This is a genomic window from Sphingomonas sp. SP5, from assembly GCF_058313455.1.
This window is the reverse complement of the sequence record NZ_JBZFLF010000001.1, coordinates 57672-114127: the sequence shown is the minus strand read 5'-3', so window position 1 is coordinate 114127 and position 56456 is coordinate 57672. Positions and strand designations below refer to the sequence as shown.

Below are 56456 nucleotides of genomic sequence, written 5' to 3'. Positions count from 1 at the left end.
CGACGATGGAGTTCGGGCTGGTCAATGCGACGATGCATCAGGTCGACGAAGCGGTAGCGGTGGCGGATCTGGAAACGTTGACCGCGATCTATGCCGATGTGATCGCGCGGGCGGGGTGAGGACCCGCGCGGCGGCTTACCGCCCGCGTCTCAGCACGATATAGAGCGCGCCCTGTCCGCCGTGCCGGGGATGCGCGCCGCGGACGGCGGCGATGGCGTCGGCGTGGCGCGAGGCGGCGAGCCAGTCCGCGATCGCTGCGCGGATCGCGCCGCGCGCGTGGGGACGCTCGCTCTCGGGCCGCGGCGGCTTGCCGGTGACGAGCAGCAGTACGCGGTCGCCGCGGCCGATCGCACGCGACAGACCGTCGTCGAGCAGCGCATGGGCGGACGACAAGGTGTGGCCGTGCAGGTCGATCGCACTGTCGGGAATGACGATGCCGCGCGACAGCCGTTTGTCCCAGCCGCCATCCAGCGTGTTCTGCCGCGGCGAGGGTGCGCTCGGCGCAGGCCTTGCCGCCGCGACCGGTGCCGCGGCGATGGCGCGGGTCAACGCCTTCGATGGCTTGGTGGCCTTTGGCGGTGGCGCAGCAGCAGCGGCGGGGCGGGCCGGCGGTGTGACGGCGCGCAGCGGCTTCACCGTCGCCATCACCCGCGCCCAGAGGTCCGCCTCGTCAGGGTTGAGCTGGCGCACCGCTGGCCCCGTACGGATCGTAGCGCGTCGCGCCCGGCTGCAAGCGGGCCAGAGTGCCGATGGGCAGCAACAGGAAGGCGGTGCCGCGCGCCGCCATGCCACCGGCGGTCGCCTCCGCCACCGGCCCTGCGCCCCAGAAGGTGTCGAAGCGGTTGCTGCCCTTGATCGCGCCGCCGGTATCCTGCGCCACCCACAGGCCGGTCGCATCCTGCCGGTCCATCGACAGGAAGACGGGGGCGCCGAGCGGCACGTACTTGACGTCCGCCGCCGCACTGACGCCGCCGTTGACCACATAGCCCATCGCACCGACCGGCGGCGTGTTCAGTTCGCGGAAGAACACGAAGCTCTTGTTTTCCGCCATGATCGCCCTTCCCTCCTCGGGATGGGCGTGCAGCCAGGCGACGATCCCCTGCATCGAGGTCTGCCCCGGCTGGAGCAGGCCGCGCTGCTTCATCAGCGCGCCGATGCCGGTATAGTCGCGGCCGTTCTGCGTGTCGTAGCCGACCCGCATGATCTCTCCATTGGGCAGCCGCAGCCGGCCCGACCCCTGGATTTGGAGAAAGAACACCGCCGCCTCGTCGGCACCCCAGGCGAGCACGGGCGCCTTGTCGCGGATCGCGCCGGCGTCGATCGCCGCGCGATCGTAATAGGGCACGAGGTTGCTGCCGTCGACGCGGCCGCGAATCTTCTTGCCCTTCAGATCGGTGGTGAATTTGCCGAGATCGACATCGATCAGGCCGTCGGGACGCGCGTAGATCGGCACGTCATAGCCGGCGCGCCGATCGCGCGAGGCGGCGATCTCCGGCTCGTAATAGCCGGTGGCGAAGGCCTTGCCGTCGCCGACCTGCACCGCCTCGAAATTGGCGAGGAAGAAGGCGCGTGCGCCGCCGCGCGGGGTCGCCGCGGCCGCCGCGCAGGCCGGCTGCCAGTCCGCTCCGCGCGTGAGGCCGGAAGCATCGGTGCGCCGCATCAAGCCGGGGCAGCTGGTCAGGAACGCCTGTCGTGCCGCCTCCGCCTGCGCTTCGGTGATCGGCAGGGCGGCGAGCGCAGGGCCGGCGACGAGCCCCGCCGTAGCGGCCGTGCTGGCGCCGGGATTGACGCCGACGGGAGCGGCGAGCAGCGGCGTCGCGCCCTGTATGCGGCCATTGAAGGCACGGCCGCTGGCGATCTGCTGGCCGGCGCCGGTTGAGGGCCGTGCAGCGGGGCGCGGCGCGGGGCGGCCTGGTTGCGTGGCCGGCGCGCGTCCGGCCGCCACCGGCACGACGCGGCCGCCGCAGGCGCTAAGGGCGAGCGCCAGCGCGATGCTGGCCGTGGCACGATTACCGATCATCCGCATTCCCATCTGCCCGCCCATAGTGGCGGCCGGTTGAACGGCGGCTGTGCCGGAGCCGACGGATGGCGACAAGCGCGAAGCTCTTGTGGAAGCGGGAAACACGATGGTCTCGACGTCTGCCGGCGGCCGAGGATCGGGCCGCCGGCCGGCTCACGCTTCGTCGGTGTCGGCCAGCTTCCAGTTGGGATCGTTGCTCTTCAATGTGCGGGCGAAGGTCCACACGTCGTGGGTTTCGACCGCATCGGTCAGCGATCCCGCGACGACATGGCCCTCCGCATCGCGAGTAACGGCGGCGATATCGGCATCGAAGCGGACGGTGATCCGCGCTTCGCGACCGTCGAGCGCCGCATCGGCGATGGCGGCACGTTCGATCGAGATCAGGCGGTTCTCCAGCGTCTCGCCCGCCTCGCGCCGTGCGGCGATCGCCTCACCGAAAGCATGGGCGACATCGGGCTGGGCGAGTTCGGCGAGCGCCGTCTCGTCGCCGACCCAGAAGGCCTCGAGCGTCATCCGATATGCCGCCTGCGCGCCGCCCAGGAATTGCGCGACGTCGAAGCCCGGCTCACCGCCGATGATAGCACGCAAGCCGGCTTCGGCGCGCGGCTCGATATTACGGTTGACGGGTTCGCGCGTCTCCGCCGTCGCATCGACGGTGCGCGGCGTCACGATCGCGGCGGCCGGCCGGTCGTCGGCGGCGCGCGGCAACGGCTGCTGTTCGTGACCGGTCCGCTTGCCGAGCACGCTGTAGAGACGCAGCGCCAGGAAGGCCGCCACCATCGCGAGAAGAACTACGTAGAACACCGTGCCTCCGATCTTGATCGATACATAGGCCGAAAGCCCCTCTAGTTCAAACCGGGTGTTTCATGCGCCCGTTGAAACCGCATGCCGGCGCTGCTAGGCGCAGGCGCCATCGGCATCGAACGCTCGACGCGGCGCTTCGGTCCCCGCCCCTCCCTTCACTCGAGGAATTCCCCATGGCCGACCAGGACAACGGCACCACGATCGACATGCAGCCCGCGACCAACGGCGAGGATACCGCGCCGGCCGCCGGCCTGATCTCGCAATATGTGAAGGACCTGTCGTTCGAAAATCCGAACGCGCCGGCGATCTTCCAGAACCCCAATCCGCCCGCGATCGACGTGCAGTTCAACATCGGCACCGCCCAGGTCGGCGAAGAGGTGCACGAGGTGCTGCTGAAGATCGATGTGAAGGCCGAGGCCGAGGGCCAGACCGCGTTCATCGTCGACCTGACCTATGCCGGCCTGTTCGGGCTGCGCAACGTGCCGGCGGATGCGATCCAGCCGTTCCTGCTCGGCGAGGCACCGCGCCTGCTCTTCCCGTTCGCGCGCCGCGTGCTCGCCGATTGCGTGCGCGACGGCGGCTTCCCGCCGCTGCTGCTGGAGCCGATCGATTTCGGCCAGCTCTACCTCCAGCAGGCCAACCAGAATGGCGGTGCGTTCCAGGTGGGCGACGTCGGCCACGCCTGACACCTGACGCGGGGGGACACGGCGCAGTGAACCTGACCAAGGCGCTGGGCTCGGTCGGCGGGCTGACGCTCGCCAGCCGGGTGCTGGCGCTCGTCCGCGATACGTTACAGGCGACCTATGTCGGTGCGGGGTTCGCCTCGGACGCCTTCTTCGTCGCGTTCCGTCTGCCCAACATGTTTCGCGCCCTCTTTGCGGAGGGCGCGTTTTCCGCGGCGTTCATCCCGCTGTTCAACCGCAAGGTGGCGGAGGGTGGCGGTACGGCGGCGGGCGTGGACTTTGCGGAACGGGCACTGGCGGTGCTGTTTCCGGTGCTGCTCGTCTTCACCGCGGGGATGCTGCTCGCAGCCTATCCGATCACCTGGGGCCTGTCCGGCGGGTTCGACCGCCAGCATCCGAGCGCCGAGCAATTCGCCTTTGCGGTGATGCTGTCGCGCTTCACGATCCCGTATCTGATGCTGATATCGCTGGTGTCGCTGCTGGGTGGTATCCTCAATTCGCTGCATCGCTTCTGGGTCAATGCGGCGGCCCCGATCCTGCTCAACGTCGCGATGGTGGGTGCGCTGATCTTCTTCCACGGCGGCGATCCCTATGCGACGGCGCGCGCGCAGGCGCTGTCGGTGACGGCGGGCGGCGCCTTGCAGCTGGCGTGGCTGTGGCTTGCGTGTCGTCAGGCCGGCGTGCGGCTGCGGCTGCGGCGACCGCGCATCGACGACGACGTGAAGCAGATGCTGAAGCTGATCGTCCCCGCCGCAACCGGCGCAGGCGCGGCGCAGATCAACCTTGCCATTTCCACCGCCTTGGCCGGCGGATTGCTGTCGGCGGGGTCGATCTCTGCCATTTATTATGCCGATCGGCTGAACCAGCTGCCGCTCGGGTTGATCGGTATCGGGCTGGGAACGATCCTGCTCCCCGTCGTGTCGCGGCTTCTGTCGGAAGGCCGTGACGCCGAAGCGATGGAGACGCAGAACCGCGGGCTGGAGCTGGCGCTGTTCCTCACGCTGCCTGCCACCGCCGCCTTCGTCTTCGCCGCCGAACCGCTGGTGCGTGGCCTGTTCCAGCACGGCGCGTTCGGCCCCGCCGATACCATCCGCGCGGCGCAGGCGCTCGCGGCCTTTTCGCTCGGGTTGCCCAGCTATGTGCTGGTCAAGGTGCTGACGCCCGGCTTCTACGCCCGCGCCGATACCCGGACGCCGGTGCGCCTCGCCCTCTATTCGGTGGCGATCAACCTCATCGGCAATCTGGTGCTGATCCCGACGCTGGCGCAATGGAACATCGGCCAGATCGGCCCGCCGCTCTCGACGGCCATCGCCTCCACGGTGAATGTCATATCGCTGTACGTCGTGCTCGGGCGGCGCGGGCATTTCGCGCTCGATCCTGCACTGAAGCGCAAGGCGCCGCGGCTCGCCCTCTCGGCGCTGCTGATGGGTGCAGCGCTGCTGCTGGTGACGCCGTGGGTCGAACCCTATCTGACCCGTACGCTGATCGTGCGCGCGGTCGCTCTGGCCATCCTGGTCGGATCGGGCGTCGCGATCTACGCCCTCGCCTGTTTCGTTACCGGTGCCTTCCGCGTCGGCGACCTTCGTTCCCTCCTTCGTCGCAGAGCCTCGTCCCGATGACCACCAAGCGCGTCGTTTCCGGTATCAAGCCCACGGGCAACCTCCACCTCGGCAATTATCTGGGGGCGGTGAAGCAGTGGGTGGCGATGCAGGACGCGATCCAGGCCGAGGGCGGCGAGACGCTGTACTTCATCGCCGACCTGCATGGCCTGACCGAATGGATCGCGCCCGCCGACCTCACCGCCAACACGATCGAGATGACCGCGACGCTGGTCGCCGCGGGGATCGATCCCGACCGATCGATCCTGTTCAACCAGACGCGCGTGCCCGCGCATAGCGAGCTCAGCTGGCTGCTGAACAACGTCGCGCGGGTCGGCTGGCTCAACCGCATGACGCAGTTCAAGGACAAGGCGGGCAAGAACCGCGAGGGCGCCAGCGTCGGACTGTACGATTACCCGGTGCTGATGGCTGCCGACGTGCTGCTCTACAACACCACGCACGTGCCGGTCGGCGAGGACCAGAAGCAGCATCTGGAGCTCGCCCGCGATATCGCGACCAAGTTCAACACCGATTATGCGACGGACCTGTTCACCCTGCCCGAGCCGCTGATCAGCGCCGCCGCGCCGCGGATCATGTCGCTGCGCGATGCGTCGGCCAAGATGTCCAAGTCCAATCCGTCCGAACAATCGGTGGTCAAGCTGATCGATTCGGATGAGGTGATCGCCGACAAGTTCCGCAAGGCGAAGACCGATCCCGAGCTGCTGCCGGCGAGCATGGCGGAGCTGGCCGAGCGACCGGAGGCGCGCAACCTGCTGACGATCTTCGCCGCGCTGGCGGATCGTGCGCCGCAGGATGTGCTGACGGACTATGCCGGCAAGGGCTTCGGCGCGTTCAAGCCCGACCTCGCCGACCTGGCGGTCGCAACGCTCGGCCCGATCCGGAACGAGATGGTGCGGCTGCTCGACGACCGGGCCGCGATCGATGCGGTCCTGAACCGGGGTGCGGAGAAGGCGCGGGCGCTGTCGGCACCGGTGCTGCGTCGGGCGCAGGACGCGATGGGGCTGCTGGCGTAGGCCTTCATCGCCAAGGTGGCGGTGCATTCCAGAGTATCCGGGGTGCGGCCCTGGAATGCCCCCATGCTTGCAATGACGAGCTGAAGGACGCGTCCGGTGGGCGCAGCGGGGTTCCGGCGCTACGCTTCCAGTTCGCGCATCAGGGTGCGCACGGCTGCGTCGATGTCGCGGTCCTGGTCGCGCAGTTCCTCGATCTTGCGCACCGCGTGGATGACGGTGGAATGATCGCGGCCACCGAACTTGCGGCCGATTTCCGGCAGCGAGCGGGTGGTCAGGCGCTTGGCGAGATACATGGCGATCTGGCGCGGCCGCGCGACCGCACGGCTGCGGCGGGCGGAGACGAGGTCAAGCGGTTTCAGCTCGAAATGCTGGCTGACCAGCTTCTGGATTTCGTCGATCGTCACGCGCCGTTGCGCCCCGCGCAGGACGTCACCGAGCGTCGCCAGTGCGAAGTCGAGGTCGATGCTGTCGCCGGTCAGCTGCGCATAGGCGACGACGCGATTGAGCGCGCCTTCCAGCTCACGAATGTTGGCGTGGATGCGCGCGGCCAGCAGGTCGAGCACCTCGGCGGGGACGCGTGCCTCTGGCAGGTCTGCGAGTTTCCTGTCCAGTATAGTGCGGCGCAACGTGAGGTCGGGCGCCTTGATGTCGGCAACCAATCCGACCGACATGCGGCTGACGATCCGCGCCTCGACGCCATCCAGCGCCTGGGGGCAGCGATCGGCGGAGATGACGAGGCGCTTGCCCGCGCTCATGATCTCGTTGACGGTGTGGAAGAATTCCTCCTGCGTCGCATCCTTGCCGGCGATGAACTGGAGGTCGTCGATCAGCAGCAGGTCGGCACCGCGCAGGCGCTGTTTGAAGCTGTGCGTGTCGCGCGCGCGCATCGCCGCGACGAAATCGAACATGAAGCGCTCGGCCGACATGCACAGGACGGTGGCGTCCGGGTGCTGTGCCAGGAAGGCGTGGCCGATCGCGTGCATCAGATGGGTCTTGCCCTGCCCGGTTCCCGAATGGAGGAACAGCGGGCTGAAGCGCGGCACGCCCGGCTCGGCCAGCGCGCGGGCGGCGTTGAACGCGACGCGGTTGGCGGCATCGACGACGAACCGATCGAAGGTGAAGCGCGAATCGAGCGGCGGGCGCTCGGCAGCCGGCTGCGCGGCTGCGGCAGGCATGACTACGGCGGCGGGCGGGCTCGGCTGGGCCACGGGCGCAGGCACGGCGGCAGGCTCCGCCACCAGCTTGACCGCGGCGGGTGCGGCGACTCGCGTCTCGATCGACACGCCGCGCACCTGCGGCAGCAGCGCACGAAATTCGAGCAGCAGGCGGTCGGCGTAATGGTTGCGGACCCAGTTGGTCATGAACGCCGAAGGCAGGCCGAGACGGATGCTGTCGGGATCGCCGTCCTCGATCAGCTCCATCGGCTTCAGCCATTGTTCGAACAGGCGGGCGCCGGCGGATTCGCGCAGGTTGCCGCGGACGCGAGCCCAGGCGCGCTGCGCCTCGCTCTCCGTCACCGCCGCTGCCTGCCGATCGTTCAACACACACCTCTTCGTTGCCGGAATCGACGAAACGTCGCCCCGGCGGCCGGTTTCAAGACAGACAAGTTCCCCCTGACGGCCAACGGCCGTTCGGCATGCCCACGCTGTTCTGGTCCCGCGTGCGATGAACATCGCTGCGGTGGCGCCGAGTTATGAAGCCTCGGCCGAGTCGATCAAGCCCCCGGCGGGTCACATTCCTGAAATAAACGGGATTGACAGCCCCTGGGCCGCGGAAATGCGTGGGGAAATCTTACAAGCCGTTGTTTTAGTTGTATTTTCTCGGGAGAAGACGACATCGGCCCCACTCGAATCGTGGTGACTCCTGCATTCCCCCTGTTCGTTCTTTTTCCGCCCGATCCGGACATCAAAAAACCCGCCGGACGTGGCCCGGCGGGTTGAACTTTCCGACGTGAAAAGCGTGTCAGGCGAGGCCGCCGACCGCCTTCGTCAGGCGCGAGAACTTGCGGCTCGCGGTGTTCTTGTGCAGCACGCCCTTGGCGACGCCGCGCTGCAGCTCGGGCTGCACCGCTGCCAGCGCCGTGGTCGCCGCAGCCTTGTCACCCGAAGCAAGCGCCGCCTCGACCTTCTTGACGAAGGTGCGGATACGGCCGACGCGGTTGCCGTTGATCTCGGCGCGGCGTGCATTGCGACGGATGCGCTTCTTGGCTTGCGGCGTATTCGCCATTCGGTACGTCCTTGCGAGTAATGTGGTCGATAGGGAAGAGGCGCCGGTTCACCCTACGCCGTCTCGAAGGCAGCGCCCTTAGCGATTGCGGGCGGCGGGGTCAACCGTTCCACGGCCGCCTTCGTCATTCTCGCGCTGGCGGAATGACAATGCAACGGCATCAGCTCCGCTGGCATTTCGGACAATAGAAGGTCGAGCGGCCGCTATCCACCCGGCGCTGCACGGTGCCGCCGCAATGGCATGGCTCGCCCTCGCGGCCGTAGACGAGGAACTGCTTGGAGAAATAGCCGAGCTCACCGTCCGGCCGGGCATAGTCGCGCAGGGTCGATCCGCCGGCTTCGATCGCGGCGAGCAGGACCTCGCGCACCGCCACCGCCAGCCGTTCGAGTCGGGGCAGCGCGATCTGCCCCGCCGCGCGGGTGGGCGCGATGCGGGCGACGTGCAGCGCCTCACAGACGTAGATATTGCCGAGCCCCGCGACGATGCGCTGGTCGAGCAGCATCGCCTTGATGGTCGCGGCGCGGCCTTTCAGCGCGTCATACAGATAGGCGCCGGTGAACTCCTCACCCAAAGGCTCCGGCCCCATCGCCGCGAAGGGCGGATAGGCAGCGAGCGCTGCCGTCTCGACCAGATCGAGAAAGCCGAATCGGCGGGGATCGTTGAGCGCGAGGTGGCGCCCCTCCGCCGTTGCGATCAGCAGGTGATCGTGGGCGAGCGGCTCGGCGGGATCGACGCGCCAGCGGCCCGACATGCCGAGGTGGAAGATCAGGGTGTCGCCGCGATCGGTGTCGATCATCCCGTATTTCGCCCGCCGGCCGAGACGGGTGACGGTGGCGCCGGTCATTCGCTGGCGCAGGTCGACGGGAATCGCCTTGCGCAGGTCGGCGCGGCGCGGCTCGACCTGCGTCAGCCGCTGGCCGGCAAGGACGGGGGTGAGGCCGCGGACGGTGGTTTCGACTTCGGGAAGCTCTGGCACGCGTCAAGAGCTAGGTTGCGTTTGCCCCCGCCACAAGCCACCGCTAGGGGTCTCGGCATGACCGATACACCCGCGCCCGGCACCGTCTCCTTCGGCTATGAAGATGTCGCTCCCGACGAGAAGACCGCCCGCGTCGGCAGCGTCTTTTCCAGCGTCGCCAAGAACTACGACCTGATGAACGACGCCATGTCGGGCGGCATGCACCGATTGTGGAAGGACCGGTTCGTCCGCCGCGTGCAGCCACGCGAGGGCGAGCAGATCCTCGACATGGCCGGCGGCACCGGCGACATCGCCTTTCGCCTCGCCGCGTCGGGGGCTGCGGTGACGGTGGCCGACATCAACCCGGCGATGCTGGAGGTCGGCATGCAGCGCGCCGCCAAGCGCGGGCTGGACGGCCTCGTCTGGACGGAGGCCAATGCCGAGACGCTGACCTTTCCCGACCGGTTCTTCGACGCCTATACGATCGCCTTCGGCATCCGCAACGTCACCGACATCCCCAAGGCATTGGGCGAGGCGCATCGCGTGCTGCGGCGCGGTGGGCGCTTCTTCTGCCTGGAATTCTCGACCACGACCTGGCCGGGGTTCAAGGAGGTGTACGACGGCTATTCGCACCGGCTGGTGCCGAAGCTTGGCCAACTGCTGGCGCAGGATGCCGACAGTTACCGCTATCTGATCGAATCGATCCGGCGGTTTCCGGACATGCCGACCTTCAAGGGCATGATCGCCGATGCGGGCTTTGCGCGGACGCGGGTGGAGCCGATCCTGGGCGGGCTGGTCGCGATCCATTCGGGTTGGAAGATCTGATGGGGCGACGTCATCTCCCCTCCCGCTTGCGGGAGGGGCCGGGGGTGGGCCGGCCCGATAGCGCCGCTCATGATCGCGCCCACCCCCAACCCCTCCCGCGAGCGGGAGGGGAGCGACCATGACCGCCTCCGTCGTCCATATGTGGCGGCTCCTCCGATGGGGCCGCATCCTGGCGCGCCATGGGGCGCTGCGCGGGATCGAGCGCGATCCCAATACGCCGGCGCCCGTCCGCCGACTCGCGCGGGTCGCGCGGATCGGCGCGCGGGTGCCCAAGGTGCCGCGCTATGCCGATGCCTTCCAGGCGATCGGCCCCGCCGCGATCAAGCTGGGGCAGACGCTGGCGACGCGTCCCGACCTCGTCGGCGAGGTGGCGACCGCGGACCTGCTGCGCTTGCAGGACCAGCTGCCGCCCGTCCCCTATGCAACGATCGCGGCGGCGATGGAGGGCAGCTTCGGCCGTCCGCCCTCCGACCTGTTCACCGAGATCGAGGAAGTGCCGGTCGGCGCCGCATCGATCGCGCAGGTGCATCGGGCGGTGACGACCGACGGGCGGCGAGTAGCCGTGAAGGTGCTGCGCCCCGGCGTCGAGGCGGATTTCGCGCGGGCGATCGACACCTACCAATGGGCCGCCGCGCAGCTCGAAGGGATGAGCATCGAGGCGCGGCGGCTGCGCCCGCGGCTGACGGTGGAGAATTTCAAGCGCTGGACGGCGCGCGAGCTCAACTTCCGGCGCGAGGCGGCGTCCGCCTCCGAACTCGCCGAGGCGATGACCGCCGAGCCCGATTTCGTCGTCCCGGCGATCGACTGGCAGCGCTCCACCGCGCGGGTGCTGACGGTGGAGTGGATCGACGGCATCAAGCTGTCGGACCGACCGGCGCTGGTCGCCGCGGGCTACGACCTGCCGCACCTCGCCAACACCCTGGTGCAGGCGTTCCTGCGTCAGGCGATCGCCGAAGGCTTCTTCCACGCCGACATGCACCAGGGCAATCTGTTCGCCCTGCCCGGCAACAAGATCGCCGCGATCGATTTCGGCATCATGGGGCGGATCGACCGGCGCGCGCGGGTGTGGCTGGCGGAGATCCTGTACGGCCTCATCACCGGCAATTACCGCCGCGTCGCCGAGATTCATTTCGAGGCGGGTTACGTTCCCGCGCATCACAATGTCGCCGAGTTCGCGACGGCCTTGCGCGCGGTCGGCGAGCCGATGCGTGGGCTGCCGGTGAAGGACATGTCGATCGGCATGATGCTGGACGGCCTGTTCTCGATCACCCGCGACTTCGACATGGTGACGCAGCCGCACCTGCTGCTGCTCCAGAAGACGATGGTGATGGTGGAGGGCGTGGCGACCGGCCTCGATCCCAACATCAACCTGTGGGAGGCCGCCGCGCCGTTCGTGCGCGAATGGATCAGGACAGAATTGGGACCGGAGGCGGCGATCGCCGATCGCCTGATCCAGGACGTGCGCACGCTCGCCCGCCTGCCCGACCTCGTCCGCCGGATCGAGGCGCGTTATCCGGCACCGGGCGGCGAGCCCCCTGCCCCGCCGCTGCGCGAGATCGAGGTGGTGCGGATCGGCGGCGGCTGGCGCTATGCCGCGGTGGCGATCGGCACCGCGCTCGCCAGTGTCGGCGCGACCTGGCTGTTCGTCCACTGAGCCGGTGATGCACCGCCTGCCCGCCCCGGTCTGGCTCGCGCAGCCGTCGCGGTTCGCCGGTGCGGCGCCGCGCAATGCCTGGGCGGGGCTGGCGGCGCTCGCCGTGCTGCTGCTCGCCACCCTGCTCGTCTTCGCGACGCCGGCGCCGCCCGCGGCGAGCGGCGATGCCGCGCGGCGCGGCGACGATCAGGCGGACGTGGTGCTCTACGAGACGATCGTCGAGAGCGTGCGCCACGGCGGGTCCTATTATCCGGTCGCCGCCGATGCGATGCGGGCGGGCGATTACCCGCTCAAGCCCTTCGTCACTTTTCGCCTGCCGACGCTCGCCATGGTGCAGGCCTCGGTGCCGCATGGCGTGGTGGTGGTGCTGCTCTACCTGCTCGTCGCCGCCGTGGCGCTCGCCTGGTATGCGCGGCTCGCCCCCGCGTTCGCCCGCGCGCCGCCGCGGATCGTCGCCATGGCTCTGCTCGCGGGCGGACTGATGGCGTTCGTGCAGCGCGACCTCATCGCCTTTCACGAGATCTGGGCAGGGTTGTTCATCGCGCTGTCGCTCGCCGTCTATCGGCCGGCGGCGTGGCTACCCTCGGTCGCGTTCGGGCTTGCCGCCGCGCTGATCCGCGAGACGGCGGGGCTGTACCTCACGCTGATGGCGGTGATGGCACTGGCCGGCGGGCAGCGGCGCGAGGCGATCGGCTGGATCGTCGCGGGGCTGATCCTGGCACTGGCGCTGGTGGCGCATGCGCATGCGGTGGCGGGCGTCGTCCGGCCGCTCGATCCGGCATCGCCGGGCTGGTCGGGGCGGCTGGGCTTCGGCTTCTTCGTGCGGACGATGACCGTGTCGACCGCGCTGGCGCTGGCGCCGCTGTGGCTCGCGGCGCCGCTCGTCGGGCTGGCGCTGTTCGGCTGGCTCGGCTGGGCGGATGGGCTGGCCTTGCGCGTGCTGGTGCTGCTCGCGGCCTATGCCGCGGTGCTGAGCGTGTTCGGGCGGCTCGACACCTTTTACTGGGGCCTGCTGATCGCGCCGCTGCTGCTGGTCGGCCTCGCCTTCGTCCCCGACGGCCTGCGCGACCTCGTCGTCGCGGCGCGCGAGCGGCGGCGGATCACCGTCAGGAGGATCGTGCGATGAAGCGTGTGCTGCTGATCGTCGGCGGCGGCATCGCCGCCTACAAGGCGTGCGAACTGATCCGCCTGCTCAAGAAACGCGGCCATGCCGTGCGCTGCGTGCTGACCGAAGGCGCGAGCCATTTCGTCACGCCGATGACGCTCGCCGCGCTGAGCGAGGACAAGGTCTATACCACGCTCTGGGACCTCAAGGACGAGGCAGAAATGGGGCATATCCAGCTCAGCCGGCAGGCGGACCTGATCGTGATCGCCCCCGCCACCGCCGACCTGATCGCCCGCATGGCCGGCGGCATCGCCGACGATCTGGCGACGACGCTGCTGCTCGCCACCGATACGCCGGTGCTGGCGGCGCCGGCGATGAACGTGCGGATGTGGCAGCATCCCGCGACCCGCCGCAACGTCGCGCAGTTGCGGGCCGACGGCATCACGCTGCTGGAGCCCGACGAGGGCGCCATGGCCTGCGGCGAGTTCGGGCCGGGGCGCTTGCCCGAACCGGCCGCCATCGCCGATGCGGTCGAGCGCCTGCTTAGCCCCAAGGCGGGGCCACTTGCCGGACGGCATGTGCTCGTCACCGCCGGCCCGACGCACGAGGCGATCGATCCGGTCCGCTATATCGCCAACCGCTCGTCCGGGCGGCAGGGCTTCGCCATCGCCGACGCGCTGGCGGACCTCGGCGCGCGGGTGACGCTGATCGCCGGCCCGGTGACGCTGCCGACCCCGCAGGGCGTCGACCGCGTCGACGTGGTGAGCGCGCAGGAAATGGCGGATGCGACCTTCGCCGCGCTGCCGGCCGATGCCGCGGTGATGGTCGCCGCGGTCGCCGACTGGCGCGTCGCCGCCGCCCCGCACAAGGTCAAGAAGGGCGATGCTCCGCCGGCCCTGACGCTGACCGAGAACGTCGACATCCTCGCCAGCGTGGCGGGCGGCGCGCAGCGCCCGCGGCTGGTCGTCGGCTTTGCGGCGGAAACCGAGCATGTGGTCGAGCGTGCCGCCGCCAAGCGGCTGCGCAAGGGCGCCGACTGGATCGTCGCCAACGACGTGTCGGGCGACGTGTTCGGCGGCGACGCCAATCGCGTCGCGATCGCGACGGCCGATGGGATCGAGGCGTGGGACCGCCTGCCCAAGGCGGAGGTCGCCCGGCGGCTGGCGGCACGGATCGCGGACGCGCTGGCGAGTTCTTGATCCGTTCGCCTATCGCGGGTAGCAATCGGGGATGACCGATCCGATCGCCATCCGCCTGCTCCGCCTGCCGCATGGCGAGGGGTTGCCGCTGCCGGCCTATGCCACGGCTGGCGCGGCGGGCATGGATGTGGTCGCGGCGGAGGCGCTGACCCTCGCGCCCGGCGCGCGTGGTGCGGTGGCGACCGGCTTCGCGCTTGCCATCCCGGAAGGGTATGAGGTTCAGGTGCGACCGCGATCGGGGCTGGCGCTGAAGCATGGCATCACCTGCCTCAACACGCCCGGCACGATCGATTCGGACTATCGCGGCGAGGTGAAGGTGATCCTCATCAACCTGGGCGATGCGCCCTTTCCCATCGCCCGCGGCGAGCGGATCGCTCAGCTTGTCCCTGCCCCGGTTCAGCGCGCGACGATGGAAATCGTGGCGGACCTGGACGATACGCAGCGTGGCTGCGGAGGGTTCGGATCGACCGGGCGATGATAGCGACACTGATTCTGGCCGCGCAACTGGCCGGCGCATCGGCGGCCCCGATGCCGCCGCAGGACTGGAGCGAGCTGCGTCCGCTGCCCTATGCGCGCGGCACCGAAGACAATGCCGATCCGTCGGACGCCAATCTGTCCAGCTTCGTGCGGGCCGAGGTGAAGGCCGGCCGCTGCGCGGCGGCGATTGCCGCAGGGCAAAGCTGGGTGCTGAAGATCGACCTGGCGGTGCTGATCGGCCCGGCTGGACAGCCGCGGCGGATCGTGCCGCGCGCCATCGCCTGCCCCTCCGTCGAACAATATGCCGCCGGGCTCGTCTCCAGCATGGTGCGCGGCAATGTCGCGGCGCCGGCGGCCGAGACCTGGTACCGCACCAGCCTCACCTTTTCCTGGCCGGCGTGATCCTTTCCGACGACGAACTGGTCCGCTACGCCCGCCACATCGTCCTGAAGGAAGTCGGCGGTGACGGCCAGCAGCGCTTCATGGCCGCGCATCTGGTGGTGATCGGCGCGGGCGGGATCGGTTCGCCCGCCATCCAATATTGCGCGGCGGCGGGCATCGGCCGGATGACGATCATCGACGACGATGTCGTGGACCTCTCCAACCTCCAGCGCCAGACGATCTACCGCACCGACGATCTCGGCTCGGGCAAGGCGGATACCGCCGCCGCCGCGGCACGGCGGATCAATCCGCACATCGTCGTCACACCGCGTCGATTGCGGGTCGATGCCGACACGCTACCCGCGTTGCTCGCCGATGCGGACGTGGTGCTCGACGGGTGCGACAATTTCGCCACCCGGCTGTCCGTGGCCGATGCGACGCATGCGGCGCGCGTGCCGCTGGTATCGGCGGCAATCGGCCAGTTCGACGGGCAATTGGGCGTGTTCCGCGGATGGGAGGCGGACAAGCCCTGCTATCGCTGCTTCGTCGGCGACGACCCCGAACGGGCCGGCGCAAGCTGTGCCGAGGATGGCGTGCTCGGGCCGATGGCGGGTGCGATCGGCAGCCTCGCCGCACTCGAGGTGCTGCGCGCGATCCATCCGTTCGGCGACGACAGCGCGGGCAAGCTGTTGCTCGCCGACACGCTGTCGCTGCGCTTCCGCACGCTGCGCCTGCCCAAGGATCCCGGCTGCCGCACCTGCGGGGGCTGACCGGCCGATCAGCGGTCGCCGAGCAACCCGCGCGCGAAGTCGCGCACCGCCGGGCCGATGTCCGGCCGTGCCAGCGCCAGCGCGAGATTGGCCTGGATATATCCCGCCTTGTCGCCGCAGTCGAAGCGCTGCCCGTCGAAGGTGAAGCCGTGGAACGCCTGCTTGCCGATCAGCTGCGCCATCGCATCGGTCAGCTGGATCTCGCCGCCGGCGCCCTTTTCCTGCCGCTCCAGGATGCGCATCACTTCGGGCTGCAGAATGTAGCGGCCGGGGATCATCAGGTTGGACGGCGCGGTCCCCTGCCTGGGCTTCTCGACCAGAGCGGTCACCTCGGTCAGGCGTCCGTCCACCGCGCCGGGCGAGATGATGCCGTATTTGTCCGTCTCGCTATCCGCCACCTCCAGCGCGCCGACGATGTTGCCGCCGACCTGGTTGTAGGCCTCGACCATCTGCGCGACAAAGCCGGGCGTGCCGACCATCAGTTCGTCGGGCAGCAGCACCGCAAACGGCTCGTCGCCGACGATCTCACGCGCGCACCATACGGCATGGCCCAGCCCCAGCGGCTCCTGCTGGCGGACGTAGACGGGCGATCCCGGCTTCTGGCGGATGCCCTCGATCGCATCCAGGCTCTTGCCCCGGCTGCGCATCGTGTCCTCCAGCTCGTAGGAGATATCGAAATGATCCTCCAGCGCGCCCTTGCCGCGGCCGGTGACGAAGATGATCTGCTCGATGCCCGCTTCCAGCGCCTCTTCGACGGCATATTGGATCAGCGGCTTGTCGACGACGGTCAGCATTTCCTTCGGCATCGCCTTGGTCGCCGGCAGAAACCGCGTGCCGAGGCCCGCCACCGGAAACACTGCCTTGCGTACGCGCTTGATCGTCATGGTCGTCCTTCACTGGTGCCGGCGTGTCAGCGGCACGGGGCTTAGCCCGAAATTAAGCGGGCCGCAGTAACGCGGCAGCATGGCCGCCACAACTCATCACAAGGTCTTGATCGTTTTCGGGACACGTCCGGAAGCCATCAAGCTGTTCCCCGTCGTGCGGGCGTTGCAGGCGGTGGATGGTATCGAGCCCGTCACCTGCGTGACGGCGCAGCATCGCGGCTTGCTGGATCAGGTACTCGCCATCGCCGGATTGACGCCGGACGTGGACCTCGACCTGATGGAGCCGGGCCAGTCGCTCGACCGCCTCACCGCGCGGCTGCTCACCGGGCTGGGCGAGGTGATGGACCGGGTCGCGCCCGACCGCGTGATCGTGCAGGGCGACACCGCGACCGCGATGGTGGGGGCGCTCGCCGCTTATTACCGCAAGATCCCGGTCGCGCATGTCGAGGCCGGCCTGCGCTCCGGCCATATCTACCACCCGTGGCCCGAAGAGGTGAACCGCCGCATCGTCGCGCCGATCGCCGACCTGCATTTCGCGCCGACCGATACCGCCGCCGCCGCGCTGACGCGTGAGAACGTGACGGCGGGCGTCCATGTCACCGGCAACACCGTGATCGACGCGCTGCATTGGACGCGCGGGCGGATCGCCGCAGAGCCTGCTCTCGCCGAAAGCCTCGATGCCCTAGCCCGGCGGTTCGCGGGCAAGCGCGTCGTGCTGGTGACGACGCACCGGCGCGAGAATTTCGGCGATGGGATGGCGGCGATCGCCGAGGGGATCGCCCGTATCGCCCGGCGCGACGACGTGGCCGTCCTCTTCCCGATGCATCCCAATCCCAATGTCGGCGCGGTGATGGACCGGGTGCTGGGCGATGCCGACAATATCGCGCGGGTGCCGCCGCTCGACTATCCCCACTTCATCCGCGCGCTGGAAATGTGCGACCTCGCGCTCACCGACTCGGGCGGCGTGCAGGAAGAGGCGCCGGCGCTCGGCAAGCCGGTGCTGGTGATGCGCGACACCACCGAACGTCCCGAGGGTGTCGCCGCGGGCACCGCCCAGCTGATCGGCACCGACGCGGATCGCATCGTTTCCGAAGTCTTCACGCTTCTCGACGACAAGGCGGCCTATTCGGCCATGGCGCGTGCCCACAACCCGTTCGGCGACGGCCAGGCCAGCACACGGATCGCGAGGATCGTCGCCGATGGTTTCCGACTCTGAGCTGAAGGTCGCCGTGCTCGGCCTCGGCTATATCGGCCTGCCGACCGCGGCGGTGATCGCCAGGACGGGCGCCAGGGTGCTCGGCGTTGACGTGACGCCCGCGGTGGTCGAGACGGTCAATTCGGGGCGCGTGCATATCGAGGAGGTGGACCTCGACGGGCTCGTCTCCGGCGTCGTCGCGCGGGGATCGCTGCGCGCGTCGACCACCATCGAGCCGGCCGACGTGTTCGTCATCGCGGTGCCGACCCCCTTCGCCGACGATCATGCGCCGAACATCGGCTATGTGCTGCAGGCCGCCACGACGATCGCCGCGGTGCTGAAGGCGGGTGATACGGTGATCCTCGAATCGACCTCCCCCGTCGGCACGACGGAGAAGGTGCGCGACCTGCTCGCCCAGCTGCGTCCCGATCTGCGCGTGCCCGGCCGGACCGGAGAGGCGGCGGACGTCGCCATCGCTTATTGCCCGGAGCGCGTGCTGCCCGGGCGCATCCTGGTCGAGCTGATCGACAACGACCGGGTGATCGGCGGCATCACGCCCCGCTGCGCGCGCAAGGCGCTCGCCTTCTACCGCCGGTTCGTGCGGGGCGCCTGCGTCACCACCAACGCGCGCGCCGCGGAGATGACCAAGCTGACCGAGAATGCGTTCCGCGACGTCAACATCGCCTTCGCCAACGAACTGAGCTTGGTCGCGGATACGATGGGTGTCGACGTGTGGGAGGTGATCCGCCTCGCCAACCGGCATCCGCGCGTCAACATCCTGCAACCCGGCCCCGGCGTCGGTGGCCATTGCATCGCGGTCGACCCGTGGTTCCTGGTCCATGCCGATCCCGCCAACACGCCGCTGATCCGCACCGCGCGGCTGGTCAACGACGGCAAGACCGATCACGTCGTCGCGCAGGCCGCAGCGTTGATCGAGGCCTGGCCGGGCGCGCCGGTCGCCTGCCTCGGCCTTGCCTTCAAGGCGAACATCGACGACTTCCGCGAGAGCCCGGCGCTGAAGGTCGCGCAGGCGCTGGCCGGCCGCTTCGGTGAACGGGTGCGGATCGTCGAGCCCTATGCCAACGCCCTGCCCGCCGCATTCGACGGCAGCGGCGCGACGCTGATCGATATCGACCAAGCAATCGAAACCTGCTCGATCATGATCGTGCTGGTCGACCATGACGTGTTCCGATCGGTGCCGCTGGAGGAGCGGCGGACCAAGGCGGTGCTCGACACGCGCGGCATCTGGTCGGACCAGCCGGCGATCCGGCCGGCGGCGGAAGCCCTGCGCCTCGCCAGCTAAGGCGTTTCACGCGCGGTTCAGGGTGTTGCCGCCAGGAGCGGGGCGACGTATCTGAACCCCTTCCGATCGATCGACAGGATGTCATGCTCAAGAAGCTGCTCAGGGCGCGCCGTGCGTCGGCACCGCCCGCTGCCGCTGTTCCCGATGGCGAACGCGTCTATGCGATAGGCGACATACACGGCTGCGCCGATCTGCTCGACCAGTTGCTGCGCCGGATCGCCGACGACGATGCGGCGCGCGGCCCCGCCAGGACGATCCTGGTGTTCCTCGGCGACCTGGTCGATCGCGGTCCGGCGTCAGCGGCGGTGATCGAGCGGCTGCGGCTGCTCGGCGAGGAGCGCGCGGACACCCACTTCCTGCTCGGCAACCACGAGGAGGTGTTCCTCGAATCGCTGAAGGGCGAGCCCAAGGCGCTGCGTATGTTCTGCCGCATCGGTGGCCGCGAGACGATCATGAGCTATGGCGTCGATGCCGCCGACTATGACCGGATGGACTATGAGGAACTGCACGCGGCGATGCAGGTTCGGGTGCCGGCCGAGCATCGCGCCTTCCTCGACCGGTTCGAGGATATGGTGATCGTCGGTGACTATGTGTTCGTACATGCCGGCATCCGGCCGGGCACCGATCTTGCCGACCAGCGTACGTCCGATCTGCGTTGGATCCGCAACCCTTTTCTCAGTCACGATCGACCTTTGGAAAAGATCGTCGTGCATGGACATACCATCAGCGAAGATTTGGACGTGCAGCCGCATCGCATCGGCGTAGATACCGGTGCCTATGAGACCGGACGCTTAACTGCCCTGGGCCTCCAGGGAACGGAGCGCTGGACGCTGCAGACCGGCTGAAGCGGATGCGCCGTGCCGCCTTAGTCATGCGATAATCGGGCTTCACAGCATCGCCCGGCATGCTATGGCTGCGGCGGCGGTGCCATGTTGCATTGCCGCAACGGTTGTGGGCGGATTCGCGTTCGCGGCCGATAAGCGGTTGTCGTGCTGACCTTGTTCTGGCATGGCGCCGAGTGACGAGCACAAGAGGGAGTTCATTATGCGTCTTGGGAAGTATCTCATGGCCGCCGCTGCCGCCACCATGGCGGTTGCTCCGGCCGTTGCCGCTCCGGCGAACCCGGCTGCGAGCCTGTCGGTGTCGAAGTCGGTGCGTACCGGCTCGGCTTCGAGCAAGAAGAACGAGCTCGCCGGTGGCGGGATCATCATCGCGGTTCTCGCGGCTGCCGCCGTGGTCGCGGGCATCGTCGTCGTTGCCGACAGCGATGACAACGCGGACAGCAACTAAGCTGACCATAGCTTCGGCTAGGGAATAGCGGCCTTCGGGCCGCTATTTTTTTGCCTGCCGCAGATCGGAGCGGTGGTGCTCACGGGCCGTACGGGGATGGTGGCGTGGGTCGACGGGTGTGCGACTCACCTGTGCTTCGACAGGCTCAGCACGAACGGGTCGGGTGGAGATCGCCTGCCCGTGCCGGGTTTATGTTCCCCCGGCCATGCCATTCGGCCCGGACATGAAAAAGGCCGGCGCTGTGATCCAGCGCCGGCCTTTTCGTTGGTCGGTAGACCTATCGGGTCAGCGGCCGCCGGCGGCCTCCGGCAGTGCCGCACCCGGCGGGGGCATCGAACCCGGGGGCATCGCGCCGGGCATGCCGCCCTGCTGGGCCTGCATCTGCATCTGGCGAACCACCGCCTCGGGCAGGAAGTCGATCAGGTCGATGTCGAACACCAGGGTGGAGTTGGCGGGGATCGGCCCCTTCTCTTCGGCGCCATAGCCCAGGTCGGGCTTGATCCAGACGCGGTACTTGGACCCCTTGGGCATCAGCTTGAGAGCTTCGGAGAAGCCGGGGACGACGCCGGCGACGGGCATCGGCGTCGGCTGCTGCGACTTGTCGAAGACGGTGCCGTTGAGCAGCTTGCCTTCATAGGTGATGAGGGCGACGTCGGCGTCGGTCGGCTTGGCCGCACCGGGAACACCGGGTTTCAGCACCTTGTACTGGAGGCCGGAGGCGGTCGTCACGACGCCCTTGGCGCGGGCATTGCGGGTGAGGAAATCATCGCCTTGACGCGCCAGCGCAAAGGCGGCGATGCAGGCCAGGACGATGCCGACCCACAGATAGACGAGATAGCTGCGCTTGACGGGCTGCAGCGGAACGGCGGTGACGGTCGACATCAAGGCACCTGGAGCTATGGTGCCGGGCCGGCCGTCACCGGTTCAAAAGTCACAGCAAGTCACACCGAAGAGCATGATCCCCGACCATGCTCTAGTGCGATTACAATGCCTTAGCGTGCACCGTCACGCTCGGCGCGCTTGCGCTCGAGCTTGCGGGCGCGGCGGACGGCAGCGGCACGCTCGCGCGCGCGCTTTTCCGACGGCTTCTCGTAGTGACGGCGCAGCTTCATCTCGCGATACACACCCTCACGCTGCAGCTTCTTCTTGAGCGCGCGAAGAGCCTGGTCGACATTGTTGTCGCGGACGACGATCTGCATAAAACCCAATCACTCCGGTAAATAGCGAATGCGGCCGCGAGCCATGGCCCGCGCCGTGCGAACGCCGCCCCTAGCAGCGTCTCCATGGGTTGGCAACCATGTTGACGGCACTCGGCATCCTACGACGTTGACAGCGTCGGAACGACTGGGCAGTGGTATCGCTAACAAGAAATCGGGGCCAGAGGACAGGATCGATCGCATGACCGCCGCCCGCAGGGATGCCCTGGCCATGCCGATCGGCGGCGTCGCGGTGCCGGTGGGGCCGGATCGTCGTGCCGCTGCGCGGCGCACGCGCCGCCATTCGTCCGGTTCCTGGCTTGCGTGCGGCTCCCCTGCCGACGGAGCCTGTGCGGCGGAGTTCGAGCCATGACCCGTCTGCAGTCCCTCGGTCGCATCGTTGCGCTGGCCGCCGCCCTGTTCGCGATGGCAGGTACCGAAGCGCAGCACGAACGGGCGGAGGCACCGGCCATCGCCTTCACCTTCGACGATATTCCTGCGCACGGGCCGCTGCCCCCGGGCGTGTCGCGCAGCGATGTGATCCGCAGCCTGACCACGACGCTGAAACGCGCGCAGGTGCCGGCGTTCGGCTTCTTCAACGGTGGCTTCGAGGCGGGCGATGCGGATGGCCCGGCGGCGACGGCGGCATGGCGGGCCGCGGGCTTCCCGCTCGGCAACCACGGCTATTTGCACCTCAATCTCGATCGTGTCGGCACGGACGCCCTCACCGCCGACACAATCCGCAACGAAGCGCCGCTTGCCGCTGCCGCGGCGCGCGGTGCGGACTGGCACTGGTTTCGCTATCCCTTCCTTGCCGAGGGCAGCACGCCGGCGACGCGCGATCCGATCCGGGCGATGCTGGCCGCGCGCGGCTATCGCGCCGCGGCGGTGACGATGGGGTTCGGCGACTTCCTGTGGAACCCGCCTTATGCCGCCTGCGCCGCCCGGCACGATGCGGCGGCGATCGCGCGGCTGGAAGACAGCTTCCTCGCCGATGCGCGCGCCGCGGCGGTCGCCGCGCGGGCACGGGCCAAGGCGCAGGTGGGGCGCGACATACCCTATGTGCTGCTGATGCACGTCGGCGCGTTCGACGCGCATATGCTGCCGCGCCTCATCGCCCTCTATCGATCGATGGGCTTCCGCTTCGTCACGCTGCAAGAGGCCGAGCGCGATCCCTTCTATGCCGCGGCGACCGACCTGTCGCGCCCCGGCCCGACCCCTTCCCTGCCCACACCCGCGCTGCCCGGCCCACCCGCTGGCCTGTGCGCCTGATCCGGAGTGACACGCCTATGTCCATCCCCTTCGATCCCGCCGACGCCCTGGGCGCCGAATGGCGCACGGGCCGCTGGCTCGGCCGCATCGATCGCGGCGAAGGCCCCTGCCCGGTGCTTGTCGCCGACGGCATCGCCTATGACATGGTGCGTGTCGCCCCGACCGTCGCCGAACTGGTCGCCGAGGGTGCGTTCGATCCGGCCGCCGGCGAGGCGATCGGGGCGCTGGACTCGATTGGCCTGTCGGTCGACGGCGACGTGCGCCTGCTGAGCCCGGTCGACCTGCAATGCGTCAAGGCGGCGGGCGTCACCTTCGCCGTCTCCGCAATGGAGCGCGTCATCGAGGAGCGCGCACGCGGCGATGCCGGCGCGGCCGCCGATGTGCGCGCGCGGCTGGAGGGGCGAATCGGCGGCAGCATGCGTGCGGTGGTGCCCGGATCGCCCGAAGCCGCGGCGCTGAAGCAGGCGCTGATCGACGAGGGTTTGTGGTCGCAATATCTTGAGGTCGCGATCGGCCCGGATGCGGAGATCTTCACCAAGGGGCCGCCGCTGTCGACGGTCGGCTGGGGCGCGGAGGTCGGCATCCGGTCCGATTCGACCTGGAACAACCCGGAGCCCGAGGTCGTGCTGCTGGTCGACCCCAATGGCCAGGCAGTCGGCGCGACGCTGGGCAACGACGTCAACCTGCGCGATTTCGAGGGACGTTCGGCGCTGCTGCTCGGCAAGGCCAAGGACAATAATGCGTCCTGCTCGCTGGGCGCGTTCGTGCGATTGTTCGATGCCGACTTCACGATGGACGATGTGCGCGCCGTGGAGATCACGCTGCGGATCGAGGGCGCCGACGGCTATACGCTCGACGGCGCGAGCTCGATGAACCAGATCAGCCGCGATCCCGAGGAACTGAAGCGCCAGGCGCTGAGCGAGCATCAGTATCCCGACGGCTTCGTCCTGTTCCTGGGCACGCTGTTCGCCCCGACGCAGGACCGCGACGTGCCCGGCCAGGGCTTCACCCACAAGGTCGGCGACACGGTGGCGGTGGCGACGCCGCGGCTCGGCCGGCTGGTCAACACCGTCACCACGTCCAAGGCGGCAGCGCCCTGGACCTTCGGCGCGACCGCGCTGATCCGCAATCTCGCCGGCCGTGGACTGCTGTCGGCATGACATCCGTTCTGGAGACCTATGTGAGCGATACGAACACCGGCGATGCGGCGGACGACCGGCGCGCCCGCTACCCCTCGCTGCGCGACAAGCGGGTCATCGTCACCGGCGGCGGATCGGGGATCGGCGCCGGACTGGTCGAGGCGTTCGTCCGCCAGGGCGCGCGGGTCGCCTTCGTCGACGTGGCGGAGGCGGACAGCCGGGCGCTGGTGGAGCGGCTCGACGGGGCGGTGCACGTGCCGGTGTTCCGGCGGCTCGACCTGACCGACCTCGATGCGCTGGGCGCGGTATTCGCCGATTTGCAGGCGGAGCTGGGCGGCGTCGACGTGCTGGTCAACAACGCCGCCAACGACGATCGCCACACCGTCGCGGACGTGACGCCCGCCTATTGGGACGAGCGGATGAACGTCAACCTGCGCCATCAGTTCTTCGCGGCGCAGGCGGTGATCCCGGCGATGAAGGCGGCAGGCGGCGGATCGATCCTCAACTTCGGGTCGATCAGCTGGCATCTCGGCCTCGAAGACCTGATCCTGTACCAGACCGCCAAGGCGGCGATCGAGGGGCTGACCCGCAGCCTCGCCCGCGATCTCGGCCGCGACAACATCCGCGTCAACGCGGTCATCCCGGGCAACGTCAAGACGCCGCGGCAGGAGAAATGGTACACGCCCGAGGGCGAGGCGGAGATCGTCGCGGCGCAGTGCCTCGACGGGCGCATCCTGCCGGCGGACGTCGCCGCGCTGGCGCTGTTCCTTGCGTCCGACGATGCCCGCATGTGCACCGGCCACAATTACTGGATGGATGCCGGCTGGCGCTGAGGGCGTTGTTTGGGAATTGGCGAAAGAGCCAATTCCAAGCGGTGCCGGCCCGCTCCCCTCCCGGCCACCCACTGGTATTCTGATGGGTGGCCGGCGGATCCCAGCAAAGTAATACTTTGCTGGGCGCCTTTGGGAGGGGGAGCGGGCCGGCACCGCCGAAATGCGCCTTCAGCGCATTTTCAAACGAGCCTTCATCCGGCCATATCCTCCAGTTCGCGGCCGCGGGTTTCGTTGACCATGGCGCGGACGAAGAGGAAGGAGATGGCGGCGAAGGCGGCATAGCCGAAGTAGGTTGCGGCGAGCCCCGGCGAGACGGCGAGCGCGGGGAAGCTGACCGAGATGGCGGCATTGGCGATCCACTGCGCAAAGCCCGACACGGCAAGGCCCGAACCGCGGATCTGGTTGGGAAACATCTCGCCCAGCATCACCCACATCACCGGGCCCCAGCTGGCGTTGAAGAAGATCACGTACAGATTGGCCGCGACCAGCGCGACGAGGCCGTTGTGCCCGGGCAGGCTCACCGCCCCGCCGGGCGCAGTGACCGCGGTCGAGAACGCCCAGGCGACCACCGCCAGCGTCACCGCCATGCCGGCCGATCCGACCAGCAGCAGCGGCTTTCGGCCGATGCGGTCGACGGTGGCGATGGTGAACAGGCAGGCGCCGATCGACAGCACGCCCGACAGGATGTTGATCTGGAGCGCATTGTCCTCGGTGAAGCCGACCGCCTCCCACAGCACCGCGCCATAATAGAAGACGACGTTGATGCCGACGAGCTGCTGGAACACGGCAAGGCCGATGCCTGCCCACAGGATCGGGCGGATGCGCCCGGTCGCCGTGTCGACGAGGTCGGACAGCTTGGGCCGGTGGTGGTCGGCGGCAAGGCTGCGGCGGATCTCGGCGACCTTGCGGTCCGCCTCGGCCGTGCCGAACAGGCGGACGAGCACGGCATGCGCCTCCGCATCGCGCGCCTTGGCGACGAGGTAGCGCGGGCTTTCCGGGATCACCAGCAGCGCGACGAGGTAGATGGCGGCGGGGATCGCCTGCAGCCAGAACATCCAGCGCCAGGCGGGAAAGCCCGCCCAGAAGGTCGCGGTGGAGCCGCCGGCATAGCGGGCGATGACGAAGTTCGCGACGAAGGCGCCGGTGAGGCCGGTGATGATCATCACCTGCTGCACGCTGGACAGGCGCCCGCGGATCGCGGCGGGCGTGACTTCGGAGATGTAGACCGGCGAGATGACGCTCGCCGCGCCGACGCCCAGGCCGCCGATGATGCGCGCGACGATGAACACCGCCGAGCCGCTCGCCGCCCCCGCGAGCAGCGCGCTGACGAGGAACAGCACCGCGGCCAGCATCATCACCCGCCGCCGGCCGATCGCATCGGCGAGCCGCCCGGCGCCGAACGCGCCGATCGCCGAGCCGAGCAGGATTGCGCCGACATTGACGCCGATGCCGAGCCGGCCGAGCCCGAACGCCGCCTCCAGCCCCTTTTGCGTGCCGTTGATGACGCCCGAATCATAGCCGAACATGAAGCCGCCGATCGTCGCCACCGCCACGATCGCGGCGATGAACCCGTGGTTCACGCTCCCGCCCGCGCCTGTCGCGCCGCCACCTGTCCTGCCCATGTCGCTCATCATCCCTCCCTCACCGCCGGTCAGCGCCGGTCGGCTCATCTGGTAACGCTAACGCCTGACCCTCGGGCGTCAAGCGCCGGCCGGTCGCCGACGCGGCGCGGCATCGGACTGGCGGCGGATGAGCAGGAAATTGAGCACACGGTGTGGTGCGCCCTCCGCATCGCCCTGTCCGCGGATCGTCGCGACGAGCAGGTCGACCGCGGCCCGCGCCATGTCGGCGATCGGCTGATGGATGGTGGTGAGTTCCGGCCAGATCGCCGTCGCCAGCGTGGTGTCGTCGAAGCCGCAGACGGTGAGATCGGCCGGCACGCCCAGCCCGCGACGATGCGCCACCGCGACCGTCGCTGCCGCCATGTCGTCGTTGGACGAGAAGATCGCGGTCGGCGGCTCGGCGAGGTCGAGCAGCCGCTCGGCCGCATCGAGGCCGGAGCGATAGGTGAACAGGCCCGGTACGATTAACGCGGGGTCCTCGGCGATCCCCGCCGCGGCGAGAGCGGCGCGATAGCCCTCCAGCCGTTCGGCGCTCGCGGTCAGATTGGGATTGCCGGCGATGAAGCCGATGCGGCGGTGGCCCAGGCCCATGATGTGCCGCGTCATCGTCGCCGCGGCCTCGCGATCGTCGATACGGATCGCCGGCTGGTCGGCGGGCGGCAGGCTGGCGGCGACGGCGACGCACGGCACGCCGGCGGAGCGCAACAGCGCGAGCAGCGCCGGCGCCTCGCACAGGGGCGGCGGCAGGACGATGCCGTCGATGCCGCCGGCGATCAGATGCTGCACCGCCTCCAGCTCGTGGTCGCCGAGCTCGCACTTTTCGATGACCATCTGCACGTCGCTGCGGCTCGCCTGTTCGAGACTGCCGAGCAGGAATTCGCTCAAGTAACCGCTGGACGGATTGCTGTAGAGCAAACCGATCCTGATCTGCCCCGCCCCCGCCAGGCTCCGCGCGGCGCGATTGGGCGCATAGTTCAGCGCGGCGATGGCGGTCTTCACCGCATCGCGCGTCTCCGGCCGGACATTGCGTTCGGCGTTGATGACGCGAGACACGGTCATCGGCGACACGCCTGCCGCGCGCGCCACGTCGGCGATGGTCGGCGCGCCTCCCGAACGGCGCGAGACACGCGGCGCTGATCCTTCATTCCCCATGGCGATACGCATAGGCCGCTGCGCCCGCGCCGCAAGAGCAGCGCTCGCTTTGTCGCGCGCCAGCGCCTAACCGGGCGGCGGACGGACGAGCGAAGAGGATCGCGGGGATGACGACGATGCGCCGGTGGCTGGGGATGCTGCTCATCCTGCTCTGCATCGGCGCGACCGCCACCGCCCAGCCCTCCCCCACCGTCACCGCGACGCAGCAGCTGGCGCAGGCCGAATCGGATCTCAACAGCGTCGACGGCGCGCTCGACGACAAGGTCGACCGCGACACCCGCTCGCAGCTGCGCGACCAGGCGCTGTCCGCGCAGAACGACGCCAAGGCCGCGGCCGACCAGCTTCGCGCGCAGCTGGCGCTGGTGGATGCGCAGATCGCCGGGCTGGGGCCGCCGGTCGCGGGCGTGGTGGAGGCACCCGATATCCGCGCCGAACGCCGCGACCTCGCCACGGCGCGCAGCACGCTCGATTCCAAGGTGAAGCGCGGCCAGTTGATCGTGGTGGAGGCGGGGCAGCTGATCGCCGAGATCGACCGCATCCAGGCGGCCGAGATCAGCCAGCGGATTTCCGTACGCGCGGCCTCGCCACTGTCGCCGCGGTTCTGGAACGCGGTGCTCGTCGCCTTTCCGCGCGACATGCGCCGCGTCACCACGCTGATGAGCCGCGAGAGCATCCAGATCAACCGCGGCCTGCTGAGCGGCTTTCCCTCCGGCGCGCTGTTCGGCGGCGTGCTGGCGCTCGCCCTTCTGTTTCCGGTGCGGCAGATGCTGCGCCGCGCCGGCCAGCGCTATCTCATCACCGATGCGCCGGGCCATCGCGTGCGCCGGTCCGCCAATGCGCTGTGGCGTGTGTTCGTGGGCACGGCGATGCCGACGGCGGCGGCGTTTCTGTTTGTCCAGGGCCTTCGATGGTCGGCATTGCTCGCCCCGACATGGGAGCCGCTGGCGAGCGCGCTGATCCTCGCGGCGGGCTTTGCCGGCTTCACCGTCGCGGTCGGCGGCGCCTTCCTGATGGCGAACCAGCCGTCGTGGCGGATCGCGCCGCTGACCGACGATTCGGCGACGGCGCTGCGGCCGGTCAGCTGGGCGCTCGCCTTCGTCGCCTTTGCGGTCATCCTCATCGACGCGTTCAACGCCACCGTCGGCGCGAGCGCCGCAGCGCAGCTGGGGCTGGAGGCAGCGGAGGTCGTCGTCCAGCTTGGCCTGATCTGCGGCACGCTGCTGATCGTCGGTCGCCTGCGCAGCCGCGCCGCGCAGACCGACACGAGCGAGAGCGGCGCGGCGACCAGCGCAAGCGTCGGCGCGGTGACGCTGGCCTTGTGGCTGGTCGCCGCGGGCTCCGCGCTTGCGCTGCTGATCGGCTATATCGGGCTGGCGATCACCGTGGTGCAATTCGTGTTGTGGGCGACGCTGCTCGCGGTGTGCACCTATCTGCTGATGGTGGTGATCGACGATGTCGCCACCAGCCTGTTCCAGCGCGACAGCCGCATCGGCCTGACGCTGCGACACGGCATGGGGATCGGCGGCAGCGCGGTGGACCAGTTCGGCGTGCTGCTGTCGGCGTTGCTGAGGCTGGTGGTGATCGTCATCGCGCTGGGCCTGCTGCTGTATCCGTTCGGCGCCGGCTTCGGATCGTTCCTCGACCGGGTCGGCGCGCTCGCCCGCGGCGTGCAGGTCGGCGGCGTCGCGATCTCGCCCGGCACGATCCTGCAATTCGTCGCGGTGCTGGCGCTGGGGCTGTTCCTGGTCCGGCAGTTCACCGGCTGGCTCGACACGCGCTACCTGCCGAGCACCGACCTCGATGCGGGTGTGCGCAATTCGGTTCGGATGGTGGCGCGCTATCTGGCCATCGCGCTGGCGGTGGTGTGGGCGCTCGCCTCGCTCGGCATCGGGATGGAACGGATCGCGCTGCTGCTGTCCGCCTTGTCGGTCGGCATCGGTTTCGGTTTGCAGGCGATCACATCCAACTTCGTCTCAGGGCTGATCCTGCTCGCCGAGCGGCCGATCAAGATCGGCGACCTGATCCGCGTCGGCACCGATGAAGGCGACGTCAAGCGGATCAGCGTGCGGTCGACCGAGATCGAACTGGGCGACCATTCGACGCTGATCGTGCCCAATTCGGAGCTCATCACGAAATCGGTGCTGAACAAGACGCTGGCCGGGCCGCTCGGGCGCATCCAGGTGCAGTTCTCCGTGCCGATCGCCACCGATGCCGACCGGGTGCGGGCGATCGTGCTGGAGACCTTCACCGCCGAGCCGGCGGTGCTGGATGCGCCGGCGCCATCGGCGATGGTCGACCAGATCGCCGACGGGCGCATCCATTTCAATTGCTTCGCGCATGTCGCCAGTCCGCGCGGGACCGGCGATGCCCGCAGCAACGTGCTGCTGACGCTGCTGCGGCGGATGCGCGAGGAGGGGATCGAACTGGGGACGGTGCCGCAGCAGATGCAGCTGATCGGCCCCGCCCCCTCGTCGTCCGACCTGCCGCCTACCAGTTGATGCCGACGCGGGCGTAGAGATAGCGCCCGTTGAAGCCGAACGGCGAGTAATACGGGAAGCCGAGCACGCCGGTGGAGTTGTTCGCGGCGATCTGGCGATCCGGATAGACGTCGAACAGGTTGCTCACCCCGAGGCCGATCTGCGCGCCCTTGGGAGCGGAATAGCGCAGTTCGAGGTCGGTGATCGCGTGCTTGCCCGTATGGACGTCGGCGGCCGGCGTGGTGCCGGGCTGGTTGACGTCGCCGTAATAGGTGACGCGGGCGAGCGCGCCGAGCCGGTCGAGCGACCAGTCGATCGTGCCGGTGACCTTCTGCTGCGGCGTGCCATCCTCCAGCGTTAGGATGCGGCTGCGCGCGAACAGGGTCGGTGCCGGGTTGAGCGTGGCGGTGGAGGTGGGCACGCGCGTCACCTTCACATCGTTGATGTTGCCGGCGACGGTGAAGTCGAACGCGCCGGCGCTCTCCGTCCGCAGCCGGTAGTGGGCGACCGCGTCGATGCCCTTGGTGGTCGAAGCGAGGCCATTGATGAAGAAGCGCGCGGCCGAAACGTTGAACGGCGCCAGCAGCGCCGCGACCTGCGGGCTGAAGCTTGCGGCGATATTCTCCGACAGGCCGATCTGGTTGCGGATGTGGATGCGATAGGCGTCCACCGTCAGGTCGAAACCGCCGGCGCGGATCACCGTACCGACCGACAGGTTGGTCGACTTTTCGGGTTCGAGCGGCAGGCCGCCGAGCGCGGTGCCGACCGGGCTGACCGAGGGATAGGTGCCGGTGAGGATCGGCACGCCGTTGGTCACGACCGAGGCGACCTGGGTGAAATATTGCTGCTGGAGCGAGGGCGCGCGGAAGCCGGTGGAGGCGGTGCCGCGCAGCGCGAACCACGGCGCGAAGTCGTAGCGCGCCGACAGCTTGCCGTTGGCGGTGCTGCCGAAATCCGAATAATGTTCGCCGCGGCCGGCGATGCCGAGCAGCAGCTTGTCGGTCAGCTGCGCTTCGAGATCGACGTAGATGCTGCCGCTGCGGCGGGCGCGCTCGATCGCGTTGCGCGGGGCGAAGCCGCCGAAGCCTTGCGCACCGGGCGCGGAGCCCGCGATCGCATCGGTGGCGCCGGCGGGATAATCGTAGGAGGCGCGCTCGCCCGGGCTGATCTTGTAGCCCTCACGCCGCCCTTCGATGCCGAAGGCGAGGTTGAGCGACTGGAACACGTCGAACTTGCGCGTTACGTCGAGGCCGGCGACATATTGGTCGTAGGCGACGGCGCCGTCGTAGAAGTTGCGCGGGGTGGCGGAGCCGTAGGCGTAATTGGCCGAATTGAGCGTGCGGAAATCGACTGTGTTGCGGCCGTAGCTGACAGACAGATCGATGTCGAAGCCCGACACGTCACCACGCAGGCCGACGGCGGAATTGATATCCTTCGACTTGGTGTTGATGATCGGCAGGAAGCCGTCGGGATAGCCGGCCAGTGCGAGCTGCTGGCGGGTGACCGCGTTGGCGGCGGTCTGCGCGGCGGGATTGATCCGCGGGAAGGCCGCGCCGCGGGTGTCGCGGTCCTGATAGCCGCCGAACGCATAGAGGCTGAGGTTGTCGGTCAGCGAGGTGCCGGCGTTGACGAAGCCGGTGTACTGCTCGACCTCCGGGTCGCCGTAGCGGCCGGTAACGCGGGTCGGCGACACGCGCGGATCGAAGTCCGCGCGGTTGGTCGGTCGGCGGTTCAGATATTCGCCGGAAATGGTGATGTAGCCGTCGCTGCCGAAGCCGATGCCCTGCCATGCCGAGGCGGTGACGGTGTGTTCGCCGGTGACGTGGCGGCTGCCGCGCGCGGTATCGACCTGCGTGTCGTAGAAGCCGTAATTGACCTGCGCGCCGCCACCCGAGCGGGCTTGGCGCAGGCGCAGGTTGATGACGCCGGCGATCGCGTCCGAGCCGTATTGCGCCGAGGCGCCGTCGCGCAGCACCTCGATCCGGTCGAGCGCGACGGTCGGGATCGTGTTGAGGTCGACCGCTGCCGAGCCGCGGCCGACGGTGCCGTTGGTGTTGAGGTTGGCGGACGTGTGGCCGCGGATGCCGTTGATGAGCACCAAGGTCTGGTCGGGCGACAGGCCGCGCAGCGTCGCCGGGCGGATCGCGTCGGTGGCATCGTTCGCCGAGGGTCGCGGGAAGTCGATCGACGGCGCGATGGTGGCGAGCGCCGAGGCGAGCTCGGTCGTCCCCTGCCGCTGCAGGCTGGCGCCGCTCAGCACGTCGACCGGCGACACGCTGTCGAGGCGGCTGCGCCCTTGCGTGCGGGTGCCGGTGACGATGATGTCCTCGCCCTCGTTGCCGGTGGTGGCGGCGTCGGCGACGGGCGCGGCCTGCGCCGGTTCGGTTACGGCGGGAGGCTGGTCTTGCTGGGCGGGAGCAGGGGCCGGCGCGGGCGCCACGGTCGCTTGGGCCGCAAGCGCGGCGGAGCTTGCCGCGAGCAGGAGTTCGCTGATGATCGTCACGGGGTCACCCTTTGATGTCGTTGCGCTTGGATAGCGGACGGAGGGGTATAGCCCATTAACTTAGGGGATGATCTCCAAGAAAAACTTTGCTGCGGCGCAGCGGGAATGGGGGATCTCCGTGGTCGCGCACGACTGAGGCGGTGGAGGGCATTGAGCGGATTGGCATGCGTCGCCGTCGAACCGTCATTGCGAGCGTAGCGAAGCAACCCAGAGCGTCCTGATCCGGCTCTGGATTGCTTCGCTGCGCTCGCAATGACGAGGTGGGCGGCCGTCCTCACACGCTAGCTTCCACTCCGCTTGAGCAAGGCCGTGCGCAGGCATTGGCAGACCGTCTCGTCGCGCTGGTTGAGCATGACGTGGCGGAAGGTGACGAGGCCGGCGTCGGGGCGCGACTTGCTGTCGCGCAGTTCCACCACCTCGCTTTCCGCGCGTAGCGTGTCGCCGAGGAACACGGGCTTGGGCATCACCAGCTTGTCGTAGCCGAGATTGGCGACGAGCGTGCCCAATGTCGTGTCGCCGACCGACAGGCCGACCATCAGCGCGAAGGTGAAGGTGCCGTTGACCAGGATCTGCCCGAACTCGCTCGCCCGCGCTGCCTCGGCATCGAGGTGCAGCGGCTGCGGATTATGGGTCATGGTGGAGAAGAGGAGGTTGTCCGTCTCCGTCACCGTGCGGCGGATGTCATGGACCAGCCGGTCGCCGACCTGCCATTGATCGTAGCAGCGTCCGGCCATCAGCCCTCTCCCCCCGGCGCTTCGATACGGACGAGCAGCGCGCCTTCGGTCACCTGGCCTTCGGGCGTTGCGGCAAGTTCGGCGACCACGCCGTCGAAGGGAGCGACGAGGCTGTGTTCCATCTTCATCGCCTCCAGCGTGACGAGGCGCTGGCCCTTGCTGACGGTGTCGCCTGCGGCCACGTCGACGGCGATGATGCGGCCGGGCATCGGCGACAGGATCGCGCCGTCCCCTGCCCCGCCCTGCGCGGCACCGGCGGCGCGCCAGGGCGTGACCTCCCACGTCTGGCCGCCTTCGGTGACGAGCAGCCTGCCGACAGGCTCAGCCCTGACGGAGGCCGTGAAATCCACCGCCACCCGTTCGCCGCCGACCGACAGCGTCGCCATGCTGCGAGGGGCCGCGTTGAGGCGGAAGCCGGCGAGCGGCTGGGCGCCGGCGAGCGCCGCGGCGGCGTCGGCCAGCACCTCCTCGCTCGGCAGCGGCGGGGGCAGCAGCGCCTCGCCCTCGCGCGCGATCAGGCCGGTGTCGAGCGTGCCGGCGACGAAGGCGGGATGATCGAGCGCCTCGACGAGGAAGCCCGCATTGCTGCGCAGCGGCCAGACGACCGCGGCATCGAGCGTGTCAGCGAGCGTCTCGCGCGCCTCCTCGCGCGTGGCGCCATGGGCGATGACCTTGGCGATCATCGGATCGTAGAAGGGGGTGATCGTCGCACCCTGCTCGACGCCGGTGTCGACGCGCGCGGCGCTGCCGAGATCGAACGCGTCGAGCCGGCCGATGCTGGGCAGGAAGCCGCGTGCCGGGTCCTCGGCATAGAGCCGCGCCTCGATCGCATGGCCGGTGATGGCGAGCTCGTCCTGCGTGCAGGGCAAGGCCTCGCCGCTGGCGACGCGCAGCTGCCATTCAACCAGATCCTGGCCGGTAATCATCTCGGTCACCGGATGCTCCACCTGGAGGCGGGTGTTCATCTCCATGAACCAGATGCGGTCGGCGCGCAGGCCTTCGGAGGCGTCGGCGATGAATTCGATGGTGCCAGCGCCGACATAGTCGACCGCCTGCGCGGCGCGGACCGCGGCGGCGCAGACCGCCTCTCGCGTCGCAGCGTCCATGCCGGGCGCGGGCGCTTCCTCGATCACCTTCTGGTGGCGGCGCTGGAGCGAGCAATCGCGTTCGAACAGGTGGACGACATGGCCGTGGGTGTCGCCGAACACCTGCACCTCGATGTGGCGGGGCGAGAGGATGTATTTCTCGATCAGCACCTTGTCGTCGCCGAACGCCGAGGCCGCCTCGCGCCGGCACGAGGCGAGCGCTTCGGCGAAGTCGGCGGCCGCATCGACGCGGCGCATGCCCTTGCCGCCGCCGCCGGCCACCGCCTTGATGAGCACGGGATAACCGATCGCGTCCGCCTCCGCCCGGAGCCGCGCCTCGCCCTGGTCGTCGCCGAGATAGCCGGGGGTGACGAGCACGCCGGCGGCGATCATCCGCGCCTTGGCGGCATCCTTCAGCCCCATCGCGCGGATGCTGGCGGGGCGCGGGCCGACCCAGACGAGGCCGGCGTCGATGACGGCCTGCGCGAAATCGGCATTCTCGCTGAGGAAGCCGTAGCCGGGGTGGATCGCCTGCGCGCCGGTCTCGCGCGCGGCGGCGATGATGCGGTCGCCGATCAGATAGCTGTCGGCCGGGCGGGCGCCGCCGATCGCCACCGCCTGGTCGGCCTCGCGGACGTGGAGCGCGCCGGCATCGGCATCGGAATGGACCGCGATCGTGCGCACGCCGAGCGCGCGCGCGGTGCGGATGATGCGGCAGGCGATCTCGCCGCGGTTGGCGATGAGCAGCGATTCGATCATGCGGCGTTCCGGTCGGATGAGGCGTGGAAGTTGGCGAAGTTTACGGCACGTGCGCGTCGGAATCGGGGTCCGGCGGGCTGCGGCGCGGGGATCGGGAGGCGTGCGGCGGGGGCGTGAAGCGCGGCCATGCCCCCGCGGTATAGCCGAGGTGCCGCGGTGTAGGACAGGCGCATCAGGCGGGGCATCCGGTGGTGCGGTGCGAATAGGTGACGTTGAGGATCCTCCACCCGCCTGCCCCTGCTGGTCCGCGGACGAGATCGAACAGATTGTAGCCGCAGTGCGACAGCTTGCCGTCCACGGTGACCGTATAGGATGCCCAGACCATGGCGACATCGCCGTCGACCTCGATCGCCGGTTCGCCGAGGCGTTCGCTGACCCTGGCGGCATCGGGCCTCAGCGCAGCGGCGAAATCCGCCCAGCGCTGGGTGCGGCGCTGGGGCGTGCCGTCGGGCGCGGTGCGGGCGGCGGTGACGGTGCCTTCGGGCAGCGTCGCGGCGAGCACGGCGGCGCCATCGTTGCGCTCCAGCGCGGCGAGCAGCGCGTTAACCGGCGCCATCACCGCCACCGCATCGGGATCGGCATAGGGCAACGGGTTGGCCGGCGGCAGCGTGTCCGCCGATTGCAGGGCGAGGAGAAGGGGGAGAGAGGCGGCGGGCATCATGAAACGGCCTTTCGTGCTATCGTCCTCCCTGCGCGCAGCGCGGGGAGGGGGACCGCCCGGCGAAGTCGGGTGGTGGAGGGGCCATGGCGATACCGAGGAAACCAGGCGCGACGGTGCGACGGTCGCGTCGATTGCGACGCGAAATGTCTCCCGCGGAAGTCGCTTTGTGGTGCGAACTGCGCCAGCGGCCCGCAGGACTCAAATTCCGGCGACAGCATCCCGCCGGTCGTTTTTCCATCGATTTCTTCTGTGCGGCGGCGAGGCTGGCGATCGAAGTGGACGGCGAAGCGCATGATCGTGGAGAGCAACCCGCACGTGACGTCGAACGAGACCGGTGGCTCGCGGAACACGGCATCCAAACAATGCGCGTGCCAGCTGCGCTGGTGTTTCGGGAGATGGTGAATGTGGTGGCGGGTATAGTGGCCGCCGCAAATGCGCGGCTGCCCCTCCACCACCGGCCTGCGGCCGGCGGTCCCCCTCCCCAAGCGGAGCTTGGGGAGGAATAGGCGCGCGGCCCCTCCCCTCACATCCGGAACAGGCCGAAGGACGGCCGTTCGGGGATTGGGGCGTTGTGGCAGGCGGCGAGCGACAGGCCGAGGACGTCGCGGGTCTGGGCGGGGTCGATGATGCCGTCGTCCCACAGGCGCGCGGTCGCGTACCAGGGGTTGCCCTCGTCCTCATACTTGGCGCGGACGGGGGCCTTGAAGGCTTCGGCTTCCTCCGGCGTCCAGCGGTCGGCTTCGCGGTGGACGGTGGCGAGGACGCTGGCCGCTTGCTCTCCGCCCATCACGCTGATCCGGCTGTTGGGCCAGGTGAAGAGGAAGCGGGGCGAATAGGCGCGGCCGCACATGCCGTAATTGCCCGCGCCGAAGCTGCCGCCGATCAGCACGGTGATCTTGGGCACGCTGGCGGTGGCGACCGCGGTGACGAGCTTGGCGCCGTGCTTGGCGATCCCCTCCGCCTCGTAGCGGCCGCCGACCATGAAGCCCGAGATGTTCTGGAGGAACAGCAGCGGCACGCGGCGCTGGCAGGCGAGCTCGATGAAATGCGCGCCCTTCTGTGCGCTCTCGCTGAACAGCACGCCGTTGTTGGCGAGGATGGCGACGGGCAGGCCGTGGATGGTCGCGAAGCCGCAGACGAGCGACGCGCCGTACAAGGCCTTGAACTCGTGAAATTCCGACCCGTCGACCAGCCGGGCGATCACCTCGTGCACGTCATAGGGCGCGCGCACGTCGTCGGGGACGATGCCGTAGAGGTCCTCCGCCGGATAGAGCGGCGCGCGCGCGGGCGCGATACCGGGCCCGGTCTGTTCGGGCAGCGTCGCGACGATGTCGCGGACGATGGTGAGCGCATGATCGTCGTTTTCGGCGACGTGGTCGACAACGCCCGAGCGGCGGCCGTGCGTCTCCGCGCCGCCCAGGTCCTCCGCCGAGATGACCTCGCCCGTCGCGGCCTTCACCAGGGGCGGGCCGGCGAGAAAGATCGTCCCCTGCCCGCGCACGATGATCGTCTCGTCCGACATCGCCGGGACATAGGCGCCGCCGGCGGTGCAGCTGCCCATCACGCAGGCGATCTGCGGGATGCCAGCTGCGGACATGTTCGCCTGGTTGAAGAAGATGCGGCCGAAATGCTCGCGATCGGGGAATACCTCCGCCTGGTGCGGCAGGTTGGCGCCGCCGCTGTCGACGAGGTAGATGCAGGGCAGCCGGTTTTCCTGCGCGATCTCCTGCGCGCGCAGGTGCTTCTTGACGGTCAGGGGGTAATAGGTGCCGCCCTTCACCGTCGCGTCGTTGCAGACGATCATCACCTGCCGGCCGGAGACGCGGCCGATGCCGGCGATGACGCCGGCGCCGGGGACCTCATCGTCGTAGAGGCCGTGGGCGGCGAGCTGGCCGATCTCGAGCAAGGCGCTGCCGGGATCGAGCAGGCGTTCGACGCGCATCCGGGGGAGCAATTTGCCGCGCGCGGTGTGGCGGTCGCGTGATGCCTCGCTGCCGCCGCGGGCGGCGCGGGCGACATCGCTGCGCAGGTGCTCGGCGAGCGCGCGGTTGTGCGCGGCGTTGCGCTGGAAGGCCTCGCCGTCGCGGGTGACGGTGGTGGCGAGAGCGGGGCCGATCAGATCCTCCCCGGCACGGGGAGGTGGCACGGCGCAGCCGTGACGGAGGGGGGCTTCCGCAGGCATTGCGCTTGCGGCACGCCCCCTCCACCATTCGCTGCGCGAACGGTCCCCCTCCCCGTGCCGGGGAGGAATGCAAGGCCCCCCCCTCACTGTGCCACCTTCGGCGCGGCGCCGATGAGTTCGCGGCCGATCAGCATGCGGCGGATTTCGTTGGTGCCGGCGCCGATGTCGAGCAGCTTGGCATCGCGCATGAAGCGTTCGACCGGCCAGTCCTTGGTATAGCCGGCGCCGCCCAGCGCCTGGATCGCCTCCAGCGCGACCTTCACCGCATTCTCGCTCGCGTAAAGGATCGCACCCGCCGCGTCGAAGCGGGTGGTGCGGCCGGCGTCGCAGCTTTTCGCCACCGCATAGACATAGGCGCGCGCCGAATTGAGCGCGACGTACATGTCGGCGATCTTGGCCTGCATGAGCTGGAACTGGCCGATCGGCTGACCGAACTGCTTGCGCTCGCGCACGAAGGGGACGACGACGTCGAGGCAGGCCTGCATGATGCCCAATTGGATGCCGGCGAGCACCGCGCGCTCGTAGTCGAGGCCGCTCATCAGCACGCCGACGCCGCCGTTTTCCGGACCCATGACGTTTTCGGCCGGCACATGGCAGTCGTCGAACACCAGTTCCGCGGTCGGCGAGCCGCGCATGCCCATCTTGTCGATCTTCTGCCCGATGCCGAAGCCGGGCATGTCGCGCTCGATCAGGAAGGCGGTGATGCCGCGGCTCCCTTCTCCGGTCTTGGCATAGACGACCAACGTATCGGCGTAGGCGGCGTTGGTAATCCAGAACTTGGTGCCGTTGAGGATGTAGCCGCTGTCGGTCTTCGCCGCGCGCAGCTTCATCGACACGACATCGGAGCCGGCGCCGGCTTCCGACATGGCGAGGCTGCCGACGTGTTCGCCGCTGACCAGCTTGGGCAGGTACTTCGCCTTCTGCTCGGGGTTGCCCCAGCGGCGGATCTGGTTGACGCAGAGGTTGGAATGCGCGCCGTAGCTGAGGCCGATCGAAGCCGACGCGCGGCTGACCTCCTCGACCGCGACGACATGTTCGAGATAACCGAGGCCGAGACCGCCGTATTCCTCCTCGACGGTGATGCCGTGGAGGCCGAGCTCGCCCATCGCCGGCCACAGTTCGTCGCGCGGGAACCAGTCGTCGGCGTCGATTCTGGCCGCCAGCGGGGCGATGCGGTCGGTGGCGAAGCGCCGCGTGCTCTCGCGGATCATGTCCGCCGCCTCGCCCAAGGCGAAATCGAAATCGTTCAAGGCATCCGCTCCTGTCTTTGACCAGTGCGATAGCACAGCGGGGCGGTTGGGTAAAAATCGACAGCGCGCGCGGCGACCTATAGATGGCATCTATGATCGACCGCTATCTGATCCGCTATTGCCTGGCCATCGTCGATCACGGCAGCTTTTCCGCGGCGGCGGCGCAGTGCCGGGTCACGCAGCCGACGCTGTCGGCGGGCATCGCCAAGCTGGAGGCGGCGCTGGGCCAGCGGTTGTTCGATCGCAGCACGCGGCGGGTGCGGCTGACCGACGCGGGCGCGCAGTTCGCGCAGCATGCGCGCGGCATCGAGGCGGGCTTCGTCGCCGCCGAGCGCGCCGTCGCCGCGGCGCCGCCGCATATGCTGATCCGCATCGGCGTCGCCCCGACGCTGCCGACGCGCTGGCTGGCGGCGGCGCTGCGCGCGGCGCGCGGCGCGGGCGGCGACGAGCGGATCGAGATCGTCGAGGGCCGGACGAGCGAATTGCAGGCGAAGCTGGACCGCGGGCGGATCGACGCCCTGCTGGTGGCGACGGCGGACGACGGCGGCCTGGCGGAGGTGATCGGCCGCGACCGCTATGGCGTGGCGATGGCGCAGGACCATCCGCTCGGCCGTGGCACGGCGGTGTCGGCGGAGGAGATCGGCGCGGAGACGATGATCGTCCGGCGCCATTGCGAGGTGCTGCCGCTGGTCAGCCGCTTCTTCACCGCGCGCGGCATCCGCCCGTTCATGGCCGCGCGCACGGTGAGCGAGGATCGCGCCGCCGCCTATGTCGCGGCGGGGCTGGGCATCACCGTGATGCCGCGCAGCCTGGCTGGGCCGGGGATCGCAATGCTCGACCTGCGCGGTTTCGACCCGGTGCGGCGCATCGGCCTCAGCGTGCCCGAAGCGGCGCTGCCGCGGCTGCGGCGCAGCGCCGGGTATGCCGCGCTGCTCGATACGCTGCGCCGACACGCGGCCGACTTGGATTCATGCTGCAAAGCGGCATAATCACCCGCCATGCGGATCGCGATCATCGACACCAGCACGACGCGCGCGGCGATCATCTCCGACGGCCTGCGCGAGGCGGGGCTCGGCGACCTCGCGCTGATCGATCCCGGCGGGCCGCTGCTGGCGCAGCTGGAGGCGGCGCGGCCCGAGGTGGTGCTGGTCAACCTCGAAAATCCCAGCCGTGACGTGCTGGAGGATTTCTTCGCGATGAGCCGCGCGCTCGCCCGCCCGATCGCGATGTTCGTCGACCAGAGCGATGCCGAAGCGACGGCGGCGGCGGTGGATGCGGGCGTCTCCGCCTATATCGTCGACGGCCTTGCCAAGCAGCGGATCAAGCCGGTGCTCGACCTGGCCGTCCGCCGCTTCCAGGCCTTTGCGCGGTTGCAGAGCGAGTTGGCCGAGGCGAAGAGCGCGCTCGCCGACCGGCAGGCGGTGGACCGTGCCAAGGCGATCCTGATGAAGCGGCGCGGCCTCGACGAGCCTGCCGCCTATGCGCTGCTGCGCAGCCATGCGATGCGATCCAACCGGCGCATCGCCGAGATCGCCGAGGCGATCGTCACCAGCGACGCGCTGATGGGAGAACTGCCGTGACGCTCCCCCCCGATCGGCCGACGTTCCGCATCGGCTTCCTGCCGCTGGTCGATGCCGCGCTGCCGATCCTGGCGCGCGAGCAGGGCTTCGCCGCCGCGGAAGGCATCGCCATCGCGCCGGTGCGCGACATGACCTGGGCGACAGTGCGCGACCGGCTGCTGTATGGCCATACCGATGCCGCGCACCTGATCGCGCCGCTCGCCATCGCGACGACGCTGGGACGCGGGCGGCCGGCGGTGCCGCTGGCCGTGCCGTTCGTGCTGGGGCTGAACGGCAATGCGGTGACGCTGTCAACGGCGCTGGCCGAGGCGGTGGCGCTGGATGCGGAACTCGCCGATCCGGTGGCGCTGGGCGCGCGGCTGCGCGCCGTGGCGCTGGCGCGGGCCGCGGCGGGCGCGCGGCTGCGCTTCGGCGTGGTGCATCGCTATTCGAGCCACAATTACATGCTGCGCTATTGGCTGGCGGCGGTCGGCATCCGGCCCGATCGCGACGTGGAGATCGTCGTCACCAGCCCGCCCTTCGCCGCCGACGCGCTGGCGGCGGGCGAGGTCGACGGCATCTGCGTCGGCGAGCCATGGAACAGCATTGCGGTGGATCGCGGCGTCGGCCGGATCGCGCTGGTGACCGCGCAGATCTGGCGGCGCGGGGTGGAGAAGGTGCTGGCCCTGCGCGCCGACACGGCGGCGGAGCGCGGCGACGAGGTGGCGGCGCTGATCCGCGCGCTGCACCGGGCGGCCGCGCATTTCGTCGCGCCCGATACGGCGGAGGAGAGCGCGGCGATCCTGTCGCGGCCGGAATATTGCGATGCCCCGGCGGCAACGATCCTGCGCGCGATCACCGACCGCGTGCGGCTGATGCGGGCGGGCGCGGCGCTGCACGTCCCCGACTTCATGTTCCAGTATCGCGAGGCGGCGAACTTCCCGTGGCGCAGCCAGGCGGCGTGGCTCTATTCGCAAATGACGCGCTGGGACGGGACGCCGTTTTCGGCCGAGGAGGCGAAGGCGGCGGAGGGGGTGTTCCGGCCGGACCTGTATCGCGCGGCGCTGGCGGGATCGTCGGCGACGCTGCCGGGGGCGAGTTCGAAGCTGGAAGGGTCGATCGCCGCGGCGACGGGTGTCGGGGCGACGCAGGGGCGGCTGATTTTGGGAAGCGACCGGTTCTTCGACGGGCGGGCGTTCGATCCGGATGAGATACCGGGGTATCTGCGGGGGTTGGAGGGGTAGGTCCGTTCGCCCTGGTGTTTTGACGCTTCTGCTTCCAGTCCGTCATCCCGGCGAACGCCGGGACCCATGGAGGCACGCGGCTGATGGTGTGCGACTCACGGGCCGCTGGCGTCCATGGGTCCCGGCGTTCGCCGGGATGACGGTGGAGGGGTCAACTTTGCTGCGGGTGCGAAATGGGCTTGCGCCTTGCTCGCGAATCAGGCAGCTTCCCATGCGTCGGGCAAGGGTGCCGGACATGAGATAGACGCGGTGCCGGTCCAACGGGGGGCCGGTATCGCGACGACGGATCTGGCGTGAAGCCGGTCCGCCGACGGCAACGAAGCCGCCAGGATGCTGCCAGCGATGGCCGTCGTCCTGGCGGCTTTTTCTTTGTCTTTTCGCCAAGGGGACACGCGGGCATGGCAACGGCATTTTGGGACGGCAAGAGCGAGGCACGCAGCGGCTTCTGGGCGAGCGGGCACACGCCGACGCTGATCGCCGCATTCCTGTATTTCGACCTCGCCTTCATGGTGTGGGTGCTGCTCGGGCCGCTGGCGCCGGAGATCGCGCGGACGCTGGCGCTGACGCCCGCCGAAAAGGGGCTGATGGTGGCGACGCCGACGCTGGCGGGTGCGGTGCTGCGCGTCGTCAACGGGCTGCTGGTCGACCGGATCGGGCCGAAGACGGCGGGGGCGATCAGCCAGGTGATCGTCATCGCCGGCCTCGCCGCCGCCTGGGCGCTGGGAGTGAACAGCTTCGGCGGCACGCTGGCGCTGGGGGTGATCCTGGGCTTTGCCGGCGCTTCCTTCGCGATCGCGCTGCCGCTCGCCAGCCGCTGGTATCCGCCCGAACACCAAGGCAAGGCGATGGGCCTTGCCGGCATGGGCAATTCGGGAACGGTGCTCGCCGCGCTGTTCGCCCCTGCCCTCGCCAAGGTCTTCGGCTGGAATGCGGTGCTGGGCCTTGCCTGCCTGCCGCTCACCGCAGTGCTGGTCGCCTATTGGCTGATGGCGAAGGATGCGCCCAATCCGCCGGCGCCCAAGAGCTTCGGCCAGTATCTGACGCCGCTCGGGAGCGCCGATGCCTGGTGGCTGATGGGCTTCTACGCGGTCACCTTCGGCGGGTTCGTCGGGCTGGCGGCCAGCCTGCCGATCTATTTCACCGACCGCTTCGGGCTGACGACGATCCAGGCGGGCTATTGCACCGCGGCCTGCGTGTTCGCGGGGTCGCTGGTGCGGCCGATGGGCGGCGCGCTCGCCGATGCGGTCGGCGGGGTGAAGGCGCTGACCGCGGTGTTCGCCATCGCCGCGCTGGCGCTGGTCGGCGTCAGCATGGCGGGAAGCGTCGAGGCGGCGCTTGGCTGTTTCGTGCTGGCGATGCTCGCGCTCGGCACGGGCAATGGCGCGGTGTTCCAGCTGGTGCCGCAGCGCTTCGCCCAGGAGATCGGGGTGATGACCGGGCTGGTCGGCTTTGCGGGCGGTATCGGCGGCTTCTATCTCGCCTCGTCGCTCGGCCTTGCCAAGCAATGGACGGGCAGCTTCGCGCCCGGGTTCCTGATCTTCGCCGGTCTCGCACTGGCGGCGCTCGCCGGCCTCACGCTAGTGAAGCGGGGATGGCGTGCGCGCTGGGGCGCCGCCGCGACCGTACGGATCTGAACCACCATGCGTCTGACTTACGCCACCCTCCTGCCCGTCCTCACCTGCGCCGCGGTTCCCGCTGCGGCGCAGACGATCACGCCGCTGGTCGAGGCGCGGCTGCGCCACGAGCATGTCGAGCAGGGCGGCCTGCCCGAGGATAGCGATGCGGTGACGGCGCGCATCCGCAGCGGCGTGCAGGTGACCGACGGGCGCTGGTCGGCGCTGGCCGAGGCGCAGGGCAACCTTGCCATCGTGCCCGACTATTTCGACGGGCTACACGGATCGGCGACGCAGCGGCCGCTGATCGCCGATCCGCAGAACATCGCGCTCTATCGCGCGCAGCTGCAATATCGCAGCCCGGCGCTGACCGTCACCGCCGGGCGGCAGCGGATCGCGCTGGAGGACGAACGCTTCGTCGGCGCGGCCGGCATCCGCAACAACGGCCAGACCTTCGACGCGGTGCGGGCGGAGGTGACGCCGGTGAAGGGCGTCAGGGCGGACGTGACCTATGCCTGGGGCGTCCGCACTGTCTGGGGCATCGACGGCGCCGGCACGCGCCAGCAGGCGGTGAGCGGCAACAACGTGTTCGCGACGCTGGGCGTGGCGACCCCGGTGGGGACGCTGACCGGCTTCGCCTACCTCGTCGACCAGGACGAGGCGATCGTGCAGGGCTATCGCCTGTCGAGCCAGAGCTATGGCGCGCGGCTCGCCGGGAGCCGCGCATTCGGCCGGACGGTGGTGACGTGGCAGGCGAGCCATGCCCGCCAGTCCGACTATCACCGCAACCCCAACGAGTATGCCGCGAGCTACTGGCTGGCGGACGCCGGCGTCGATTTCGGCGGGCCGCGGCTCGGCGGCGGCTACGAGGTGCTGGGCGCCAGCAAGGGCATCGCGCTCACCAGCTTCCAGACGCCGCTCGCCGCGGTGTTCAAGTTCCAGGGCTGGACCGACCGGTTCAACCCGACGCCGCCCGACGGGGTGCGCGACCTCTACGCCAGCGCGGGCTGGGGCTGGAAGCAGCTCGGGCCGCTACAGGCCGTGACGCTGGTCGCCGCCTATCATCGCATGGAGAGCGACCGGCTGGTCCGCCACTATGGCGACACGCTGAACCTGCTCGCGCAGGCCAGGGTCGGCCGCCGCACCACCGCAAGCATCCGCTACGCCGATTACCAGGCCGACCGCCTGTTCACCGACGTGCGCAAACTCTGGCTCCAACTGGACTGGACCCTATGACGCAACACTCGCCCATCACACCCGACGCCACCGTGCGGGAGCATCTCGTCGTCATCGGCAACGGCATGGCCGGCTGCCGCGCGGTGGAGGAGCTGATCGCGCGCGATCCGCACCGCTATCGCGTGACGATCTTCGGTGCCGAACCGCATGTGAACTACAACCGTATCATGCTGTCACCGGTGCTGGCGGGCGAGAAGAGCTTCGACGACATCGTCATCAACGACCTCGCCTGGTATGCGGGCAACGGCATCGAGCTGATCGCGAGCGACCCGGTCGAGGCCATCGACCGGACGGCGCGGACGGTGACCGCGCGGTCGGGGCGGACGGTCGGCTACGACCGGCTGCTGATCGCGACCGGGTCCGACCCCTTCATCATCCCGGTGCCGGGCAAGGACCTGCCCGGCGTCATCAGCTTTCGCGACATGGCCGACGTCGACCACATGCTGGGCGCCGCCGAGCGGGGCGGCGATGCGGTGGTGATCGGCGGCGGGCTGCTCGGGCTGGAGGCGGCGCACGGGCTGACCCTGCGCGGCATGAAGGTGACGGTGATCCACCTGATGCCGACGTTGATGGAGCGGCAGCTGGACGAAGCGGCGGGCTGGCTGCTGAAGCAGGCGCTGGAGGCGCGCGGGCAGACGATCCTGACCGAGGCACATACCGCCGCGATCCTAGGCGATACCAGGGTCCAGGGCGTCCAACTGAAGGATGGCACGGTGATCCCGGCGAGCCTCGTCGTCATGGCGGTCGGCATCCGCCCGTCGGTGGCGCTGGCGCGCAGCGCGGGGATCGAGGTGGGACGCGGCATCACGGTCGACGACCATATGGTGACCAGCGATCCGCGCGTGCTGGCGGTCGGCGAATGCGTCGAGCATGACGGCACCGTCTATGGCCTCGTCGCGCCGCTGTGGGACATGTGCCGGGCGCTCGCCGACGGCCTGACCGAACGGCACAGCGGCTATCGCGGGTCGGTCACCTCGACCAAGCTGAAGGTCGCCGGGCTCGACGTCTTCTCGGCGGGCGACTTCGCCGGCGGCGACGGGGCGGAGGACATCGTGCTGCGCGACGCATCGCGCGGGGTCTACAAGCGCGTGGTGGTGCGCGGCGACAAGGTGGTCGGCGCGGTGCTGTATGGCGATACCGCGGACGGCGGCTGGTATTTCGACCTGCTGAGGCGCGGCGAAGACGTGTCCGCCATCCGCGACATGCTGATCTTCGGCCAGGCCTTCGCCGCGGGAGGCGGCGCGGCGGACCCTAAGGCGGCCGTTGCGGCGCTCTCCGACGAGGTGGAGATCTGCGGCTGCAACGGCGTCAGCAAGGGGCAGGTCGTCGCCTGCATCGCCAGGGGCGCGCACAGCCTGGATGCGGTGCGGGCCGGGTGCAAGGCGTCGGCGAGCTGCGGGTCGTGCACCGGGCTGGTCGAAAGCATCCTCGCGCTCACGCTCGGCGACGAGGTGCAGGCAGGACCGAAGACGCTGTGCAAATGCACCAGCTTCGGCCACGACGACGTGCGGCGCGAGATCGTCGCGCAGGGCATGCGATCGATCCCCGAGGTGATGCAGCGGCTGCACTGGACGACGCCCGACGGCTGTTCGTCGTGCCGGCCGGCGCTCAATTACTATCTGCTCTGCGCGCTGCCCGGCGACTACAAGGACGACCAGCAGAGCCGCTTCGTCAACGAGCGGCTGCACGCCAACATCCAGAAGGACGGCACCTATTCGGTGATGCCGCGGATGTGGGGCGGCCTGACCAACCCCAAGGAGCTGCGGGCGATCGCCGACGTGGTCGAGAAGTTCAACGCGCCGATGGTCAAGGTGACCGGCGGCCAGCGGCTCGATATCTTCGGGATCAAAAAGGAGGATCTGCCCGCGGTCTGGGCGGACCTCAACGCCGCCGGGATGGTGTCGGGCCACGCCTATGGCAAGTCGCTGCGCACGGTGAAGACCTGCGTCGGATCGGAATGGTGCCGGTTCGGCACGCAGGATTCGACCGGGCTGGGCGTCAAGGTCGAGCGGATGACCTGGGGCAGCTGGATGCCGCACAAGTTCAAGATCGCGGTCAGCGGCTGCCCGCGCAATTGCGCCGAGGCGACGATCAAGGATTTCGGGATCGTCTGCGTCGACAGCGGCTACGAGCTGCACGTCGGCGGCAATGGCGGCATCAAGGTGCGCGCCACCGACCTGCTCTGCCGCGTCGCCACCGAGGCGGAGGCGATGCATTACTGCGCCGCCTTCATCCAGCTGTACCGCGAGGAGGCGCGCTATCTGGAGCGCACCGCGCCGTGGATCGAGCGGGTCGGGGTGGATTATATCCGCGAACGCATCGCCGACGATGCCGAGGGCCGCGATGCGCTGGCGGCGCGCTTCCTCCATTCCCAGTCCTTTTCGCAGGACGACCCCTGGGCGGCGCGTGTCGGCGGCGTGGATCGCGAACAGCATGCGCCGATGGCGGTGTTCACTCCCAGGGAAGAGGTGCTGGCATGATCGGCGAATGGCTCGATATCGGCTGGATCGACGAGATCCCGGTGCGCGGCAGCCGCACGGTGCAGGTGGCGGGCGGCGACGACATCGCCGTGTTCCGCACCGGCGAGGGCAAGGTGTTCGCGTTGCTGGACCGCTGCCCGCACAAGCACGGGCGCCTCAGCCAGGGGATCGTACACGGCGGCGCCGTGGCGTGTCCGCTGCATAACTGGAGGATATCGCTCACCACCGGCGAGGCGCTGGGCGAGGACAAGGGCTGCACGCCGGTGGTGCCGGTGAAGGTGAGCGGCGGGCGGGTGCTGATCTGCCGGACCAGCGTGCTGCAGGCGGCGGCGTGAGGTGCGGCGCGATCCTCCCCGGCTTGGGGAGGGGGACCGCGACGCGCAGCGGCGTGGTGGAGGGGGCGATCCACAAGAGGCATCGCTCGCGGAAGCCCCCCTCCACCAGCTTCGCTGGTCCCCCTCCCCGTGCCGGGGAGGAATGATGAGCACGCGCACCACCTGTGCCTATTGCGGTGTCGGCTGCGGGATCGTCGCGACGCCGACCGGCGCGCGGACGGCGACCATCGCCGGCGATCCCGACCATCCGGCCAACCGCGGCCGGCTGTGTTCGAAGGGCACGCACCTCGGCGAGACGATCGCGCTCGACGGGCGTTTGCTGACGCCGATGATCGGGCGCAAGCGCGCGTCCTGGGACAAGGCGCTCGATCTCGTCGCCCGCCGCTTTCGCGAAACGATCGCGCGGCATGGGCCGAACAGCGTCGCCTTCTACGTATCGGGCCAGTTGCTGACCGAGGATTATTACGTCGCCAACAAGCTGATGAAGGGGTTCATCGGCTCGGCCAACATCGACACCAATTCGCGGCTCTGCATGGCGAGCGCGGTCGCCGGTCATGTGCGGGCGTTCGGCGAGGACGTGGTGCCGGCGAGCTACGACGATCTCGATGCCGCCGACCTGATCGTGCTGGTCGGCAGCAACACCGCCTGGTGCCACCCGATCGTCTACCAGCGCATCCGCGCGCGGTGCGCGGCGGGGGCGAAGCTGGTCGTCATCGATCCGCGCCGCACCGAAACGGCGGAGGAAGCGGACCTGCACCTTGCCATCCGGCCGGGCAGCGACGTCGCGCTGATGCAGGGGCTGCTCGCCTGGTGTCGTGCCGCCGGGGTGGTGGATGACGCCTATCTGGCGCGCCATGTCGCCGTGCCGGAGGATTTCTGGGCGTTTGCCGGGGGCAGCGACCTGTGGTCGACGGCGCGCGCCTGCGACGTGGCGGCGGATGACCTGCGGCGCTTCTTCGACCTGTTCGTCGCCAATCCGCGGACGGTGACGCTGTTCAGCCAGGGGGTGAACCAGTCGCTGGCCGGCACCGATCAGGTCAATGCGATCCTCAACGTCCATCTCGCGACGGCGCGGATCGGCACGCCGGGTGCGGCGCCCTTCTCGATCACCGGCCAGCCCAATGCGATGGGCGGACGCGAGGTCGGCGGGCTCGCCTCGTCGCTGGCGGCGCATATGGATTTCGCGCCGGAGAACGTCGCGCGCGTCGGCCGGTTCTGGGCGGCGCCGAACATGGCGACGAAGCCGGGACTGAAGGCGGTCGACCTGTTCCGCGAACTGGGCCGCGGCCGGATCAAGGCTTTGTGGGTGATGGCGACCAATCCCGCCGTGTCGATGCCCGATGCCAGCCGGGTGCGCGAGGCGCTGTCCGCCTGCCCCTTCGTCGTGGTCAGCGACGTGATAGAGACGACCGACACCAGCGTCCACGCGCACGTCCGGCTGCCCGCCGCCGCCTGGGGCGAGAAGGACGGGACCGTCACCAATTCCGATCGCACGATCAGCCGCCAGCGTGCCTTTCTGGCGCTGCCCGGCGAGGCGAAGCCCGACTGGTGGATCGTCAGCGAGGTCGGCCGGCGGATGGGGTGGAAGACCGCCTTTCCCTATGAGCGGGCCGCCGACGTGTGGCGCGAGCATTGCCGGCTGTCGACCTATGAGAACGAGAGTACGCGCCTGTTTGCGTTGCCGGGCCAGGCCGCGATCGGCAATGCCGCCTACGATGCGATGCCGCCGTTCCGCTGGGGTGGCACGCCGTTCGCCGACGGACGCTTCGCGACGCCCGATGGCCGCGCGCGGCTGGTGGCGGTGGCGCAGAAACCGCTGGCCCCGCCCCTGTCCGATTGGCCGATGACGCTGAACACCGGACGCTATCGCGACCAGTGGCACAGCATGACGCGGACCGGCCTGTCGCCCAAGCTCGCGCGCCATCGCGAGGAGCCGCTGGTCGAGGTGCATCCCGACGATGCCGCCGCGCTGGCGCTGACCGACGGCGGCCTGGCGCGGGTGGCGACGCCGCAGGGCGGCAGCCTGTTCCGGGTGCGAGTCACCGATGCGCAGCGGCGCGGCGAACTGTTTACGCCGATCCACTGGACCGATCGGACGTCGACCGGCGGGCGCACCGGCCTGCTGCCGCGCCCGCTGGCCGACCCGATCTCCGGCCAGCCCGGCTTCAAGGCGACGCCGGCACGGATCGCGGCGGTGGCGACGACGTGGCGCGGCTTCGCGATCCTGGCGGACGAGGTGGCGGCGCGGCCCGACTGCCTGTGGGCGACGCGCATCGCGGTGCCGTGCGGAACGCTGTGGGACCTGGCGGGCGACGGCGATCCGGCGGCGCTCGATGCGCTGCTGCCGGCGGGCGAACGGCTGGAGGCGATCGACGCCGCCCGCGGCACGCGGCGGATCGCGACCTTGCGCGACGGCCGCCTCGCCGCCGCGCTGTTCGTCACCCGCGACGGCAGCCTGCCGCCGCGCGACTGGCTGGTGGCGCAGCTTGCCGAGGCGCAGGCGGCGCCCACGCTGCTCGCCGGGCGCGCGCCGGGGGTGCAGGTGGACCGCGGGCCGATCGTCTGCGCCTGTTTCGATGTCGGACTGACGACGATCCTCGCCGCGATCGCCGAACAGCGGCTGACCGATGTCGCCGCGATCGGCGGCGCGCTGAAGGCGGGCACCAACTGCGGGTCGTGCCGGCCGGCACTCGCCCGCATCCTGCAGGACGGACGCACCCATGCCGCATGACGTCATCGCACCCGGTACGGTCTGGCTGGTCGGCGCCGGGCCGGGCGATCCCGATCTGCTGACCCGCAAGGCGGAACGGTTGATCGCCGCCGCCGATATCGTCTTCTACGACGCTCTGGTGGGGCCGGGCGTGCTGGCGCTGATCCCGGATCGTGCCGAACGCGTCGGGGTCGGCAAGCGGTCGGGCCGCCATTCCAAGGACCAGGGCGCGATCGACCGGCTGATCGTCGCGGCGGCGGTGGCGGGCAAGCGCGTCGTGCGGCTAAAGGGCGGCGACCCCGCGGTGTTCGGCCGCGCGACCGAGGAGATCCACGCCTGCGCGGCGCAGGACATTCCGGTGCACGTCTGCCCCGGCATCACCGCGGCAAGTGCGGCTGCGGCGTCGGGCACCCTCTCACTGACGTTGCGCGGCCAGGCCCGTACGCTGACGCTGGTGACCGCGCATGCACGCGGGGCGGAGTCGCTCGATCTCGACTGGCAAGCGCTGGCGCGGCCCGACGCGACGCTGGCGGTCTACATGGGCCGCGCGGCGGCGGGCGAGGTGTCGGGCCAGCTGATCCGCGCCGGCCTGGCGGCGGATACGCCGGTGGTGGTGGCGGTCAACGTGTCGCTGCCCGACGAGCGGCTGATCCATGGGCGGCTGGATGCGCTCGCCTTCCTCGTGCGGGCGATCGGTGAGCGCGATCCCGCGCTGCTGCTGATCGGCGCGGCGATGGGGCAGCGCCCGCCCGCCTACGACCGCTCCGCCGGCGCCGCCGCCCTCCAGAAGATCGCATAGCCGAACAGGCCGGAGATCAGCGAGGCGACGAGGATGGCGAGCCCCGCCTGCTCGGTCTGGACCGGATCGGCGAAGGCGAGTTCGGCGATGAACAGCGAGATGGTGAAGCCGATGCCGGCGACCCCGCCGATGCCGAGCACCATCCGCCAGGTGACGCCTTCGGGCAATTCGGCATGGCCGATCCGCGTCGCCGCCCAGGTCGCGCCGAGGAACCCCAGCGGCTTGCCGAGCGCCAGGCCGGCGACCACGCCGAGCGCGAGCGGCGAATGCACCGCCTCGCCGATCAGGTCCGCCGAGAAATGGATGCGCACGTTCGACAGCGCGAACAGCGGCAGCACCACATAGGATACCCAGGGCGTCAGGACGCGGACCAGCCGCTCCGCCGCCTCGTCGGTCGCCGCCGCCATCTCGTGGATATAGCCCAGCCGGACCTGCGCCTCTTCGCGCGCCTCTTCGGCCGCGGTCGGATCGGGCGCATCTTCGGCGGCAGCGTGCGCGGCCTTGAACTCGTCGACCGGGCGCTGGACGCGCTCGGCGAAACGCCCTTCCGACAGGCGCGAACTGGTCGGCAGCAGCAGGCCGACGGCGACGCCTGCTATGGTCGGGTGGATGCCCGATCCGAACACGCCGATCCACACGATCACCCCCAGCAGCACATAGGGGATCGGCGCCACCCAACGCACCCGCAGCAGCGCCAGGATGCAGGCGTAGGCGATCCCCGCCGCGAGCAGAAACCACAGGTGGATTTCCGCCGTATAGGCGACGGCGATGACGAGCAGGCCGAAGACATCGTCGATCGCGGCGAAGGCGAGCAGCACCGCCCGCACCGCAGCGGGCAGGCGCGTGGTGAACATCGCGACGATCGCCAGGCTGAACGCGGTATCCATCGCCGCGACGACGCCCCAGCCATGCTGCGTCGGCGTGCCGTAGTTGAAGGCGAGGTAGATGCCGACCGGCACCACCAGCCCACCGATCGCGCCGGCGACCGGGAACACCGCGGTGCGCAGCGAGGCGAGCGAGCCCTTGACGAATTCGCGCTTCACCTCCGTACCGATGATGAGGAAGAACAGCGGCATCAGCGCATCGTTGATCCATTCCGCGGCCGGTCGTGCGATCGCCCACGCGCCGTAGCTCACCCGCACCGGCCGATCCCACAGCCGGATATAGTCGGCGCCCCAGGGCGAATTGACGATGACCAGCGCGATCACCGTGGCGATGAGCAGCGGACCGCCCGACACCTGGCCGATGGCGAAGAACGGCTCGATCTTCTGCAACAGCTTCGCCGCCGGGGAATGGTGCGCCCGCGCCGCAACACGCCCGGACAGGCGGGGGGTGAGCGCCATGATCGTGTATTCTCCTGCGATTCGATCAGCATACGGTCGAGCGAGCGCGACGTTCCGCGGGGCTGAAGATCACCGATAACTATGTCAGCATCGGACGGGAAGCCACTGCCGCGGCCGTTCTTCACTATAGAACGATCACGTTCTCGATCACTGCGTTTCGAAATAGCGCTTTGACTTTCTCGCTCATGCAATCCTTTAGTGTGGTGCCGGCCGCTCCGACTATGGTTGGCAGAACCCCCGTACGATAAAGCGAGTGCCCATGAATACCGAGATCAATACGGTCGAGCTTGCCACCGAACTCACCATTGCCTGGTTGAGCAACCCCAATACACGTACCTCGGCCGACGACGTGCCGGCCTTTCTCCAATCGATGCATGCCGCGGTCGGCAAGCTGGCGAGCCCCGATGCCGCGGAGCCCGACCAGGGCACGCAGGAGCACACGCCCGCCGTGTCGGTGCGCAAGTCGCTGGCGTCGCGCGATCACATCATCTCGCTGATCGACGGCAAGCCCTACCGCACGCTGCGTCGCCACCTGTCGACGCACGGCCTGAGCCCCGACGACTATCGCCAGCGCTACGGCCTGCGTCCGGACTATCCGATGGTGGCGCCGTCCTATAGCGAGAGCCGCAGCGCGATGGCCAAGACTATCGGCCTCGGTCGCAAGGCCGGGCAGAAGGTCGAGCGCGCGGCCGGCGACGCCGCCAAGACGGCGCGCAAGGGCGGCAAGGCCGCATTGCAGGCCGCCAAGGACACGCTCGGCTCGGCCGAGTAACTGCGGTCGGGCGGCGCGTGCATCCGACGGTTCGCGCCGCCCTTCCCCCCTTCGTTCAGCGGTCGGCGGCGCGATGTTGCAGGCGGGTCATCGCCGCCGCGATGCGCCGGCCGAGCGCACGCTGTGCCGCGGTATCGAGATGCAGGCCGTCCGCCAATAGCGGCAGCCCCGCGGCGGGCACCAGCGCGACGCCCGGCAGATCGAGGCCGGCCTGCTGGCCCTGCACCGCCGCCCAGGCAGGAAAGCGCGCCGCGTTGCGATCGGGCCGATCGGCCAGCGTGACGACGACCGTCGGCAGCCGTGCAGCGCTCAGGTCGCGGCGGAATGCGGCGATCAGGGTCCGCATCCGGCCCGACCATCTGGCCGCCTGCGCCATATCCTGCGCATCCGTTTCCCCCTGATACCAGAGCAGCCCGGCCACCCGGCCGCCGGCCTGCCGGACGCGCTGCATGCAGGAGCCGTACAGCGTGTCGCGGCCCGGCGCCGGCGTCCATTGCGCCATGGATGATCCGCCCTTGGCGCAGGGCAGCAGCGCGATGCGCCGTCCCGGCACGCGCGGCAGGGCGCGAGCGAAGAACAGGCCGGGGCCGACCGCCGCCTTCGCGTCCGCCGACACCGGATCGCTCTGGCCGGCCGCATCGTCGAGCGGCTCGCGTGCCGGTTTCCACCGGCCGTCGTTGCCGTAGAGCAGGATGGCGGGGTCGACCGCGCGCTCTGCCTCCGTCAGATCGGCCAGCGCGCCGCGGCCCGACATGTTGGATTGGCCGGCAAGGATGTAGACGTCGACCGGCGGTCCGGCGGGGACCGGCGCGGCGCCGGCGAGCAGCACGGCAGCGCCGAGCGCGAACGGGAATGGCAGATGCGTCACCCGGGCGATAATTCCATATCGGCGATCGATCGGGAAGCCATGCTTGCCGAACGCCCCGCGCCCGGGGTAACGGCGCGCTGCGGCGACCATGTTCCCGCCTCCCCTGTGGAGCGTCAAGACCGGGACGGCCCGGCAGCACTCGCAATCCGTGGAGGCTGCCGTCATGGCATGGATCGTTCTCATCATCGCCGGCCTGTTCGAAATCGTCTGGGCGACCGCGATGAAACAGTCGCACGGCTTCACCCGGCTCTGGCCGAGCGTCATCACCATCGCCGGCATGCTGGTAAGCTTTGGCCTGTTGTCCTGGGCGATGCGCGCGTTGCCGCTGGGCACCGCCTATACCGTCTGGACCGGCGTCGGCGCGGTCGGTGCCTTTACGGTCGGCGTGCTGATACTGGGCGAGGCGATGACGCCGCTGCGGCTGGTCGCGGCGCTGCTGATCGTCGGCGGCCTGGTGCTGATGAAGCTCACCGCCCCCTGAAAAAAAGGGGCGGCCTCCCGCGCACGTGAGGCCGCCCCCAGGTGGGAGGAAGGGGTCAGGAGATCAGAAGCGGACGCGGGCGCCGAATGCGTAGCGGCGTCCGGTGGTGCGATATTCCTTGGTCCGGCTTTCGACCGTCGAATAGATGAACTCGTTGGTATCGGTAAGGTTGAGCGCCTCCGCCATCAGTGAGACATTGTCGGTGAGCGCGAAGGAGATGCTGCCGTCGAGCTGGCCATAAGGGGCGAAATATTCGGGGTCGCCGTTGCGCCCGCTCGCCACCTGCAGGAACCGGTCGCGCCAGGTATAGGCGAGCCGCGCCTGCAACAGCCCCTTTTCGTAGAAGCCGACGATCGTGTAGCTGTTCTTCGACAGCCCTTCGAGGCCGTAGCTGACGCCGGTCACCGCGTTGGTGTAATTGGCGCTGCTTTCGGTGCGGGTATAGCTTGCTTCCGTGCCGAAGCCGCTGAGCAGGCCGGGCAGGAAATCGAACACCTGGCGATAGCCGACCTCGACGCCCTTCACCGTCGCGCCCTGCCCGTTGGTCGGCTGCGTCACCTGGAAGGTGACCTGATCCACCCGCTGCGGCGTGGTGCGCAGGCTGACGAAGGAGTCGATCGACTTGTAGAAGGCGGTCGCCGACAGCAGGCCGAGACGCGAGAAATAATATTCGAGGCCGAATTCCGCCTGCGAGGCGCGGAAGGGCAGCAGGTCGGGGTTGCCGCGGCGGATCGTCTCGTTGCCGGGATTGGTCTGGATGCTCTGCGCCGGCGACAAATCGGTGAGCGTCGGCCGCGTCATCACGCGCGAGGCGGCGAAACGGGCGACGAGCTTGGCGGTGAGGTCGAGCCGGATGTTCACCGAGGGCAGGAAGTCGGTGTAATGGCCGGCGAAGCTGACCGGGACGACCGGGCTGACCTGGATGATGTTCTGCCCGAGGCCATTGGGCCGTGCGCTGATGATCGTGCGCGCGGCGCCCGATGAGGTGAAGCGGGTGTCCTCCACCCGCAGGCCGGCGTTGGCGGCGATCGGCAGGCCGAGGAATTCACCCTTCATGTCGAGCATCGCATAGCCCAGCCACACCCGCTCGCTGACCCGCGAGCTCTGCGAGGGATCGTAGGTCGGGTCGACGAACAGCGAGCGGCCGTCGGCGGTGCGATAGTCGCGCAGCGCCTGCACCAGCGCGGCGGGATCGTAGTCGATCCAGTCGCGCACGATGTTCGCCTCCTGCTTGGCGAAGAAGCCGAGGCTGGTCGGACGGAACAGCGACGAGGGCAGCGGGTAGTAGATCGTGCCGCCGCAGAAGGCGCATTGCCCGGCGAATGATTGCGCGGTGGTATCCACCGTCTTGATGCGGCGCTGGCGCGACGCGCCGACGCTGATCGCGACCGGGCCGCCATTGTCCCACTTGCCGTCCAGCTTGTATTCGAGCGTATCATCCTTGCGCTTGTCGCCGCCGACGATGAAGTAATGCGCGCCGATATGCGTCGTATCGACCGGCGCGTTGGGATAGGCGGGGCTGGAGAAATCGTAATCGTACAGCGGGCTGCCCGAGCGCCGGTCATAGGACATGGTCATGCCGGTGCGGCGGATCGTCGTGAAGTAATTGTCGTCGCGCACGTTGGTCTTCGCCGCCGAATAGGAAGCGTCGAAGGCGATACGAAAATCGCCCGTCTTCCATTCGAGGTTGGAGCCGATCTGATAGGTGTCGGAACGGCGCGGCGTCTGCTGGATGATCTCGTCGACGA

The 56456-nt window shown here is 69.4% G+C and carries 51 protein-coding genes (2 of these 51 cut by a window edge); 31 read left to right on the top strand and 20 right to left on the bottom strand.

What is annotated here, in order from left to right; translation table 11 throughout:
* Window positions 1–119: the 3' portion of a succinyl-diaminopimelate desuccinylase gene (gene dapE, locus AC4GY7_RS00455; RefSeq protein WP_491111378.1), read on the top strand. It extends 994 nt beyond the left edge of the window; 119 of the gene's 1113 nt are visible here — the last part of the coding sequence; its start codon lies off the left edge, out of view; its stop codon occupies window positions 117–119.
* Between the two features lie 16 nt (window positions 120–135).
* Here the strand turns inward: dapE and AC4GY7_RS00450 are convergent, their stop codons facing one another.
* From AC4GY7_RS00450 to AC4GY7_RS00440, 3 genes are all read right to left on the bottom strand, one after another.
* The gene (locus AC4GY7_RS00450) at window positions 136–645 is read right to left on the bottom strand and encodes a Smr/MutS family protein (protein ID WP_491112064.1); all 510 of its coding nucleotides are present in this window, start codon (window positions 643–645) and stop codon (window positions 136–138) included.
* A 25-nt stretch (window positions 646–670) separates the two neighbouring features.
* Window positions 671–2020 (bottom strand): murein transglycosylase A, encoded by a 1350-nt coding sequence (mltA, locus tag AC4GY7_RS00445; protein ID WP_491111376.1) that lies wholly within the window; start codon window positions 2018–2020, stop codon window positions 671–673.
* Window positions 2021–2173: 153 nt separating this feature from the next.
* Window positions 2174–2824, bottom strand: coding sequence for a Tim44/TimA family putative adaptor protein (locus AC4GY7_RS00440; RefSeq protein ID WP_491111374.1), 651 nt, complete (start codon window positions 2822–2824; stop codon window positions 2174–2176).
* Between the two features lie 173 nt (window positions 2825–2997).
* On the opposite strand from AC4GY7_RS00440, the gene secB reads away from it, so the two are divergent.
* From secB to trpS, 3 genes are read left to right on the top strand one after another with little or no spacing between them, the layout of a single operon-like run.
* Entirely contained in the window at window positions 2998–3510 is a 513-nt protein-coding gene (secB, locus tag AC4GY7_RS00435; protein ID WP_491111372.1) for a protein-export chaperone SecB, read from the top strand.
* 26 nt (window positions 3511–3536) lie between these two features.
* Window positions 3537–5126: a murein biosynthesis integral membrane protein MurJ gene (murJ, locus tag AC4GY7_RS00430; protein WP_491111371.1), complete on the top strand. Its 1590-nt coding sequence runs from the start codon at window positions 3537–3539 to the stop codon at window positions 5124–5126.
* Window positions 5123–6139 carry a tryptophan--tRNA ligase gene (trpS, locus tag AC4GY7_RS00425; protein WP_491111369.1) on the top strand — a complete coding sequence of 339 codons (1017 nt, stop codon included), beginning with the start codon at window positions 5123–5125 and terminating at the stop codon, window positions 6137–6139. Before murJ ends, trpS begins: the two co-directional genes overlap by 4 nt.
* A gap of 119 nt (window positions 6140–6258) precedes the next feature.
* Here the strand turns inward: trpS and dnaA are convergent, their stop codons facing one another.
* The 3 genes from dnaA to mutM form a co-directional block, all read right to left on the bottom strand.
* Complete coding sequence (dnaA, locus tag AC4GY7_RS00420; protein ID WP_491111368.1) at window positions 6259–7680, bottom strand: chromosomal replication initiator protein DnaA; 1422 nt, start codon at window positions 7678–7680, stop codon at window positions 6259–6261.
* 421 nt (window positions 7681–8101) lie between these two features.
* Entirely contained in the window at window positions 8102–8365 is a 264-nt protein-coding gene (gene rpsT, locus AC4GY7_RS00415; RefSeq protein WP_491111367.1) for a 30S ribosomal protein S20, read from the bottom strand.
* Window positions 8366–8525: 160 nt separating this feature from the next.
* Window positions 8526–9341, bottom strand: a complete 816-nt coding sequence (gene mutM / locus AC4GY7_RS00410) for a bifunctional DNA-formamidopyrimidine glycosylase/DNA-(apurinic or apyrimidinic site) lyase (protein ID WP_491111365.1) — start codon at window positions 9339–9341, stop codon at window positions 8526–8528.
* A 57-nt stretch (window positions 9342–9398) separates the two neighbouring features.
* Here mutM and AC4GY7_RS00405 point away from each other — a divergent pair, with 57 nt between their 5' ends.
* The 7 genes from AC4GY7_RS00405 to AC4GY7_RS00375 all read left to right on the top strand — a co-directional run bounded on the left by AC4GY7_RS00405 (window position 9399) and on the right by AC4GY7_RS00375 (window position 15731).
* Window positions 9399–10145: a class I SAM-dependent methyltransferase gene (locus tag AC4GY7_RS00405; protein WP_491111364.1), complete on the top strand. Its 747-nt coding sequence runs from the start codon at window positions 9399–9401 to the stop codon at window positions 10143–10145.
* Window positions 10146–10263: 118 nt separating this feature from the next.
* Complete coding sequence (gene ubiB / locus AC4GY7_RS00400) at window positions 10264–11799, top strand: 2-polyprenylphenol 6-hydroxylase (protein ID WP_491111363.1); 1536 nt, start codon at window positions 10264–10266, stop codon at window positions 11797–11799.
* 7 nt (window positions 11800–11806) lie between these two features.
* Window positions 11807–12925, top strand: a complete 1119-nt coding sequence (locus tag AC4GY7_RS00395) for a hypothetical protein (RefSeq protein ID WP_491111361.1) — start codon at window positions 11807–11809, stop codon at window positions 12923–12925.
* Window positions 12922–14103: a bifunctional phosphopantothenoylcysteine decarboxylase/phosphopantothenate--cysteine ligase CoaBC gene (coaBC, locus tag AC4GY7_RS00390; RefSeq protein WP_491111359.1), complete on the top strand. Its 1182-nt coding sequence runs from the start codon at window positions 12922–12924 to the stop codon at window positions 14101–14103. Before AC4GY7_RS00395 ends, coaBC begins: the two co-directional genes overlap by 4 nt.
* Before the next feature lie 31 nt (window positions 14104–14134).
* Window positions 14135–14581, top strand: a complete 447-nt coding sequence (gene dut / locus AC4GY7_RS00385; RefSeq protein WP_491111358.1) for a dUTP diphosphatase — start codon at window positions 14135–14137, stop codon at window positions 14579–14581.
* Window positions 14578–14982, top strand: coding sequence for a hypothetical protein (locus AC4GY7_RS00380; RefSeq protein WP_491111356.1), 405 nt, complete (start codon window positions 14578–14580; stop codon window positions 14980–14982). The genes dut and AC4GY7_RS00380 overlap by 4 nt, the downstream gene beginning before the upstream one ends.
* Window positions 14979–15731: a HesA/MoeB/ThiF family protein gene (locus AC4GY7_RS00375; protein WP_491111355.1), complete on the top strand. Its 753-nt coding sequence runs from the start codon at window positions 14979–14981 to the stop codon at window positions 15729–15731. Before AC4GY7_RS00380 ends, AC4GY7_RS00375 begins: the two co-directional genes overlap by 4 nt.
* 8 nt (window positions 15732–15739) lie before the next feature.
* Here AC4GY7_RS00375 and galU read toward each other — a convergent pair whose 3' ends face one another.
* Window positions 15740–16615 (bottom strand): UTP--glucose-1-phosphate uridylyltransferase GalU, encoded by an 876-nt coding sequence (galU, locus tag AC4GY7_RS00370; RefSeq protein WP_491111354.1) that lies wholly within the window; start codon window positions 16613–16615, stop codon window positions 15740–15742.
* Window positions 16616–16694: 79 nt separating this feature from the next.
* On the opposite strand from galU, the gene wecB reads away from it, so the two are divergent.
* From wecB to AC4GY7_RS00350, 4 genes are all read left to right on the top strand, one after another.
* On the top strand, window positions 16695–17831 hold the full coding sequence (wecB, locus tag AC4GY7_RS00365; protein ID WP_491111352.1) for a non-hydrolyzing UDP-N-acetylglucosamine 2-epimerase: 1137 nt from the start codon (window positions 16695–16697) through the stop codon (window positions 17829–17831).
* Window positions 17815–19113 (top strand): UDP-N-acetyl-D-mannosamine dehydrogenase, encoded by a 1299-nt coding sequence (gene wecC / locus AC4GY7_RS00360; protein WP_491111350.1) that lies wholly within the window; start codon window positions 17815–17817, stop codon window positions 19111–19113. Before wecB ends, wecC begins: the two co-directional genes overlap by 17 nt.
* An 83-nt stretch (window positions 19114–19196) precedes the next feature.
* Entirely contained in the window at window positions 19197–19958 is a 762-nt protein-coding gene (locus AC4GY7_RS00355) for a metallophosphoesterase family protein (RefSeq protein ID WP_491111348.1), read from the top strand.
* A gap of 220 nt (window positions 19959–20178) precedes the next feature.
* On the top strand, window positions 20179–20403 hold the full coding sequence (locus tag AC4GY7_RS00350) for a hypothetical protein (RefSeq protein ID WP_491111347.1): 225 nt from the start codon (window positions 20179–20181) through the stop codon (window positions 20401–20403).
* Between the two features lie 285 nt (window positions 20404–20688).
* Here the strand turns inward: AC4GY7_RS00350 and AC4GY7_RS00345 are convergent, their stop codons facing one another.
* Both AC4GY7_RS00345 and rpsU read right to left on the bottom strand, forming a co-directional pair.
* Window positions 20689–21285 carry an FKBP-type peptidyl-prolyl cis-trans isomerase gene (locus AC4GY7_RS00345; RefSeq protein WP_491111345.1) on the bottom strand — a complete coding sequence of 199 codons (597 nt, stop codon included), beginning with the start codon at window positions 21283–21285 and terminating at the stop codon, window positions 20689–20691.
* 110 nt (window positions 21286–21395) lie between these two features.
* The gene (gene rpsU, locus AC4GY7_RS00340) at window positions 21396–21602 is read right to left on the bottom strand and encodes a 30S ribosomal protein S21 (protein ID WP_017978269.1); all 207 of its coding nucleotides are present in this window, start codon (window positions 21600–21602) and stop codon (window positions 21396–21398) included.
* A 366-nt stretch (window positions 21603–21968) separates the two neighbouring features.
* On the opposite strand from rpsU, the gene AC4GY7_RS00335 reads away from it, so the two are divergent.
* From AC4GY7_RS00335 to xylB, 3 genes are read left to right on the top strand one after another with little or no spacing between them, the layout of a single operon-like run.
* Window positions 21969–22871: a polysaccharide deacetylase family protein gene (locus AC4GY7_RS00335; protein WP_491111343.1), complete on the top strand. Its 903-nt coding sequence runs from the start codon at window positions 21969–21971 to the stop codon at window positions 22869–22871.
* A 17-nt stretch (window positions 22872–22888) separates the two neighbouring features.
* Window positions 22889–24031, top strand: a complete 1143-nt coding sequence (locus tag AC4GY7_RS00330; protein ID WP_491111342.1) for a fumarylacetoacetate hydrolase family protein — start codon at window positions 22889–22891, stop codon at window positions 24029–24031.
* Between the two features lie 20 nt (window positions 24032–24051).
* Window positions 24052–24843, top strand: a complete 792-nt coding sequence (gene xylB / locus AC4GY7_RS00325; RefSeq protein WP_491111341.1) for a D-xylose 1-dehydrogenase — start codon at window positions 24052–24054, stop codon at window positions 24841–24843.
* Window positions 24844–25034: 191 nt separating this feature from the next.
* Here the strand turns inward: xylB and AC4GY7_RS00320 are convergent, their stop codons facing one another.
* Window positions 25035–26465, bottom strand: a complete 1431-nt coding sequence (locus tag AC4GY7_RS00320) for a sugar porter family MFS transporter (RefSeq protein ID WP_491112063.1) — start codon at window positions 26463–26465, stop codon at window positions 25035–25037.
* A gap of 78 nt (window positions 26466–26543) precedes the next feature.
* A complete protein-coding gene (locus AC4GY7_RS00315; RefSeq protein WP_491112062.1) occupies window positions 26544–27617 on the bottom strand; it encodes a LacI family DNA-binding transcriptional regulator in 1074 nt (357 codons plus the stop codon).
* Between the two features lie 107 nt (window positions 27618–27724).
* On the opposite strand from AC4GY7_RS00315, the gene AC4GY7_RS00310 reads away from it, so the two are divergent.
* Window positions 27725–30115, top strand: coding sequence for a DUF3772 domain-containing protein (locus AC4GY7_RS00310; RefSeq protein WP_491111340.1), 2391 nt, complete (start codon window positions 27725–27727; stop codon window positions 30113–30115).
* Here the strand turns inward: AC4GY7_RS00310 and AC4GY7_RS00305 are convergent.
* The 4 genes from AC4GY7_RS00305 to AC4GY7_RS00290 form a co-directional block, all read right to left on the bottom strand.
* Entirely contained in the window at window positions 30105–32597 is a 2493-nt protein-coding gene (locus AC4GY7_RS00305) for a TonB-dependent receptor plug domain-containing protein (RefSeq protein ID WP_491111338.1), read from the bottom strand. The two genes, AC4GY7_RS00310 and AC4GY7_RS00305, sit on opposite strands and share 11 nt — an antisense overlap.
* 281 nt (window positions 32598–32878) lie before the next feature.
* Entirely contained in the window at window positions 32879–33331 is a 453-nt protein-coding gene (locus AC4GY7_RS00300) for a MaoC family dehydratase (RefSeq protein WP_491111337.1), read from the bottom strand.
* Window positions 33331–35175: an acetyl/propionyl/methylcrotonyl-CoA carboxylase subunit alpha gene (locus AC4GY7_RS00295; RefSeq protein ID WP_491111336.1), complete on the bottom strand. Its 1845-nt coding sequence runs from the start codon at window positions 35173–35175 to the stop codon at window positions 33331–33333. The genes AC4GY7_RS00300 and AC4GY7_RS00295 overlap by 1 nt, the downstream gene beginning before the upstream one ends.
* Window positions 35176–35347: 172 nt before the next feature.
* Window positions 35348–35836: a nuclear transport factor 2 family protein gene (locus AC4GY7_RS00290; protein WP_491111334.1), complete on the bottom strand. Its 489-nt coding sequence runs from the start codon at window positions 35834–35836 to the stop codon at window positions 35348–35350.
* 83 nt (window positions 35837–35919) lie between these two features.
* Here AC4GY7_RS00290 and AC4GY7_RS00285 point away from each other — a divergent pair, with 83 nt between their 5' ends.
* On the top strand, window positions 35920–36342 hold the full coding sequence (locus AC4GY7_RS00285; protein WP_491111332.1) for an endonuclease domain-containing protein: 423 nt from the start codon (window positions 35920–35922) through the stop codon (window positions 36340–36342).
* Window positions 36343–36359: 17 nt separating this feature from the next.
* Here the strand turns inward: AC4GY7_RS00285 and AC4GY7_RS00280 are convergent, their stop codons facing one another.
* Window positions 36360–37955: a carboxyl transferase domain-containing protein gene (locus AC4GY7_RS00280; protein ID WP_491112061.1), complete on the bottom strand. Its 1596-nt coding sequence runs from the start codon at window positions 37953–37955 to the stop codon at window positions 36360–36362.
* Window positions 37956–38101: 146 nt separating this feature from the next.
* Window positions 38102–39268 (bottom strand): isovaleryl-CoA dehydrogenase, encoded by a 1167-nt coding sequence (locus AC4GY7_RS00275; protein ID WP_491111331.1) that lies wholly within the window; start codon window positions 39266–39268, stop codon window positions 38102–38104.
* A gap of 92 nt (window positions 39269–39360) precedes the next feature.
* Between AC4GY7_RS00275 and AC4GY7_RS00270 the strand changes: the two genes are divergently transcribed.
* The 9 genes from AC4GY7_RS00270 to cobA all read left to right on the top strand — a co-directional run bounded on the left by AC4GY7_RS00270 (window position 39361) and on the right by cobA (window position 51244).
* Window positions 39361–40257: a LysR family transcriptional regulator gene (locus AC4GY7_RS00270; RefSeq protein ID WP_491111329.1), complete on the top strand. Its 897-nt coding sequence runs from the start codon at window positions 39361–39363 to the stop codon at window positions 40255–40257.
* A gap of 9 nt (window positions 40258–40266) precedes the next feature.
* Window positions 40267–40848: an ANTAR domain-containing response regulator gene (locus tag AC4GY7_RS00265; RefSeq protein WP_491111327.1), complete on the top strand. Its 582-nt coding sequence runs from the start codon at window positions 40267–40269 to the stop codon at window positions 40846–40848.
* Window positions 40845–42071: a CmpA/NrtA family ABC transporter substrate-binding protein gene (locus AC4GY7_RS00260; protein WP_491111326.1), complete on the top strand. Its 1227-nt coding sequence runs from the start codon at window positions 40845–40847 to the stop codon at window positions 42069–42071. The genes AC4GY7_RS00265 and AC4GY7_RS00260 overlap by 4 nt, the downstream gene beginning before the upstream one ends.
* A gap of 398 nt (window positions 42072–42469) precedes the next feature.
* Window positions 42470–43705, top strand: a complete 1236-nt coding sequence (locus AC4GY7_RS00255) for a nitrate/nitrite transporter (protein ID WP_491111324.1) — start codon at window positions 42470–42472, stop codon at window positions 43703–43705.
* 6 nt (window positions 43706–43711) lie between these two features.
* On the top strand, window positions 43712–44920 hold the full coding sequence (locus AC4GY7_RS00250; RefSeq protein WP_491111322.1) for an alginate export family protein: 1209 nt from the start codon (window positions 43712–43714) through the stop codon (window positions 44918–44920).
* Window positions 44917–47400 (top strand): nitrite reductase large subunit NirB, encoded by a 2484-nt coding sequence (nirB, locus tag AC4GY7_RS00245; RefSeq protein ID WP_491111321.1) that lies wholly within the window; start codon window positions 44917–44919, stop codon window positions 47398–47400. Before AC4GY7_RS00250 ends, nirB begins: the two co-directional genes overlap by 4 nt.
* On the top strand, window positions 47397–47735 hold the full coding sequence (gene nirD, locus AC4GY7_RS00240; protein WP_491111319.1) for a nitrite reductase small subunit NirD: 339 nt from the start codon (window positions 47397–47399) through the stop codon (window positions 47733–47735). The genes nirB and nirD overlap by 4 nt, the downstream gene beginning before the upstream one ends.
* Window positions 47736–47877: 142 nt before the next feature.
* The gene (locus AC4GY7_RS00235) at window positions 47878–50466 is read left to right on the top strand and encodes a molybdopterin-dependent oxidoreductase (protein ID WP_491111317.1); all 2589 of its coding nucleotides are present in this window, start codon (window positions 47878–47880) and stop codon (window positions 50464–50466) included.
* Entirely contained in the window at window positions 50456–51244 is a 789-nt protein-coding gene (cobA, locus tag AC4GY7_RS00230; RefSeq protein WP_491111316.1) for a uroporphyrinogen-III C-methyltransferase, read from the top strand. Before AC4GY7_RS00235 ends, cobA begins: the two co-directional genes overlap by 11 nt.
* Here cobA and nhaA read toward each other — a convergent pair.
* Window positions 51199–52587: a Na+/H+ antiporter NhaA gene (gene nhaA / locus AC4GY7_RS00225; RefSeq protein ID WP_491111314.1), complete on the bottom strand. Its 1389-nt coding sequence runs from the start codon at window positions 52585–52587 to the stop codon at window positions 51199–51201. The genes cobA and nhaA overlap by 46 nt on opposite strands.
* A gap of 259 nt (window positions 52588–52846) precedes the next feature.
* Here nhaA and AC4GY7_RS00220 point away from each other — a divergent pair, with 259 nt between their 5' ends.
* Window positions 52847–53359 (top strand): Ros/MucR family transcriptional regulator, encoded by a 513-nt coding sequence (locus AC4GY7_RS00220; RefSeq protein ID WP_491111313.1) that lies wholly within the window; start codon window positions 52847–52849, stop codon window positions 53357–53359.
* 55 nt (window positions 53360–53414) lie between these two features.
* On the opposite strand, the gene AC4GY7_RS00215 is transcribed toward AC4GY7_RS00220, so the two are convergent.
* The gene (locus AC4GY7_RS00215) at window positions 53415–54227 is read right to left on the bottom strand and encodes a sialate O-acetylesterase (protein ID WP_491111311.1); all 813 of its coding nucleotides are present in this window, start codon (window positions 54225–54227) and stop codon (window positions 53415–53417) included.
* A gap of 163 nt (window positions 54228–54390) precedes the next feature.
* On the opposite strand from AC4GY7_RS00215, the gene AC4GY7_RS00210 reads away from it, so the two are divergent.
* Complete coding sequence (locus AC4GY7_RS00210) at window positions 54391–54708, top strand: DMT family transporter (protein WP_491111310.1); 318 nt, start codon at window positions 54391–54393, stop codon at window positions 54706–54708.
* A 63-nt stretch (window positions 54709–54771) separates the two neighbouring features.
* Here AC4GY7_RS00210 and AC4GY7_RS00205 read toward each other — a convergent pair whose 3' ends face one another.
* On the bottom strand, window positions 54772–56456 hold the 3' portion of the coding sequence (locus AC4GY7_RS00205; RefSeq protein ID WP_491111309.1) for a TonB-dependent receptor. It continues 1084 nt past the right edge of the window; the window shows 1685 of its 2769 coding nt (coding positions 1085–2769); its start codon lies beyond the right edge, outside the window; it ends in the stop codon at window positions 54772–54774.

Excerpts from the sequence above, each read along its gene's own strand:
- AC4GY7_RS00450 (WP_491112064.1), bottom strand. The coding sequence starts at position 645 with ATGGCGACGGTGAAGCCGCTGCGCGCCGTCACACCGCCGGCCCGCCCC.
- mltA (WP_491111376.1), bottom strand. The coding sequence starts at position 2,020 with ATGATCGGTAATCGTGCCACGGCCAGCATCGCGCTGGCGCTCGCCCTT.
- secB (WP_491111372.1), top strand. The coding sequence starts at position 2,998 with ATGGCCGACCAGGACAACGGCACCACGATCGACATGCAGCCCGCGACC.
- trpS (WP_491111369.1), top strand. The coding sequence starts at position 5,123 with ATGACCACCAAGCGCGTCGTTTCCGGTATCAAGCCCACGGGCAACCTC.
- rpsT (WP_491111367.1), bottom strand. The coding sequence starts at position 8,365 with ATGGCGAATACGCCGCAAGCCAAGAAGCGCATCCGTCGCAATGCACGC.
- AC4GY7_RS00405 (WP_491111364.1), top strand. The coding sequence starts at position 9,399 with ATGACCGATACACCCGCGCCCGGCACCGTCTCCTTCGGCTATGAAGAT.
- ubiB (WP_491111363.1), top strand. The coding sequence starts at position 10,264 with ATGACCGCCTCCGTCGTCCATATGTGGCGGCTCCTCCGATGGGGCCGC.
- AC4GY7_RS00395 (WP_491111361.1), top strand. The coding sequence starts at position 11,807 with ATGCACCGCCTGCCCGCCCCGGTCTGGCTCGCGCAGCCGTCGCGGTTC.
- coaBC (WP_491111359.1), top strand. The coding sequence starts at position 12,922 with ATGAAGCGTGTGCTGCTGATCGTCGGCGGCGGCATCGCCGCCTACAAG.
- dut (WP_491111358.1), top strand. The coding sequence starts at position 14,135 with ATGACCGATCCGATCGCCATCCGCCTGCTCCGCCTGCCGCATGGCGAG.
- AC4GY7_RS00380 (WP_491111356.1), top strand. The coding sequence starts at position 14,578 with ATGATAGCGACACTGATTCTGGCCGCGCAACTGGCCGGCGCATCGGCG.
- galU (WP_491111354.1), bottom strand. The coding sequence starts at position 16,615 with ATGACGATCAAGCGCGTACGCAAGGCAGTGTTTCCGGTGGCGGGCCTC.
- wecB (WP_491111352.1), top strand. The coding sequence starts at position 16,695 with ATGGCCGCCACAACTCATCACAAGGTCTTGATCGTTTTCGGGACACGT.
- wecC (WP_491111350.1), top strand. The coding sequence starts at position 17,815 with ATGGTTTCCGACTCTGAGCTGAAGGTCGCCGTGCTCGGCCTCGGCTAT.
- AC4GY7_RS00355 (WP_491111348.1), top strand. The coding sequence starts at position 19,197 with ATGCTCAAGAAGCTGCTCAGGGCGCGCCGTGCGTCGGCACCGCCCGCT.
- AC4GY7_RS00350 (WP_491111347.1), top strand. The coding sequence starts at position 20,179 with ATGGCCGCCGCTGCCGCCACCATGGCGGTTGCTCCGGCCGTTGCCGCT.
- AC4GY7_RS00345 (WP_491111345.1), bottom strand. The coding sequence starts at position 21,285 with ATGTCGACCGTCACCGCCGTTCCGCTGCAGCCCGTCAAGCGCAGCTAT.
- rpsU (WP_017978269.1), bottom strand. The coding sequence starts at position 21,602 with ATGCAGATCGTCGTCCGCGACAACAATGTCGACCAGGCTCTTCGCGCG.
- AC4GY7_RS00335 (WP_491111343.1), top strand. The coding sequence starts at position 21,969 with ATGACCCGTCTGCAGTCCCTCGGTCGCATCGTTGCGCTGGCCGCCGCC.
- AC4GY7_RS00330 (WP_491111342.1), top strand. The coding sequence starts at position 22,889 with ATGTCCATCCCCTTCGATCCCGCCGACGCCCTGGGCGCCGAATGGCGC.
- AC4GY7_RS00320 (WP_491112063.1), bottom strand. The coding sequence starts at position 26,465 with ATGGGCAGGACAGGTGGCGGCGCGACAGGCGCGGGCGGGAGCGTGAAC.
- AC4GY7_RS00315 (WP_491112062.1), bottom strand. The coding sequence starts at position 27,617 with ATGGGGAATGAAGGATCAGCGCCGCGTGTCTCGCGCCGTTCGGGAGGC.
- AC4GY7_RS00310 (WP_491111340.1), top strand. The coding sequence starts at position 27,725 with ATGACGACGATGCGCCGGTGGCTGGGGATGCTGCTCATCCTGCTCTGC.
- AC4GY7_RS00300 (WP_491111337.1), bottom strand. The coding sequence starts at position 33,331 with ATGGCCGGACGCTGCTACGATCAATGGCAGGTCGGCGACCGGCTGGTC.
- AC4GY7_RS00295 (WP_491111336.1), bottom strand. The coding sequence starts at position 35,175 with ATGATCGAATCGCTGCTCATCGCCAACCGCGGCGAGATCGCCTGCCGC.
- AC4GY7_RS00290 (WP_491111334.1), bottom strand. The coding sequence starts at position 35,836 with ATGATGCCCGCCGCCTCTCTCCCCCTTCTCCTCGCCCTGCAATCGGCG.
- AC4GY7_RS00285 (WP_491111332.1), top strand. The coding sequence starts at position 35,920 with ATGGCGATACCGAGGAAACCAGGCGCGACGGTGCGACGGTCGCGTCGA.
- AC4GY7_RS00270 (WP_491111329.1), top strand. The coding sequence starts at position 39,361 with ATGATCGACCGCTATCTGATCCGCTATTGCCTGGCCATCGTCGATCAC.
- AC4GY7_RS00265 (WP_491111327.1), top strand. The coding sequence starts at position 40,267 with ATGCGGATCGCGATCATCGACACCAGCACGACGCGCGCGGCGATCATC.
- AC4GY7_RS00255 (WP_491111324.1), top strand. The coding sequence starts at position 42,470 with ATGGCAACGGCATTTTGGGACGGCAAGAGCGAGGCACGCAGCGGCTTC.
- AC4GY7_RS00250 (WP_491111322.1), top strand. The coding sequence starts at position 43,712 with ATGCGTCTGACTTACGCCACCCTCCTGCCCGTCCTCACCTGCGCCGCG.
- nirB (WP_491111321.1), top strand. The coding sequence starts at position 44,917 with ATGACGCAACACTCGCCCATCACACCCGACGCCACCGTGCGGGAGCAT.
- nirD (WP_491111319.1), top strand. The coding sequence starts at position 47,397 with ATGATCGGCGAATGGCTCGATATCGGCTGGATCGACGAGATCCCGGTG.
- AC4GY7_RS00235 (WP_491111317.1), top strand. The coding sequence starts at position 47,878 with ATGATGAGCACGCGCACCACCTGTGCCTATTGCGGTGTCGGCTGCGGG.
- cobA (WP_491111316.1), top strand. The coding sequence starts at position 50,456 with ATGCCGCATGACGTCATCGCACCCGGTACGGTCTGGCTGGTCGGCGCC.
- nhaA (WP_491111314.1), bottom strand. The coding sequence starts at position 52,587 with ATGGCGCTCACCCCCCGCCTGTCCGGGCGTGTTGCGGCGCGGGCGCAC.
- AC4GY7_RS00220 (WP_491111313.1), top strand. The coding sequence starts at position 52,847 with ATGAATACCGAGATCAATACGGTCGAGCTTGCCACCGAACTCACCATT.
- AC4GY7_RS00210 (WP_491111310.1), top strand. The coding sequence starts at position 54,391 with ATGGCATGGATCGTTCTCATCATCGCCGGCCTGTTCGAAATCGTCTGG.